General features: G+C 54.9%; 43 protein-coding genes (1 of these 43 cut by a window edge). 30 read left to right on the top strand and 13 right to left on the bottom strand.

Annotated elements, in window-relative coordinates; translation table 11 throughout:
• Window positions 1-179: 179 nt before the first annotated feature.
• Entirely contained in the window at window positions 180-2249 is a 2070-nt protein-coding gene (locus CA54_RS07110) for a hypothetical protein (protein WP_146370115.1), read from the bottom strand.
• A gap of 317 nt (window positions 2250-2566) precedes the next feature.
• Here CA54_RS07110 and CA54_RS07105 point away from each other — a divergent pair, with 317 nt between their 5' ends.
• Genes CA54_RS07105 through CA54_RS07085 form a run of 5 tightly spaced genes read left to right on the top strand, consistent with a single transcriptional unit; the run spans window position 2567 to window position 6726 of the window.
• Complete coding sequence (locus tag CA54_RS07105; RefSeq protein ID WP_145373868.1) at window positions 2567-2956, top strand: GntR family transcriptional regulator; 390 nt, start codon at window positions 2567-2569, stop codon at window positions 2954-2956.
• Complete coding sequence (locus CA54_RS07100) at window positions 2941-3864, top strand: ABC transporter ATP-binding protein (RefSeq protein WP_146370114.1); 924 nt, start codon at window positions 2941-2943, stop codon at window positions 3862-3864. Before CA54_RS07105 ends, CA54_RS07100 begins: the two co-directional genes overlap by 16 nt.
• The gene (locus CA54_RS07095) at window positions 3857-4525 is read left to right on the top strand and encodes a hypothetical protein (RefSeq protein WP_146370113.1); all 669 of its coding nucleotides are present in this window, start codon (window positions 3857-3859) and stop codon (window positions 4523-4525) included. Before CA54_RS07100 ends, CA54_RS07095 begins: the two co-directional genes overlap by 8 nt.
• Before the next feature lie 9 nt (window positions 4526-4534).
• Window positions 4535-5953: a hypothetical protein gene (locus tag CA54_RS07090; RefSeq protein ID WP_146370112.1), complete on the top strand. Its 1419-nt coding sequence runs from the start codon at window positions 4535-4537 to the stop codon at window positions 5951-5953.
• A 44-nt stretch (window positions 5954-5997) separates the two neighbouring features.
• Window positions 5998-6726: a hypothetical protein gene (locus tag CA54_RS07085; RefSeq protein WP_146370111.1), complete on the top strand. Its 729-nt coding sequence runs from the start codon at window positions 5998-6000 to the stop codon at window positions 6724-6726.
• Window positions 6727-6862: 136 nt separating this feature from the next.
• On the opposite strand, the gene CA54_RS07080 is transcribed toward CA54_RS07085, so the two are convergent.
• From CA54_RS07080 to CA54_RS07070, 3 genes are all read right to left on the bottom strand, one after another.
• A complete protein-coding gene (locus CA54_RS07080) occupies window positions 6863-8278 on the bottom strand; it encodes a cytochrome-c peroxidase (RefSeq protein WP_146370110.1) in 1416 nt (471 codons plus the stop codon).
• Between the two features lie 134 nt (window positions 8279-8412).
• Window positions 8413-8976 carry an SMI1/KNR4 family protein gene (locus tag CA54_RS07075; RefSeq protein WP_146370109.1) on the bottom strand — a complete coding sequence of 188 codons (564 nt, stop codon included), beginning with the start codon at window positions 8974-8976 and terminating at the stop codon, window positions 8413-8415.
• Window positions 8977-9085: 109 nt separating this feature from the next.
• Window positions 9086-9484: a hypothetical protein gene (locus CA54_RS07070; RefSeq protein WP_146370108.1), complete on the bottom strand. Its 399-nt coding sequence runs from the start codon at window positions 9482-9484 to the stop codon at window positions 9086-9088.
• Between the two features lie 65 nt (window positions 9485-9549).
• Between CA54_RS07070 and CA54_RS07065 the strand changes: the two genes are divergently transcribed.
• Entirely contained in the window at window positions 9550-10284 is a 735-nt protein-coding gene (locus tag CA54_RS07065; protein WP_146370107.1) for a HisA/HisF-related TIM barrel protein, read from the top strand.
• 89 nt (window positions 10285-10373) lie between these two features.
• On the opposite strand, the gene CA54_RS07060 is transcribed toward CA54_RS07065, so the two are convergent.
• Entirely contained in the window at window positions 10374-11555 is a 1182-nt protein-coding gene (locus CA54_RS07060) for a ribonuclease D (protein WP_146370106.1), read from the bottom strand.
• Between the two features lie 279 nt (window positions 11556-11834).
• On the opposite strand from CA54_RS07060, the gene CA54_RS07055 reads away from it, so the two are divergent.
• The 6 genes from CA54_RS07055 to CA54_RS07030 all read left to right on the top strand — a co-directional run bounded on the left by CA54_RS07055 (window position 11835) and on the right by CA54_RS07030 (window position 22080).
• Window positions 11835-12698, top strand: coding sequence for an isocitrate lyase/PEP mutase family protein (locus CA54_RS07055; protein ID WP_197532262.1), 864 nt, complete (start codon window positions 11835-11837; stop codon window positions 12696-12698).
• Between the two features lie 98 nt (window positions 12699-12796).
• Window positions 12797-13705: an FAD-dependent thymidylate synthase gene (gene thyX / locus CA54_RS07050; RefSeq protein ID WP_146370104.1), complete on the top strand. Its 909-nt coding sequence runs from the start codon at window positions 12797-12799 to the stop codon at window positions 13703-13705.
• 76 nt (window positions 13706-13781) lie between these two features.
• Window positions 13782-14351 (top strand): DJ-1/PfpI family protein, encoded by a 570-nt coding sequence (locus tag CA54_RS07045; protein WP_146370103.1) that lies wholly within the window; start codon window positions 13782-13784, stop codon window positions 14349-14351.
• 322 nt (window positions 14352-14673) lie between these two features.
• A complete protein-coding gene (locus CA54_RS07040) occupies window positions 14674-15618 on the top strand; it encodes a LysR family transcriptional regulator (protein WP_146370102.1) in 945 nt (314 codons plus the stop codon).
• Between the two features lie 205 nt (window positions 15619-15823).
• Window positions 15824-20425 carry a glutamate synthase large subunit gene (gltB, locus tag CA54_RS07035; protein WP_146370101.1) on the top strand — a complete coding sequence of 1534 codons (4602 nt, stop codon included), beginning with the start codon at window positions 15824-15826 and terminating at the stop codon, window positions 20423-20425.
• 170 nt (window positions 20426-20595) lie between these two features.
• The gene (locus CA54_RS07030; RefSeq protein WP_146370100.1) at window positions 20596-22080 is read left to right on the top strand and encodes a glutamate synthase subunit beta; all 1485 of its coding nucleotides are present in this window, start codon (window positions 20596-20598) and stop codon (window positions 22078-22080) included.
• Here the strand turns inward: CA54_RS07030 and CA54_RS07025 are convergent.
• Window positions 22054-22599: an NAD(P)H-dependent oxidoreductase gene (locus CA54_RS07025; RefSeq protein WP_146370099.1), complete on the bottom strand. Its 546-nt coding sequence runs from the start codon at window positions 22597-22599 to the stop codon at window positions 22054-22056. The two genes, CA54_RS07030 and CA54_RS07025, sit on opposite strands and share 27 nt — an antisense overlap.
• Before the next feature lie 489 nt (window positions 22600-23088).
• Here CA54_RS07025 and ilvD point away from each other — a divergent pair, with 489 nt between their 5' ends.
• Entirely contained in the window at window positions 23089-24783 is a 1695-nt protein-coding gene (gene ilvD, locus CA54_RS07020) for a dihydroxy-acid dehydratase (protein ID WP_146370098.1), read from the top strand.
• A 13-nt stretch (window positions 24784-24796) separates the two neighbouring features.
• Here ilvD and CA54_RS07015 read toward each other — a convergent pair whose 3' ends face one another.
• Together CA54_RS07015 and CA54_RS07010 are read right to left on the bottom strand one after the other, a co-directional pair.
• A complete protein-coding gene (locus tag CA54_RS07015; RefSeq protein ID WP_146370097.1) occupies window positions 24797-25771 on the bottom strand; it encodes a YheT family hydrolase in 975 nt (324 codons plus the stop codon).
• Window positions 25772-25829: 58 nt separating this feature from the next.
• Window positions 25830-27626, bottom strand: coding sequence for a SpoIIE family protein phosphatase (locus CA54_RS07010; RefSeq protein WP_146370096.1), 1797 nt, complete (start codon window positions 27624-27626; stop codon window positions 25830-25832).
• Between the two features lie 232 nt (window positions 27627-27858).
• Here CA54_RS07010 and CA54_RS07005 point away from each other — a divergent pair, with 232 nt between their 5' ends.
• The 4 genes from CA54_RS07005 (at window position 27859) to CA54_RS06990 (ending at window position 32155) form a co-directional block, all read left to right on the top strand.
• Window positions 27859-28935: a hypothetical protein gene (locus CA54_RS07005; protein WP_146370095.1), complete on the top strand. Its 1077-nt coding sequence runs from the start codon at window positions 27859-27861 to the stop codon at window positions 28933-28935.
• Window positions 28936-29019: 84 nt separating this feature from the next.
• Window positions 29020-30090, top strand: a complete 1071-nt coding sequence (locus CA54_RS07000) for an RHS repeat-associated core domain-containing protein (RefSeq protein WP_146370094.1) — start codon at window positions 29020-29022, stop codon at window positions 30088-30090.
• The gene (locus CA54_RS06995; RefSeq protein ID WP_146370093.1) at window positions 29993-31018 is read left to right on the top strand and encodes a leucine-rich repeat domain-containing protein; all 1026 of its coding nucleotides are present in this window, start codon (window positions 29993-29995) and stop codon (window positions 31016-31018) included. The genes CA54_RS07000 and CA54_RS06995 overlap by 98 nt, the downstream gene beginning before the upstream one ends.
• A 369-nt stretch (window positions 31019-31387) precedes the next feature.
• On the top strand, window positions 31388-32155 hold the full coding sequence (locus CA54_RS06990; RefSeq protein ID WP_146370092.1) for a carbonic anhydrase family protein: 768 nt from the start codon (window positions 31388-31390) through the stop codon (window positions 32153-32155).
• 114 nt (window positions 32156-32269) lie between these two features.
• Here CA54_RS06990 and CA54_RS06985 read toward each other — a convergent pair whose 3' ends face one another.
• The 5 genes from CA54_RS06985 to CA54_RS06965 all read right to left on the bottom strand — a co-directional run bounded on the left by CA54_RS06985 (window position 32270) and on the right by CA54_RS06965 (window position 37544).
• Window positions 32270-32788, bottom strand: coding sequence for a hypothetical protein (locus CA54_RS06985; RefSeq protein WP_146370091.1), 519 nt, complete (start codon window positions 32786-32788; stop codon window positions 32270-32272).
• 255 nt (window positions 32789-33043) lie between these two features.
• Complete coding sequence (locus CA54_RS06980; RefSeq protein ID WP_146370090.1) at window positions 33044-34096, bottom strand: prenyltransferase/squalene oxidase repeat-containing protein; 1053 nt, start codon at window positions 34094-34096, stop codon at window positions 33044-33046.
• 199 nt (window positions 34097-34295) lie between these two features.
• Window positions 34296-35567, bottom strand: a complete 1272-nt coding sequence (locus CA54_RS06975; RefSeq protein WP_146370089.1) for a hypothetical protein — start codon at window positions 35565-35567, stop codon at window positions 34296-34298.
• On the bottom strand, window positions 35564-37159 hold the full coding sequence (locus tag CA54_RS06970) for a M56 family metallopeptidase (protein WP_146370088.1): 1596 nt from the start codon (window positions 37157-37159) through the stop codon (window positions 35564-35566). The genes CA54_RS06975 and CA54_RS06970 overlap by 4 nt, the downstream gene beginning before the upstream one ends.
• The gene (locus CA54_RS06965) at window positions 37149-37544 is read right to left on the bottom strand and encodes a BlaI/MecI/CopY family transcriptional regulator (protein WP_146370087.1); all 396 of its coding nucleotides are present in this window, start codon (window positions 37542-37544) and stop codon (window positions 37149-37151) included. The genes CA54_RS06970 and CA54_RS06965 overlap by 11 nt, the downstream gene beginning before the upstream one ends.
• 263 nt (window positions 37545-37807) lie before the next feature.
• Between CA54_RS06965 and CA54_RS06960 the strand changes: the two genes are divergently transcribed.
• The 13 genes from CA54_RS06960 to CA54_RS06900 form a co-directional block, all read left to right on the top strand.
• Window positions 37808-38200, top strand: coding sequence for a BlaI/MecI/CopY family transcriptional regulator (locus CA54_RS06960; protein ID WP_146370086.1), 393 nt, complete (start codon window positions 37808-37810; stop codon window positions 38198-38200).
• On the top strand, window positions 38197-40542 hold the full coding sequence (locus CA54_RS06955) for a M56 family metallopeptidase (RefSeq protein ID WP_146370085.1): 2346 nt from the start codon (window positions 38197-38199) through the stop codon (window positions 40540-40542). The genes CA54_RS06960 and CA54_RS06955 overlap by 4 nt, the downstream gene beginning before the upstream one ends.
• A gap of 917 nt (window positions 40543-41459) precedes the next feature.
• Complete coding sequence (locus tag CA54_RS06950) at window positions 41460-42443, top strand: exosortase/archaeosortase family protein (RefSeq protein ID WP_146370084.1); 984 nt, start codon at window positions 41460-41462, stop codon at window positions 42441-42443.
• Between the two features lie 134 nt (window positions 42444-42577).
• Window positions 42578-44947, top strand: a complete 2370-nt coding sequence (locus CA54_RS06945; RefSeq protein ID WP_146370083.1) for a polysaccharide biosynthesis tyrosine autokinase — start codon at window positions 42578-42580, stop codon at window positions 44945-44947.
• A gap of 91 nt (window positions 44948-45038) precedes the next feature.
• On the top strand, window positions 45039-45746 hold the full coding sequence (locus CA54_RS06940; protein ID WP_146370082.1) for an exosortase-associated EpsI family protein: 708 nt from the start codon (window positions 45039-45041) through the stop codon (window positions 45744-45746).
• 159 nt (window positions 45747-45905) lie between these two features.
• Window positions 45906-46787 carry an XrtA system polysaccharide deacetylase gene (locus tag CA54_RS06935; RefSeq protein ID WP_146370081.1) on the top strand — a complete coding sequence of 294 codons (882 nt, stop codon included), beginning with the start codon at window positions 45906-45908 and terminating at the stop codon, window positions 46785-46787.
• Window positions 46788-46868: 81 nt separating this feature from the next.
• Window positions 46869-48296: a glycosyltransferase gene (locus tag CA54_RS06930; protein ID WP_197532261.1), complete on the top strand. Its 1428-nt coding sequence runs from the start codon at window positions 46869-46871 to the stop codon at window positions 48294-48296.
• Between the two features lie 56 nt (window positions 48297-48352).
• Window positions 48353-49879 carry an oligosaccharide flippase family protein gene (locus CA54_RS06925; protein WP_146370079.1) on the top strand — a complete coding sequence of 509 codons (1527 nt, stop codon included), beginning with the start codon at window positions 48353-48355 and terminating at the stop codon, window positions 49877-49879.
• 130 nt (window positions 49880-50009) lie between these two features.
• Window positions 50010-51284: a glycosyltransferase gene (locus CA54_RS06920; protein WP_146370078.1), complete on the top strand. Its 1275-nt coding sequence runs from the start codon at window positions 50010-50012 to the stop codon at window positions 51282-51284.
• A 38-nt stretch (window positions 51285-51322) separates the two neighbouring features.
• The gene (locus CA54_RS06915; RefSeq protein ID WP_146370077.1) at window positions 51323-52072 is read left to right on the top strand and encodes a class I SAM-dependent methyltransferase; all 750 of its coding nucleotides are present in this window, start codon (window positions 51323-51325) and stop codon (window positions 52070-52072) included.
• A 44-nt stretch (window positions 52073-52116) separates the two neighbouring features.
• Window positions 52117-53208: a non-hydrolyzing UDP-N-acetylglucosamine 2-epimerase gene (gene wecB, locus CA54_RS06910; protein WP_146370076.1), complete on the top strand. Its 1092-nt coding sequence runs from the start codon at window positions 52117-52119 to the stop codon at window positions 53206-53208.
• A gap of 124 nt (window positions 53209-53332) precedes the next feature.
• Complete coding sequence (locus CA54_RS06905) at window positions 53333-54565, top strand: glycosyltransferase (RefSeq protein WP_146370075.1); 1233 nt, start codon at window positions 53333-53335, stop codon at window positions 54563-54565.
• A protein-coding gene (locus CA54_RS06900; protein WP_146370074.1) for an O-antigen ligase family protein crosses the window boundary here: on the top strand, window positions 54562-55836 show its 5' portion. 111 nt of this gene lie beyond the right edge of the window; the window shows 1275 of its 1386 coding nt (coding positions 1-1275); its start codon is at window positions 54562-54564; its stop codon lies beyond the right edge, outside the window. The genes CA54_RS06905 and CA54_RS06900 overlap by 4 nt, the downstream gene beginning before the upstream one ends.

The following is a 55836-nucleotide window of genomic DNA, read 5'->3' as shown; positions in this document are numbered from 1 at the left end:
AATGAACCGGTGTGACAACCGGTTTAAAAACCCCTGACAACACCGCTCAGATCAGTCACAACAAAACTGACTTTAATTGTGTCTCTCCAACCTCTGCATACAACAGCCCGTCGGCGATCGTAGTGATTCCGACGGGCTGCTTTTGTGCGCCTGTGGTGACCGGCTGATGCTGGGGACCGTTATACGTTGTTCGATGGCACGTGTTCTCGGCAGCGGTGCCACGCGATAGCCAGTGCAATATCCAACTGGTTGCTCCAACTGCGCAGAACGTTCTCGACCGATATTCCCACGCATTGTTCGGAAAAGTCTTTCATAAGACGTTTGCGATCCATGTTCATGGCGAAGCCGATGAATTTCAATAAGAAGGCAGAGGGCTTCAGTTTGGACCAAGCAAGGAACAATCCGCTCGCGTATAGTATGCCAGGCTCTCCTTCCGATGGCTTACTAAGCCCAGGTAATATGTAAGGGTTGGCGGCAAGGTGGTCGGCCATTTCCTGCCACCCCATATTTGCCGCGGCCGACAACATATCAAGGTCGCCCCCCCGCTCCCATTGCCACTCTTCGATCGCCCACCTCGATGCCGCTTCCCGCCATGATTTCAGTTGTTTCGGCTCGACAATACGCTCAACGACCGACTGAGGAATGTTTGCCAGGGCAGGAGGGGTGATTTCGTCTTCATCGTCCCAGTCATCCAAGAGATAACGGCCAGCAATCGGGTCGCCCAGCCTTGCTCGCACTTTTGCAAACGGAATATCTTCGTAGTACGGGCTTGGCCCGAACCATTTGGCAGCAAGTTCAGGCAACTCATTGCGCAGATGCCACATCATTTCGATATCCTGGTCCGGGCTTTCGAAGTGCGGTTCAATATCGGTCAGTCGCTCCCTGAATCGGGATTTGTAGATTTCGTCGCCGAACGACATGAGAATGTATTCAACGTCGGGCCGAGGGTGCTTGCCGCCGACGTGCTTTTGTGCAAGTTTCTGCCACTGGCTAGCCTGGGCCCATGTATCTATTGCGGTATCCCACATCAATCGGTCAAAGAACGCTGACAAGGCCGCATCGGATTTCATGAACTTCCCAAGGACCAAGCGGCTCCTGTCGTCATATTCGCTCAGCTGCGCCTCAGTGAGCGGTGGCAGCTCGACTGCTTGCGGGACAGCTCGTCGCAAAGGGCGCGTGTCGAGCGTCACGACCTCATGAGCAGAGCCAAGTATTTCGATGGCTTCTTGCGCCAGTTCAGCATGTTGGCCGAGTATGTGCCCAATGGCAGCCTCTTCGCCAGATTTTGAAATGACTGCTGTGAGGTTCTCGCCCAGGTCGAGAGGGAATTCACGCAATTCCCGGCCAACGTATTTCTCCTCAAAGGAATCCAAGTAGAATCCGTGTCGGCGCAAGACAGCGAAAACGGCGTTCAGAACTTGCTGACGCGCGCTATTTAACTGCTCGAATTCATCGGCGAGATGATTTCCAGCTTGCTCTGATCCCAGGGAGCGAACCAACTTGCGCAGTTCGATTGACTTGGGGGCGATTACGTACGAATCGAACTTATCGTCAAAATCGACGTGCATCGAGCCATCCAATAACTCCAAGCATGCGCTTGAATGCGGTAGACGATCTGCAAATTGAAGCAGTGTGCGCCAGATACGCCCTTTGGGTTTGGCGGTGTTTGTGATTGCTTTGCCAGATCGAGACCTGAATCGCTCTTGCAGCGATTTGCAACTCCGCATGAATTGAAGCACTGCAAGTGGTGTCGCGTCTGCTTCGTCTGGTTCTTCTGTCGCAACAGTCTCGCGAAACGGCACACCGTATTCAGATAAATGCTGTTGTATCTGACGGGCGCTCGGTGATTTTACCGCGCTGCCCTTAAAAACCTCTTCTACAGCGAAGGCCAGATTGGGGCCGCGCGCCAAAGTTTCCGTCAACAGAATGCCGACGTGCAGATTAAAAACTACTCCGCCCGAGTCTTCGAGACTCCAGTACCCGTTGGGCAGAGCATTGATCACAATGTCGAGCGTTGCTAAATAGCTGCGAATGGCGTCGATGGCCTGTTGGCGTTGCTCATCCAGTGTTGCAAAGTACTTAGTCAGATCCGAAGTTGGATCGTAGTTCCGGTGATACCAGCGTTCTTCGGGCATAAACCAGTAGACGTCGAATCCATCCGAAAACCGCACTCCGAGACCGTCAACAACGTTATAGGTCTCGAGTCGATGAGCCGCGGCATATCTTTTCAATTTATCCAGCGCCGACATGATTAACTCTCAATCGAATGCATGGTCGCGGTGCCACAATTCACCCGGGATATCAAGGAGCTATTGTAACAGAACGAGAGATGTTCATTTGTTAGGTGGCAGAGGTGATTGATTAGACCGCATTGGAGTGATGAGGTTCGGTGGGTTTCTCGTTGCGTTGCTCCAGGTGAACTCGGGGGCTGATGATTGCGGGGGCGGCGGGTGAAATTGGCGGGCGGTCTTTTCTTGCCGAAAATCCTAGATTTTTCCAGATTGGGCTTGTCCGAAAAACCTACTGTACTAACAATAGTAGTGCAGTTGTGATTTGGGGAGCCGTTATGGAATTTCAAGTTGATGTTGCTAGCCGAGTGCCGATTTATCGGCAATTGCGTAGCCAAATACGCCAGGCTGTGGCGCGCGCTCGGCTGCAGCCTGGCGAGCAACTTCCCTCGGTCCGTGAACTTTCCAGCCGGCTTGTTGTTAATCCCAACACCATCGCTCGCGTTTATACCGAATTGGAACGCGAGGGGGTCCTCAATACGCGGCCCGGTTTGGGGGTGTTCGTTGCAGAGCTCAAAAACGACACGACCAAAAAATCGCGGCAGCAGCGGTTTCAGCAACTCTTGGATGAATTCCTCACCGAAGCGGTGCATCTCGGCCTCAGCGACGATGATGTGCTGGAATCGGTGGCGAAAGGAGTGAAGAAGTTCGCATGGCAGACGCAATAGTCACCGACCGGTTGACGAAATACTTCGGCGGCCGTCGCGTCGTCAACGGCCTGAATCTAAAAGTCCGCGAAGGGAGCGTCTATGCGCTGCTAGGTCGCAACGGGGCGGGTAAGTCGACGACGATCCGCATGCTGTTGGGGTTGCTCAAACCCGATTTTGGCACAGCGGAGTTACTGGGCGAAGAGGTCTCGCAAATCACGCCCGCGACCCGTGCGCAGATCGGCTGGGTGGGTGAGGGGCATCCGCTCTATCGCTGGATGACGGTTGACGGAGCGATTCGTTTCGTGCGGCCGTTTTATCAACAATGGAACGGCGACTTTGTCGATCAGGTGTTGGATCATTTCGACATCCCCAAGAAAAAACGGCTCTCGAAGCTCTCCAACGGCCAGCGAGCGCAGGTTTCATTAGCACTCGCCGTCGCTCCCGATCCCAAGCTGCTGATTCTCGATGATCCAACGATCGGCTTGGATGCGGTGGTGCGGCGCGATTTTTTGGAATCGATCATTCAGATCATTCAACAGCAGGGCCGTACGATCCTGTTCAGTTCGCACATCCTCAGCGACGTCGACCGCGTGGCGGATCATATCGGAATTTTGAGCGAGGGGGTGCTGCGGGTCGATTGTCCGACGGAACATTTTCGCGAATCCATCCGCAAAGTCGTTATGGAATTCGCCGAACCGCTCAAAGAGCCGCCCGCGTGTCCCGGTTTGTTGTCATCCAGTGCATCGGGCGAACGAGTGGAGTTGGTGATCGTGAATTATGGAGACGAACACCGCGCTTACCTCGATTCATTGTCGCCGCGGAGCATGGATGTGTTGGAGTTCAACCTGGAAGACGCCTTCGTGGAATACACCCGCGGCCGCCAAGGAACGATGCCTGTTTTTCGTCGGGAGACAATGAATGTTTAAGTCGATGATGCGGAAGGAATTGATGGAGACCCGGGCGGTGATTTTTCTAGCCGGTTTTCTGTTTGCGTTGACGTTATTGGCGGACGTAATCAATTACCATCTCCGCTGGGATCCGGGAATATTCTATCGTCAGCGGAATTGGTCGTCTGTGCTTCACAGTGATTTGAATGACTCTCTGTGGATGCTCCCATTCGGCTTCGCAATCTTGCTGGCTTTGGTGCAAACGTTGGCGGACTCGTTTCAAGGGACTTGGGGGTATCTGTTACATTTGCCGCCAGGTCGTCGCTGGATGATTTCATCGAAGTTATTGGTTGGGGGCGGCGCTTACTTGGGATGCACTGGGTTGTTTTTATCCGGATGTGTGCTGATTGGATTCATGCGACAAACGGAAGTCTATCCGTTTCGGTGGTCGATGATGAGCGTGTATGTGCAAATCACGCTGATCGGTATGTTGGTCTATTTGGCAACATTTCTCACCGGGCTGCGGCCGGCGCGGTGGTACGGTTCGCGGCTGTTACCGTTGGCGGGATGTAGTCTGCTGGTTTGGGGCCTCATTGGTGTGCCGCAGTGGTGGGTCTACGGATTCGCACCGCTGCTTGTGTTCTGCGGGCTACTGGTGGGAGTGATTCTGTATGTCGGCGACGTCCGCGATTACGCATGAGAGGTAGTCATGAAGCGCAAATACTCGTTGTTCCACAGTTTGGTGTTGACGTTATTGATGACGTTGCCGCTGATTATCGGCATTGCGGCATTGGTCGGCTTCACCGGAGAATCTTGGAAGGAGTACAAACGGTATCGCCGTAGCGTAGAGCCGCAGGGCTGGTCGGCCTATACACAATTAGTAGTCCTCCGCGACGGGAGCCCGGCCATTGAAGAACAGATCCGTTTTGAGAACCGCTACCAGAATAAACTGACGACGTTGGATGGTGTTGAACTCCCGCGCGACGAGGAGCGTTTGTATGGGATTAACCTCCAAAAGGATATGGATCAACGATCCAGAAGGCATCGAATTCAGAGTCGGTTGTTTGCTCCAACTGAAACGCTGAGGCCCGATCCGCCGCCCCATTTTTACGATCCCAACCGCCCCGGTCATGTGTGGCTGTTTCGCAAGTCTGATCGAAATGCAGGTAAATATTATCTGATTAATGCAGATCGCGATTTGCAGCAGATCGAGATTTATTTCGACCGCAACGGTACCCGCGACGATGAACCGGGCGCCGAGACCTGCTTTAGCAAGCCGTTGGGGGTGATCGAGTCGGAGGACGTGCTCCTGTTCCAATCGGGAGCGGAGATCGTGGCGATTGACCTTGAGAACGATTCGGTGAAGCAAGTCAGCGACGACACGGCCCTAAAGTGGGGATTTCGTAAGGGGTATCGTGAAGGCGATTACCGCCGCGAGATCATTTTGGTGTCCAATAATGAAATTAGGACGGTCGACTTTTCCGGCAACGAAGTGAACTCCTATGCGATCGAAGGTCGTCGTGACGGCGAGATATTCGTCACCGAAGACGATCGGTTGTTGGTCAAAATGTACTCGGAACCGGTAACAGAAACGACAGCTGATGGCCACGTCAGTACTTGGACGGAATCGTTGTACGAACTACAGAACGACGGGCAAAAACGTGAGCTGGCGCAATACATGCGTCAAACGCCTCGCTCTGCGCCGATTGCAGAGACAGCAGGCATGCGCGCTGTCGATTGGTTCATCGGACAAACGGGGTTAGGGATCATCTTTCCCGGGCCCGGTGTGTTGTTGGGTATCAAATCAGGATATGCCTACATTGTCTCGCAATACAAAAAGCCCGACGGCGGATTTGCTGAGAGTTGGCGGGAAATTCAAAAGTGGTCTCCCTGGGCGTTTCCCATGTCGGCATTTTTTGGCGCTATCGCCGCCTATTTTTGCTACAGTCGACAGCGGCGGTATCAGGCTCGGTGGACGAAGACTTGGACGGTATTTGTGTTTTTGTTTGGGCCGGCGGGGTATTTGGCGTGGCGGTGGCATCGGGAGTGGCCGCCGGCCGAGTTGGTGGGGGTGACGCGCGAGGAATTCGAGGGGCCGGCGGCGAATGGGTTGGAGGTGTTTGCGTAGCAGCGGGTGGGTTACATTACTTAGAAAACTAGAGGGTAGAAATCATGCATGCACTCTGCACATTGACTTTCATGGTGTTGTTGACGTTGGTGACGACCACCGCTCAGGCGGAGGGATTGATCCATCAGTTGCCCGAAGACGGCGCTTGGGTGCGATACGATGTTAGCGGCGAAGCCAAGGGACCCGATGGGGCTGTCAGGGCGACTCTCAAAGGGACGTTCACGATCAGTTCAGTCGGCGAAACAACGGTCGATAAAGAAAAATGCCGCTGGATCGAACTCGATACCCAAATCGAGTTTAAAACAACTGAGGGACGTGAAGGCAAACAGAGCGAGGTTTTGAAGCTCCTCATTCCGGAAAAATTCCTGACAAAAAATCAGAACCCGATTGACCATGTCTTGAAAGCGTACAAGAAGAATTCGCAGGGCACGATTCAGCAACTTGACCCCAAAGACTCGTCGGGGCGTAGCTTTCAAGGGATGGACGAATTTTTCCATTCTCAGTTGAAGCAACTCAAAAAACTAGAAGCCGAAGTTGTCGAGACCAAACTGGGAAAACTGAAGTGTGAAGGGTGGCAAGGCCGTGAAACCAAAAATGAGACCGTTTTCAAGACTCAAACGCGCCTCCACGAAAAAGCACCATTTGGGGTGGTCAGTTTTCGCTATGAAAAGGAAAGAATCCGCAACGGACAATCCAACGGAAAAAGAGACTCGGTGTTGAAATTAGTGGACTACGGAAAGAATGCAAAAAGCCAACTCTCTGACAGTCAATAATTCGAACGTGCGAATCCTCTCCGTTTCTCAGTGGAATGGTTCAAGAAGAAGCTGGAGATTGTTTCGGAGGATTTCCGCGATCTCATCGCGAACCAGCGGCGAATGGGTTGGAGGTATTTGCTTAGCGGCGGACGCGTTATTTTTTGGCGGCGTCCAGGAGCGTTTGTGCTTCATCGGCGGCTTTGGTTTCGGCGAAGCGTTTGACGATCAGCATCAGTTTGGCGGTCTTGATGCGGGGTTCGGTGGCGGCGCGGGCTTTTTTGAGGGCTTTGCTGGCCAGCGTTTCGCGATTGGCAGCACGTTCGGCGTCGTCTGCTGGGTTGGATTTGGGGGTACGGCGCTTGGTGGATGCCAGTCGCTGCTGAGGATCGGCGAACGGGTCGGAAAATCGTGGATCGTTTAAGAACGTATTGTCGGTTAGTGTGTTGAGGAAGGCGACCAGCGCGTTGATCTCGGTATTGCTGAGATTGAGTCGTTCCGGCGTCTCGTTGGGAGGGCCGCCGCCTCGTCGGCCACGTCGACCCCCGCGGCCCCGACCGCGTCGTCCGGAGAGTGAACGGTCCAATTGGGGATGATTTTGCACGCCGGAATTGTAATGCACGATCACCTCGTGCAAGTTTTTGAAGCGGCCGTCGTGCATATAGGGTGCGCGGACGGCGATGTTCCGTAGCGACGGCGCTTTGAACCGTCCGCCGCCGGCGCCGTCGTCTTTGTCGGTGTTCCGATCCAATCCATTGTTGGTGGCGTTGCGGCTGATATGGCTGGTTGTGCCGTGGCAACGGTCACAGCGTGCCGAGCGGCCCACACCGAATCCTCCGGAAAAAAGCTGCAGCCCCAACAGTTCTTGCTGGTTGAATGTTTTTTGAAACGTCGGATACACACCGCCACCGCCGGCGAAGGCTTGGTCATATTTCGATTGGAAAGAAACCAACGAACGGACGAATTGAGCCAGTGCGCGGGAAATGCGGTTACGGTTGATTTCCGGTGTGCCGAAGGCAGCTTCGAACAGGGGGGGATAGAAATCGACGCTGCGGAGCTTGATTTCGAGGTCGTCTAGATTCATGCCCATTTCGATTTCATCTTGGATGGGCATCAGCACCTGGTCTTCGAGCGTGGCCGCCCGTTCGTCCCAGAAGAAACGGCCGGGGGCGTAGAAGCGGGCATTGGTCAGACCCATCGAGCGGCGTTTGGTCCGTTTACCATGCAGGCCTTTGCTCAGTTTTTCCGGATCGGAAAACCCGTGTTTTTGTTGGTGGCAGGAGGAGCAGGAGGTGGTGTCGTTGGCCGAGAGTCGTTTGTCGTAGAAAAGTACGCGGCCGAGTGCTGCTCCGGCATTGGTGATCGGGTTATCGGCCGGCGTATTGTCGGTGCCGATGGCATTGCCGTAACGGCGATCGGGGATGAGGAAGTGCGGCGGCAAAGTCACGTTGGCATATTCGTACGGTTTGGCTGGTAGGTGTGGAACCGGGAGCGCGGTCGCTGAGTCATCCGCCGCCTGGGCGGCGATGGCGACCGTGAAAGCTGCCAAAATCAATACCGTGATTCTTGCCATCGCGACGTCGTGCTCCGAGGTGTTGTACGGAATGTCTCTAAGGGGTTAAACGGGTTTTTTGAGGGGGAATTCGCGCTCTTTTCCGGGCATTTATGCAATTGGCGGAATGTTCGCCGATGTCTATAGGGCGGGGTTCACACCTTGCCATCAAGAAAGTAAAGGTGTTTACCGTCAACAATCTTATCCACACTGGATTCGATCCAGTCAGTGAAGGTCCCTTCTTCAACGAATTGTGGGGGAAGAAACGCACCGCCACCGTATGCAAAAATGCGACCGACAAATGGGCCGTTAATAATGAGAGAATAGACCCAGCCGCAGCCGAGTTCGGCGATGCAGATAGTACCGACCAGTGGGGCCCATTCATTGTTGTCCCATCGTTCTTCGTAACGATCGACATTTTGTACGTCGATCCATTTCTCACCATGTTGCACGGCATCTGGGGTGATGATGCAGGGTTGAGTCAAACAGATCTCCGGTTGCGGCCGTTTAATGTCGTAACGATAGTGCCAATCAGCCAGCGGGCTGAGTCGACATGGGCTAAATCCGCCGTTTGCAATCGTTGTAATAAATTCGACATAATCCGCCGGCAACGAAATCCCCGCTTGAGCTTCGAACTCACGAACTTCTTCTATCGAGAGCGGGGGCCGGATATTAATGCCAGAGTCTTGGACTTTGGCTTTCAAGTATTCGAGCGACATGCATTTCTCCCGCTGAGGAAGAACGGTTTTGTTCTCCACCCAGTGAAATATCGACCTGTATGCTATCGGCGATCTCAAACAGTTCTTGTTATTCGGCGTGTACTTTGCATCAAAGTACGGTCAAGAGATAATTGCGGATCATTTGCCGTTCGCCGGGGCTGAGCCGGCCGCGAAAGCGGAGTTTTAGGCGCTGTTGATCGTCGCGCCAGCCGGAGATGGTTACGGTTTTCGTAGAGAGATGGATGTCGCGGAAATAATTGACAATCTCGTGCTGTTGGTGTTCGGCGATCCGTCCTGTGATCTGTGTTCCTCCGCCGCCGGTACGGATTTGAAACTCATAGCGGGGCCGCACCGCCAGCCAGATCACGTACAAAACGACCGGGACGATTAGAAATTTCAGCCACATGACCCCAAACGCTCGACAAGGGGAGAAGGAACTCTCAGTGATGATTTCATAATACGGTATTTTTACGGCGAATGTGAAGCGAAGGGTTTGGAGTCTTGCCAACGTTGTGATCGTTGTCGCTGACCGCCATACTTGAGAAATAAACATTCCTTCCCACGGCGACAACTATGCAAATCATTCCTGTGCTCGACATTTTAGATGGCAACGTGGTTCGCGGTGTGGCGGGGCGGCGTCAAGAGTATCAACCGGTGGAGAGCGTGTTGGCTGCCGGCGCCAAGCCGCTGGATATCGCCCGCGGGTACCGCGACGTGTTGGGGTTAAAGCGACTGTATCTGGCCGACCTGGACGCCATCATGCACGGGCGTCCCAATCGCAAACTCTGGCAAAAATTGGTGGATGACGGATTTGAGATCCTGGTGGATGCGGGGGTGAAAACGGTCGCCGATGCGCAACAGGTGTACGCCAGCGGAGCGACGGCTGCGATCGTGGCGTTGGAGACGTCGCCCTCGCGCGAATTGCTGGCTGAACTTTGCACGCAATACGGTCCACCACGGGTGATTTTTAGCCTGGACCTCAAACAGGGGCGTCCGCTGGGAACGTTGGATCAATGGCAAAACCCAGCGCCATTTGACTTAGCTGTCGAAGCAGTCAGTTTGGGGGTCGAGCAAATGATCGTGCTCGATTTGGCGTGGGTCGGAACAGGGGAGGGGTTGGCGACTGAGGAGCTATGCCGACGGTTGTTGGAGCGGTTCACGCAACTGCAAGTGCTCACCGGCGGCGGGATCCGCGGCCCGGGTGATTTACCGGTGATCCAGGCGACCGGGATTCATGGGCTATTGTTGGCCTCGGCGCTGCATAGCGGCCGCATTGATCGCGCCGCTCTCGATGCTTGGCGCGCGTAGCCCCTGTTTTCTGTGACGCTTTTCTGCAGATCGCTCGACATGCACAGCATGAACTACAGGGGTGGGGTTGTCGTTTTTTTGCAGAACGCTCACTCGGGTTCGTCGAATACGATCGGGTGGTTGGATTGCAGGTCGCCGACGCGCATTGTGATCTTGCCGTCCAAGAGGTCGGTCAGCAGGTCGCCGCAGACTTCGGCGCGCCAGCCTTGGGCGATGCGGGGGACGGTGCCGTTTTCCTTGTCGTAAACATGCCAGCGGACCAATTGTTTGAGATCCGAGGTCGTACCGACGAGTTGCATGGAGACGTCTTGTTCCGCGCAGCGATTCGCCAAAGCGATGGACAACAGTTTGCCCAAGATCTGTTCGTCCCGTTCCTTTTCTTTGCGGATTTGTTTGGGCCATTCAACTTTGGGGAGATTGCGTCCGCGGGCGATGGCTTCGAGGATAGACGGTGCCATGTCCCGGTAAAACGGACCGCGATTCATGTCCCGCGTTGCCAGCAGGTCATTGACCGTTTGCGGTTGCCGTTTGGCGACGTCAATCAATAGGTCGTCGCGGAGGATTTTCCGAGCAGGTCGGTCCCGTTTCTCAGCCTCGTTACTGCGCCATTCGTACAATTCACGGGCGACGGCCAAATCGCGGGAACGGAGCGAATTGACGCCCGATAACCGCCGCCAATTTTCGCGGGTCCGCTCGGCGTCGATTTCATCGATCATGCGTTCGAACTCGGCGACCGCCCAACTGCTGCGGCCCCGTTTTTCGAGCGTGGCTTGTTGTGTTCGCCAGACATCCAGCAAGTGTCGCACGTCCTCGATGGCGTAGTGCACTTGTTTATCGGACAGCGGACGGCGACGCCAATCGGTGCGTGTCTCCTTGCCATAGACTTCGACACCTAAAACGCGGCTGAGTAGAGCGGTATGCCCCAGCGGAAAGCTCAGTCCGATCAACCCCTGCGCGATTTGAACATCGATCAGTTTTTGGGGTCGCTTGCCGGCAAGATTGACGCAGAAACGGACCTCTTCGCGACCGCCGTGAACGACGATGGTCGTTTTTTCATCGGTCATCAAATCCCACCAGGGGGTGAGATCCTCAAGTTCGAACGGATCAACCGCGACCTGACGATCCGCCGTGGCGAATTGCAGCAAACAGAGTTGTGGCCGGAACGTATATTCCGAGACGAATTCTGTATCAAACGCCACGAGACCCGATTGACGAATATGGTCGCAGAGTTCAGCAAAATCCTCTTGCTTGACGATTAACTCATCTGACATCTCTGTATTATCCTGACGGGGCACCAGACCAACGATACTGTCCCGAAATAGTGACAACCTAGCCGCAGCCGTGCAAGAGTAGACGTTTTTTCCAGTGATTTGTGTGGTGGCGTGAGGTTTTCTCGCAAATTACAATTCGGGTTTACAGTCTGCTGTAACAGCCTGGTCGAATGTTATTATTACTGCAGAATCGCAGGACCTGAACAACACTGTTACCTCACAGTCCTGATACGCACGAAGATTCGCGCATTTCCACAACTTCTTACAGTCTGCAGTCTCGTGAAAACTACAACCGCTTTACGACAGCTCATACAACGCCCGGGGATCGTGCGTAGCCTGGGAGCGCACGATGTCTTCTCGGCGCTGGTGATGGAACAGGCGGGGATCGACATGCTCTTTGCCGGCGGGTTTGGCGTGGCTGCGTCGGCCTTGGGGATGCCCGATGTCGGTTTGATGACGCTGACTGAAATGGCCGAAGTCGTGCGGCGGATGGCCGATCGGTTGTCGATACCGGTCGTCGCCGACGGTGATACCGGGCATGGCGATCTGCACAATGTCGCTCGTACAGTACGGGAAATGGAATCAGCTGGGGCAGCTGGGATACTGCTGGAAGACCAAGTGCATCCCAAGCGGTGCGGGCACTTGGCGGGCAAAGAGGTGATTCCGGCAGCGGAGATGCGGTTGAAATTGCGCGCCGCCTTGGATGCGCGCCGCGACCCGGAATTTGTGATCTTTGCCCGGACCGATGCGCTGGCGGTCGAGGGGTTTGATTCAGCGATTGAACGTGCCGGCGGTTTTGCCGACGAAGGGGCCGATGTCTGTTTTGTGGAGGGTCCCACCAGTGGGGAGCAGCTCGCGCAAATTCCCCGAAAGCTCGATGTGCCGCTGTTGGCGAACATGCTGACCGGTGGTGTGACACCGGTGGTGCCGTTCGTGGAGTTGGAACAAATGGGCTACAAAATAGCCGTTTGTCCCATTGCCGGATTGCTGGCGACTGGGGCTGTGATTCGCCGGTTGACGGAATCGGTGCTTGAAAGTGGACAGGTTGACCCAACCACCGACGCGCTGATGACATTTGAGGAAGTGAAGTCCGTGTTAGGCCTGCAGGAAACCCTGAACCTCCGTCGACGACTGGAAAGTTGACGGCTAGGCTGCTATTTAGGGGGGCTCCCCATTTTTTGTCTTTGCCTCGGGAGGGGAGCACCGGGGCTATCCCTACCAGGCATGTGTGTAACGGTACGATGACAACACGATCTGAAAAAGTGGAAGAACTGCGGTGGACAAAGTTCCCCGTGTTGGATGACGGTTTCGTCTGCCTGGTCGATGTGATGGGGGACGACAGCAGTGTCGTGCAGGCGGCCCGCGTCAGTTATGGCGAAGGCACGAAAAAGGTCTCTGACGATCGAACACTCATCCGGTACTTATTACGACATCGTCATACCACGCCGTTCGAAATGGCCGAGATCAAATTGTTGGTGCGGGTGCCGATGGATTGTTGGCGTCAATGGATCCGGCATCGGACGGCCAATGTCAACGAATACAGTACGCGGTATTCCGTCGCTATTGATGCCGCTCAGACGACCACACCGACTCAATGGCGGCAGCAGGCCAATCTCAATCGGCAGGGAAGCGCCGGAGCGTTGCCGGTCGAAATTGGTGAAAAGCTGACGGCAGCGGAGGCGAAGTTCCAGGCAGCTGCCCGCCAACTCTACGATGAGCGCTTGGAAGCGGGGGTCGCGCGGGAGCAGGCTCGTAAAGACCTGCCGTTGGCGACATATACCGAGGCTTATTGGAAGGTCGATTTGCACAATTTGTTGCACTTTTTGGCGTTGCGGATGGACTCTCACGCTCAGGAGGAGATCCGCGACTATTCCACGACGATCGGGGAAAATATCATCAAGCCTTTGTTTCCGGTCGTTTGGGAGGCGTTTGAGGACTATCGGCTGGGTGGGAAATTTCTCACTCGCTTGGATGCTGGGGTCATTCAAAGGTTGATGCAATTGCAAAAGCAGGGTGGATTGACCGAAGAGGATTTTCTCTCCGTTCAGGACGAGACGTGGCAAGATTTGAAGCGATGCCGCGAACGCGATGAATGCCGCTCGAAATTGCAGGACTTGGGGATTCTGCCCGCGGCGAACGACAATCCTTAGCGATTGCCATTTGCCTTGAGCCGGAATTCGAACCAGCCTGAGATTTGACCATCAAAAACAACTGGAGCCCACAGATATGCCGAAGATTTTAATGCCGATCGGTGATGCGACTGAAGTTCTTGACACGATGTATCCCTACTTTCGTTTGCCGGAAGATGGTTACGAAGTCGTCGTTGCCGGTCCCGAGGCACGCTTGTACCACATGGTCACGCACGAAATCCCTCCCAATTCGGATGTCCCGTGGGATATTACGCAGGAACGTCCCGGCTATCACATCCAGGCGGAGATCGCCTTTCGGGATGTTGATCCGACAGAATATGTCGGCCTGTTTATCTCTGGCGGCCGTGCGCCGGAATATCTGCGGTACGACCAAGACCTACTCAAGGCGACACGGCATTTCTTCGAAGCGGGCAAACCGGTCGCCTCGGTTTGCCACGGTATCGAAATCTTGACAGCTGCCGATTGCATTCAGGGCAAGACCGTGACAACAGTGGCCAAATGCGCTCTCGATGCAGAGCAGGGTGGGGCGACCTATGTGGATGAAGCGGTCGTGACCGACGGGAATCTGGTAACAGCGGGCATCTGGATGAACAACACACAGTTGCTCAAGAAATTCATCGAAATGCTAAACGCAGCCACGAAATAACAGCCGGGCATGTTGACATGCTTTGGCGAATGGCGGTCAACGTAACCGCTACCATGAGCAATTCTTTCCAAGCGCGATCCGTAGACCGGGTCGCGTTTTTTTATGGGTGCTGCGGGGAAGGTCCCATTGTAATTGCCGGAAGATGAACAGGTTACGTCAACCGGCTGTATTTATGTGGATTGACGTGTTGCTCGAAGTCGTTTTTGGGTTGAGCAATGACTGCTCGATTGCTTGACGCTGTGCAAATCTCTTCGTAGACTATCATCTCGTTTATCGATATTCTCGATGGCGCCATATCACTCACCCTTATACTTCGTGTCGCATGCACCTCCGTTCTGTCGAAATATTCTGTGAAGTTGTTCATCAACGGAGCTTTTCCAAAGCTGCGGAAGTGTTCAATGTTTCGCAGTCTTCGGTGAGCCAGGCGGTGCAGTCGCTGGAAGATCGTTTGGGGGCGTTGTTGCTGGACCGCTCGAAGCGTCCCTTCGAGTTGACGCCGGCGGGCACTGTCTATTTTGCCGGCTGTCGGAAGCTGTTGGAATCGTTCCACGCGATGGAAGATCAGGTGCACCGACTGCAGGATAAAGTGGTGGGGCCGGTCCGCGTAGCGGCGATTTATTCGGTCGGTCTGGTGCAAATGGATTGCTATGTGCGGCATTTCGAGGAGTTGTATCCCGAAGCGGCCTTGCGGATCGATTTCGGCCATCCGGATGAAATCTACGAGGCGGTGCTGAACGACGAAGCTGATTTAGGGCTGGTTTCCTTTCCTCAGACGAACACCGAATTGGTGAGCGTTCCCTGGCAGGAGCAAGAGCTGGCCCTGGTGACCGCACCGGATCACCGTTTGGCAACGCATGACAAAATGCAGATCGCTGAACTGAATGGTGAAGCTTATATTGCCTTTACGCCCGAACTCACGATTCGCAAGATGATCGATCGGTGGCTGAAGGAACATAAAATTTCAGTGAATGTCGCCCACGCGTTCGACAACATGGAGAACATCAAACGGGACATCGAAATTGGTACGGGTGTCAGCATTCTGCCGATTCCGTCTGTCCAGCGTGAGGTCGACATCGGTTCGTTGGCCGCCGTACGTTTGAGCAATGTGGAGTGGACGCGGCCGTTGGGAATCGTTCATAAGCGGCACAAAGTATTCAGCAACGCGGTGGCGAAATTCATCGAATTGCTGCATGAGGATCCTGGGTCATTCGCAGTGGGCGAATCGGGTGATCAAAAACCGGTGGCAGAGATCAGCATTCCATCCTGATTCGCCGGATCTCTTGATAGCGAATCAGCTGCGATTTTCGTGATCATCTCCAGAATATCGACGCTTCCGATTCTCCGGGAGCGATAAAAATAAAACGACGACACCTCCGTTTCGGCAGCGGCCCGCATCGTGCGGACGAAGCGTTCCGAATCGTCGTCGCTGAGTCTACGGAACAATCGACAACATACTTTCGGACAGAACTGACATGGAACAGAATTCAAATCAACACGACGCTGCCCCGTTTGTACTTGGCCAGCCCGTTAAGCAGGGGTTGTACGACCCGGCCAACGAAAAGGACAATTGCGGTGTCGGATTTGTTGCCGATATTAAAGGCCGTCAATCGCACCAAATGATCTTGGATGCCGACCGCATTTTGCGGCACATGAATCATCGTGGTGCGTGTGGTTGCGAACCCAATACCGGAGACGGTGCGGGGATGATGACCGCCTTGCCGCACGAATTCTTTGCCAAGGTTGCGAAAGCAGATTTGGGTTGCGAATTGCCGGAGCCGGGCAAGTATGGCGCGGGAATCATCTATCTGCCGCAGGACGATGAAGAACGTCAGCAGTGCAAAAAACAGATGGAGGATTTGGTCCAATCGCAAGGCCAAACAACGCTGGGCTGGCGGACGGTCCCGCAAGAACCGTTGCAGGCCGATATTGGTCCCTCGGCGCGTGCGACCGAACCGGTGATGGAACAGTTGTTCATTGCTGCAGCCGAAGGTCTCGACTCCGAAGCGTTTGAACGGCAACTGTACATCATCCGAAAACAGGCCAGCCGCGTTTTGCGGACCAGCGAAATGAAGCAGGCCTTGATGTTCTATGTCTGCTCCTTGTCGACAAAAGTGATCATCTACAAGGGACAATTGACGCCCGATCAATTGTTGCCGTACTTCCCGGATTTGCAGGACGAGGATTTCACCAGTCATTTGGCGATGGTGCACTCGCGGTTTTCGACCAATACGTTCCCCAGTTGGGACCGTGCGCAACCGCTGCGCTTCATGAGCCACAACGGTGAGATCAACACGTTGCGGGGCAATGCCAACTGGCTGTTCGCTCGCCAAGGTGTGATGGAAAGCGAACTGTTTGGGGACGACTTGAAAAAGCTGTGTCCGATCATTGAGCCGCATTGTTCCGATTCGGGAACATTTGACAATGCGCTGGAATTGTTGCTGCACGCCGGCCGCAGTCTGCCCGAAGCCGTGATGATGATGGTTCCCGAAGCTTGGCAGAATCACGAGTCGATGTCCGAAGCCAAGCGGGCGTTTTATGAATTCTATTCGTCGAAGCAGGAACCATGGGACGGTCCCGCCTCGATCGCGTTTACGGACGGGCACTACATCGGCGCGGTCTTGGACCGCAACGGTCTGCGTCCCAGTCGGTACTATGTCACGCACGACGACAAGGTCGTGATGGCCAGTGAAGTCGGCGTGTTGGATGTCGATTCGGCCAACGTGAAAATCAAAGGCCGCCTGCAGCCGGGCAAGATGTTCTTGGTCGACTTCGAGCAGGGACGGATCATTGACGATGAAGAGGTGAAGCGCGAGATTGCCACCAAACGTCCCTATGGACAATGGTTGCAAGACCAGCGGATTCAACTGACCGACCTGGCCGCTGCAGAGACTCCCGAACCTTCCACCGGCAAAGACTTGTTGGCCAAGATGCAAGCGTTCGGTTATACGACCGAGACGATTCAATACATGTTGTTGCCGATGCTCCGCGTCAAGAAGGACCCGATCGGCTCGATGGGGAACGATGCGGCGCTGGCCTGCCTGAGCGATAAGCCGCGGTTGGTCTATGACTATTTCAAGCAGCTTTTCGCGCAGGTGACGAATCCGCCGATTGATTCGATCCGCGAAGAGATCGTGATGTCCTTGGAATGTTTTATCGGATCCGAGGGCAATCTGTTGGCGACTGAGGAAAAGGATTGCCATCGCCTCTCGATTCAACATCCGATTTTGACCGACGATGAGATGGCTGCGATCAAGGCCATGGACCATCGCGGCTGGACGTCAAAGACGATCGATATTACGTTTGCCCGGTCCGAGGGACCCGCCGGGTTGCGGTCGACGTTAGATCGTATTTGCGAAGAAGCCAGCCAAGCGATCACCGATGGCCATAGCTTGGTCGTGCTTTCCGATCGCGCTGCCGGTCCGGACCGCGTTCCGGTCTCCGCGCTCTTGGCCTGTGGTGCGGTGCATCATCACCTCGTTCGCAACGAGCAACGCACGCGATTGGGGATCGTAATCGAGTCGGCCGAAGCGCGGGAAGTGCATCATCACTGCCTGCTGATTGGTTACGGTGCCGATGCAATCAACCCGTATTGCGCCTTCGAAGCCTTGTGGCAATGCCGCGCCGACGGTGCGTTGGGCGAAGAATGGTGTGACGAGAAGGTTGTCTCCGCCTATCGCTTGGCTGTGAAAAACGGCATGCTGAAGGTGATGGCTAAAATGGGCATCTCCACGCTGCAAAGTTACAAGGGCGCACAAATCTTCGAAGCGGTCGGCTTGAACGAAGAAGTCATCAACCGCAGTTTTGTCGGAACCGCCAGCCGCATCAAAGGGGTTGGTTTGGAAATTCTGGCCGAAGAAGCGATTCGCCGGCACAATTTGGGGTATCCGCTTCGCCATGACGAATCGCAGTTGCCGATCTTGTCCAACGAAGGTCAATTCCAATGGCGGGCTGAGGGAGAAAAGCATGCCTGGAATCCCCAGTCGATTTCCCGCTTGCAAGCGGCCGCCCGAACCGGCGACCGTACGGCCTACGATCAATTCAAGGAGATGATCAACGAACAGAATCGCCGCGATTGCTATCTGCGAGGACTGCTCAAAATCAAACCGGGCAAATCGATTCCGCTTGATGAAGTGGAACCGGCTGCGAAAATCGTCAAGCGGTTCTGCACCGGAGCGATGAGCTACGGCTCGATTTCGGCCGAGTCGCACGAAGCGTTGGCGATTGCCATGAATCGCATGGGCGGAAAAAGCAATACCGGCGAAGGGGGGGAGGATTATGAACGTTTCAATCCAATGCCCAACGGCGACTCCAAACGATCCGCGATCAAGCAGATTGCCTCGGGCCGATTTGGCGTGACCAGTTGGTACCTGACCAACGCCGACGAACTGCAGATCAAAATCGCGCAAGGTGCCAAGCCGGGCGAAGGTGGAGAACTGCCGGGACATAAGGTCAACAAGATCATTGCTGACACGCGGCATTCAACTCCCGGCGTGGGACTCATCAGCCCGCCGCCGCACCATGATATTTACTCGATCGAAGATCTCGCGCAGTTGATCTTTGACTTGAAGAACTCGAACCCCTCTGCACGGGTGAGCGTGAAGTTGGTGTCCGAGGTCGGGGTGGGCACGATTGCCGCCGGTGTGGCCAAGGGGCACGCCGATCACATCCTGATTTCCGGCCACGACGGCGGAACGGGGGCCTCGCCGTTGACGAGCATCAAGCACGCCGGACTGCCCTGGGAATTGGGTATCGCCGAGACGCATCAAACGTTGGTGCTCAACGACCTGCGCAGCCGCGTGGTGTTGCAGACTGACGGACAACTCAAGACCGGTCGCGACGTGGCGATTGCCTGTCTGTTGGGAGCAGAGGAATTCGGATTTGCGACCGCTCCGTTGATCACCTTGGGGTGCATCATGATGCGGAAGTGTCACTTGAATACCTGCCCGGTCGGCATCGCGACGCAAGATGAAGAGCTCCGCAAGAAGTTTGCCGGCAAGCCGGAACATGTTGTGAACTATCTGTTCATGGTGGCCGAAGAATGTCGCGAGATCATGGCGGAATTGGGCTTCCGCACGATCAACGAAATGGTCGGTCGGGCCGATTGTCTGGAGACCGACGCCGCGATCAAGCATTGGAAGGCGGACGGTATCGACTTGTCGCCGATTCTTGCACCGGCGAAAAAACCGCATCCGGATGTTGAGGTGTATTGCACGATCAAACAGGATCATGGTTTGGACAAAGTCTTGGACCAACAATTGATCAAAGATTGCCAGCCGGCGATTCAAGACGGCACAAAGGTCGCCTTGGAGATTGACGTGCAAAACATCGACCGCGCTTTGGGGACGATGCTCAGTCACGAGATTTCTAAAAAATGGGGACCGAAAGGACTGCCTGAGGATACGATCCATATTCGGGCGCGCGGTTCGGCCGGTCAAAGCGTCGGTGCCTGGATGGCGCACGGTGTGACGATCGAGCTGTCGGGCGACGCCAACGACTTTGTGGGTAAGGGACTCTCAGGCGGACGGATTGTGATTGCTCCGCCGGAGGATTCGACATTTGTCGCTGAGGATAACTTCATCATCGGCAACGTGGCGCTCTACGGAGCGGTGCATGGCGAAGCTTTTTTCCGGGGCATGGCGGCGGAACGATTCTGTATTCGTAACTCCGGAGCCCGCGCCGTTGTGGAAGGGGTGGGAGACCACGGTTGTGAATATATGACCGGTGGGCGTGTGGTCGTTCTCGGTCCCACAGGTCGCAACTTTGCAGCAGGAATGTCGGGCGGGGTGGCGTATATTTACGACCCGCGCGACGAGTTTTTGCAAAACTGCAATCTAGAAATGGTGGAACTGGAACGACTCGAAGAGGAAGCGGATATCTCCGAACTGCGAGAGCTGATCCAGAAACACCAGAATTACACGGGATCGCCGGTGGCGGCACGAATCCTTGAAGACTGGGAGGCGTCTGTTTCCCAATTCCGCAAGGTGATGCCGGTGGACTACAAACGGGCTTTGGAACTCGCCCGTGAGGAAGACCAGCAGCAAGCTGAGGCGGTCACGGCTGCAGGGCAGAATTAGGCCGTAGGCTATAGGCTTTAGACCTTAGGAAGAGCGTTTCCGCGCAGCACCTAAAGTCTACGGACTGAAGCCTAAAGTCTCTCCCTCCCCCGCACATTTCAAGTACGAACTATTGACACGGGAACGCCGCACACGCGCACCCGGTATTTCATGCAGAGTAAGGTAACGTTATGGGTAAGCCGACCGGTTTTATGGAGTATGAACGGCAAGTCGCCACGGATCGCGCGCCGGAATTACGGATTTTGGATTGGAATGAGTTCCACGAGCACATGCCTGTCGATGCCCTGCAGGAGCAAGGGGCGCGTTGTATGGATTGCGGTGTGCCGTTTTGCCATACCGGCGAAATGATCGGCGGCATGGCGGCAGGATGTCCGATCCACAATCTGATCCCCGAGTGGAATGATTTGGTTTATCGCGGCCATTGGCACGAAGCGTTGGATCGTTTGCACAAAACGAACAACTTCCCTGAGTTCACCGGCCGGGTCTGCCCCGCGCCGTGCGAAGGTTCGTGCGTGTTGGGCATCATCGAACCGGCGGTGACCATCAAGTCTATCGAGTGCGCGATTGTCGATCGTGGATTTGAGGAAGGCTGGATTGTCCCGCAGCCGCCACAGGAGCGGACCGGTAAAACGGTTGCTGTCGTTGGGTCAGGCCCCGCCGGGTTGTCCGCAGCGGCGCAGCTCAACAAAGCGGGCCATACGGTGACGGTCTATGAGCGGGACGACCGCATCGGCGGCCTGTTGATGTATGGCATTCCCAACATGAAACTCGACAAGGAAATCGTCCAGCGACGTGTCGATTTGCTCAAAGCCGAAGGGGTGCAGTTCGTTGTCAATTGTGCGATCGGCAAAGATCTGCCGGCCGACAAACTCAAGAATGATTTCGATGCAGTTGTTCTGTGTACCGGAGCGACCCGTCCACGGGATTTGCCAATCCCCGGCCGCGAGCTCGAAGGAATTCATCTCGCCATGGATTTTCTGCGGCCTAATACGCGGAGCCTGCTGGACTCAAAACACGAGGATGGCAAGTACATCTCGGCCAAGGACAAGAATGTGATTGTGATCGGCGGTGGTGATACGGGCACGGACTGTATCGGGACGTCGCTACGACACGGTTGCAAGACCTTAACCAATTTTGAAATCGTCCCCGAGCCGCCGGCCGAACGTGCAGCGAATAATCCCTGGCCGCAATGGCCGAAGATTTTCCGCGTCGATTACGGCCACGAAGAAGCTGCGGATCGCTATGGTGCCGACCCCCGCGTTTTTGAAATCGAAACCGTGGAGTTCATTGGTGACGAGAACGGGCATGTCAAAGCCTTGAAAACGACCGAAGTCGACTGGTCCAAGCCGGTGCCCAATGGCCCTCCATTTAGCCGGGTGGAAGGTTCAGAACGGATCTTCGAGGCGGACCTGGTGTTGTTGGCTTTGGGCTTCTTGGGGCCGGAATCACCGGTTGCCGAGCAACTGGGCGTGACCTGCGACGGTCGTTCAAACTATCAAGCCGAGCACGGGACCTTCACCACGAATGTGGACGGGGTTTTCGCTGCCGGCGATTGTCGTCGCGGTCAAAGCCTCGTGGTCTGGGCGATCAACGAAGGCCGCGCTGTGGCCCGCGAATGTGATCGCTACTTAATGGGATCGTCGAATCTGCCTTGAGTCACGAATAGCCGCCGCAGCCGCCCATTGGGAGGCTGTGCGGGTGAGATCGTCGATGCGTCTGAGCGCGCGTTTTCCGGTTAAGACGTCGCCATCGAATGATTCGGGGGTGGCGACCACGAAGTACGGCACGATCAGGCAGTGGAATTCCAACATCAGACTATTGGCCAGCCCGGTCAGCGCCATGTAATTCCGCCGACCGGCCGCTGTTCCCAGAATTCCGACCACTTTGTGCCGCCAGGCTTTTGTGGTCAACTCAATCAGATGTTTGGTGGTGGACCCCACGTCGAAGTGATAAATCGGCGTAGCCAACAATACGCTGTCCGCTGCGGCAATTTTGGCTGACAGCTCTTGGATTTCAGGGTCGTCCGCGTCATCCCGTTCCAAGGCGGATGCGTAATCTTGAAGATCAACCAGATCGGCCGGTTCGTTCCATTCGCACAAAACGTCAAACGTCTGCCGTGCTAAGATGCGTGTCCGGCTGTGCGGTTTCAGGTTGCAGCTAATGACCAAATGCATCGGGTTTCTCGTAAAGGCAGTAGATGATTGTCATGTGGAAGGACGTTCAGACCGACCGTTAGGACGCAAGGTTGGGGGTGTTCACACGCCGTTATTTTCCATCGCAATAGTTTTCCACGAAGAATTCAAGCGACAATCCACCAAATCTCGGATGGGACGCTTGAGTTCAAAAGGAAATCTGCCATGCTGGGAAGCTTGGAACCCTCTCCTGCAGATGTTCGGGAGTGGTGGGCCAGCAAGAGAGGCGTCTGGTTCGGCGAGCATTTCGTTAGCGGCGCGAACCTTTATCTCGTGTTGGTCTCATGAAATCGAGGGGCCTGCGGCTGGGCGCGCGGTAGCAAATTTGTCATCACATAGAGCTGGTTCTACCGGCTATTGCCTCTAGCAGAATACGACGTTGAATTCGTCCGGCACAGCCGGACCTACGACTTTCGGTCAAAAATCACAGACAATTGCGTAATTGCAGACATTGAATTTCAGGAATTTGACATGACAGACACGACAACCTCCGCCAATTTAAACAAATACAGCTCGCGCATCACGCAACCCAAGTCGCAAGGCGCCTCGCAAGCGATGCTGTATGGCACGGGCATGACCGAAGACGACATGAATAAGCCGCAGGTTGGAATTTCCAGCATGTGGTATGAGGGCAACACCTGCAATATGCACCTGTTGGACCTCGCCGCTAAGGTCAAGGAGGGGGTCACAGCTGCCGGCTTGGTGGGAATGCGGTTCAATACGATCGGCGTCAGCGACGGCATCTCGATGGGAACCTCGGGGATGAGTTACTCGCTGCAGTCGCGGGACTTGATTGCCGATTCCATCGAAACGGTCACCGAAGCCCAATGGTACGATGCCAACATTTCGCTGCCCGGTTGCGACAAAAACATGCCCGGTTGCTTGATGGCGATGGGCCGCCTGAACCGGCCGTCGTTGATGGTGTACGGCGGTACGATCAAGCCGGGAAAAGCCGGCGGTTGCAAATTAGATATTGTCTCGGCGTTTCAAAGTTACGGCGAATATCTGGGCGGCTCGATTGACGAGGAACAGCGTCGCGAAATTGTACGCAACTCCTGTCCCGGTGCCGGCGCCTGCGGCGGCATGTATACGGCAAATACGATGGCGTCGGCCATTGAAGCGATGGGGATGTCCTTGCCGTACAGCTCGTCGACTCCGGCCGTTGACCCGAAAAAACTTGAGGAATGCTTCGAAGCCGGCGAGGCGATTCGGCTGTGTTTGGAGCGGGATATCAAACCCCGCGATATCATGACCCGCGAAGCCTTTGAAAACGCGATGGTCGTGATTATGACGTTGGGGGGCTCAACGAATGCGGTGCTGCACTTAATTGCCATCGCCCGATCGGTCGATGTGCCTTTGACCATCGACGATTTCCAAGCCGTCAGCGATCGCGTCCCCTATCTGGCCGATTTGAAACCCAGCGGGAAGTATGTCGAAGAGGACCTGCACGATATTGGCGGGACGCCGGCGGTGATGAAGTATCTGTTGGCCGAAGGATTGATCCAGGGCGATTTGCTAACCGTCACCGGGAAAACGATTGCCGAAAACCTGGAGGACTTGCCCGGATTCAATGACGGACAAGATTTGTACCGCCCGTTGAGCAATCCGATTCAAGCGACGGGTCACTTGCAGATCCTCAAAGGGAATTTGGCCCCCGAAGGTGCGGTCGCCAAGATCACCGGCAAAGAGGGGCAACGTTTCCAAGGACCGGCCAAGGTGTACGATTCCGAAGAAGACATGCTGACGGCGCTGGAGCAAAAGGGTATCGAAAAAGGAGACGTCGTCGTCATCCGTTACGAAGGCCCGCAAGGGGGACCCGGCATGCCGGAGATGCTCACACCGACATCGGCAATCGTCGGAGCCGGTCTGGGACAGCACGTGGCCTTGATGACTGACGGCCGTTTTTCAGGTGGGTCGCACGGATTTATTGTGGGGCACGTCACCCCCGAGGCGCAAGTGGGCGGACCGATCGGTCTGATTCAAACCGGCGACGTGATTACGATCGATGCTGAGAAAAACGAAATCAGCGTCGACGTCAGTGATGACGAAATGGCTTCGCGGAAAGCAGCTTGGGTCGCCCCGCCGTTCAAAGCAAAACGGGGGACGTTGTACAAGTACATCAAAAACGTCAAGTCCGCATCCGAGGGCTGCGTGACGGACGAGTGATGCGGTCACTCGGTCAGTGCATGACCCAATCCACAACCCGCCAGTCGAGCCAACGGCGGTCGGGGTCGTTGCCGTTTTTCGACATATAACCCATGTGGCCACCCGAACGGGCAATGTGCAATTGCACGGAGGGGGGGAGCTGCACGTTTTCGAATTGATCGGCGGGGACGAGTGGGTCGTCGCCGGAGGTGAGCACCAAGGTTTTGAGGCCGATGTTGGGGATGAATTGCGAGGCGCTGCAACGGGCGTAATAGTTGGTCACGTTGCCGTAGCCCGATAGCGGGGCAGTGTACCAGTCGTCGAATTCCATCAACCGTCGCGGTTTGCGGGGAAATTCAAAATGTTTCCCCTCAAGCCGCAGGTTGCGTTGCATGACTTGTGCAATCAGCAAACCCATAAAGTGCCGGTCGTACAGTCGGCCGAGCGGCAGGTCGAGCGCTTTAACGCTGTGGAGCAAATCAATCGGAGGATTGACGGCCATACCGCGATCAAGTTCGGGCGGCAAAATCGCAGGGTCTTCTCCCAGCAATTTGAGCACAATATTTGCGCTGAGTGAAAAGCCGACGATCGCTACGGGGGAATTGGGGCAGAGGCGGATCACTTCTTTGAGCGCAGCCAGTGCGTCGTCAGACCGACCGGCATTGTAGGGTTGTACGGCCAGTCCAGCGCCGGCGCCGCAGTCGCGATGGTCCATGCGAAAGACCCGCGCGCCGGCGGAATTGAGTTTTCCGGCGATGCGAATCATGTACGGGCTTTCGTAGCAGCCAGCCAGCCCGTGCAGCATCAACACCGCCCGGTTGCCATTGTTCCAAGTTTCCGGTTGGTCATCGTGCAGAATCAGCGCGTCTCCATCGGGCAAATCGAGCCGGTGTTGTGTCGCGCTATAGACAAATTTGCTGCCCGGCAAGAAGGTACCTGCCAAGGTTTGAGCATGTCCACCTTTGAGCACGGGGTGGGGTATGAATTCTGGGATAATGAGTGTCGGCATCGTTCGTCGAAAGTGAATGTTTCGAGAATGTCAGAAAGAGAATGATGAGCAAAGGGTCTTAGACTTGCAGTCGGCGGAGCCCAAGCAGACAGATGTCGTCACGCTGGGCGCGTCCTCCACAAAATTCCTCAACGTCGGCGATGAGTCGTTCCCCCAGTTCACCAATGCCTGTCGGCGCGTCGGCAATGCATTTTATCAATCGTTGCATGCCATACAAATCATTGGCGGCGTTGGTGGCTTCGGTGACGCCGTCGGTGTAGAGCACGATCGCATCGCCGGGGTCCAAGTCGAAGACGGCCTCTTCAAATTCCAGGCTCCCATCGACTCCCAGTGGCAAGTTGGCGTGATCGACGCCCATGCGTTCGACCGTTTGATCGGCCTTTTTGAGCAGCGGCGGCAAATGGCCTGCGTTCGCAATCGTGAGTTGATGCGCCTGGGGATCGAGTATTGCCGCAGCGTAGGTCACGAAGCGGTGTCCATGTCCGCCGCGGACCACATCGTCGTTGAGTTTGGTGAGCGCCCCGCCGGCGGTTTGTTCCATCAATAAATGGTAGCGGGCATCGGCATATAACCGCGCCATCATCAATGCAGCGGGGACTCCCTTACCGGCAACGTCGCCGAGTGTGATTGCGATTTTTCCGTTTCGCAAAGTCACATAGTCAAAGAAGTCGCCGCCCACGCTTTGCGCAGCTTCGTAGTAATGAAAAAATTCGTAGCCATCAATGTGTGGCCGTTCGGTGGGCAGAAATCCCAGCTGAATCTGGGTGGCGAAGTTCAGTTCCCGTTCGAGGTCGCGGAGTGTTTCGGCCCGATGATAGAGCACAGCTTTTTCGACGACGACTGCGGCTTGGCAGGCGACGGCGATGAGCAGCTCCAAGTCGTCAGCAATGAATCCCGGGGCTGAGGTTTTGGAATCGATTTGGAGGACGCCTAACCGTGTTCCGTCCTGACCGACGAGTGGCGCGCACATCAGCGAGCGAATGCGAAATTTGGAGATGCTTTCGCTACTGTCGAACCGTTGATCGGTCCCCGCGTCGGCGCTGAGAAACGCCTGTCCCGTGTCGACCGCTTTTTGGATGATCGTTTGGCTGATCTCAACAATGTCGTCTTCGTGGTGGTGTCGTGTTTTGGAGGCTTTGACGACTAATTTGTCGGCCTCGTTGTCGTTCAGCAAGACGACACCGCGATCCGCTTGAGGGAAAATCTGAAACAGGCTGTCGAGGATCCGCGGCAGCACCTCGTCCACTTCGAGTGCTCCCCCCAGATCGCGGCTAATGGCCAACACGGCTGCCAGCTTGGCCTCGGGTTGTACTTTGAGGCTGATGTGCGTAACCGACGAAGCATCCATCGACGAAATCACGGCGGCATTGGAATCGTCCATCGGCACCGGCGGCAAAGATGCCGTCGTCTGTCCCACCCCCGGCTTGACGTGAGCGGTGTCTGGGCTGATGGGATGGGTGTCGCCGGGAACAGTGATCGTCCCTGGATCAACGGTCGGCGGCATTACCGCATGGAATCGCAGCACCACGTTGCAGATTTTGACCAGATCCGTATCCTGCAGTTGCGTGCGGCCCTCGATCCGTTCGCCGTTGACGATCGTGCCGTTGCGGCTTTGCAGGTCTTCGACAAAATAGGTACCGTGGTTCTCCAGGAACTGCGCATGGCGACGGCTAACCGCGGCATTGTCCAGGACAATTTCGCAGTTGGGATGGCGCCCGAGCACCATCTTTTCATGATTGAGCACGACAATGCGTCCGGGGACATCCCCCTCAAGCATTTTGAGTACCCCCACCGCAATCGCCTCCCCACCCCAGATACCATGCTGGTGATCCCAGTGATTCCGTCGCAGATCCAACAAGCCCGTCCGCGACCAGCATCAATTCTAGCCCTTGGTCCGTGGTAGGGTCAATGCGCGTAAAATGGCGGGGCAATAAAGTACGTGCGGGCATTCTGGAGATTTTCACTGGAATTGCGAATTTTGCTTAAATTTTATTGAATTTGGACAAGAACCGCTGCATAATTGGCTCCGCAGGCAATGGAACAAACTAGATCCCATCTCGCTCTACCTCAAGGATCTACCTGCGCTCATGCTGATTGCGTCCACAGCTACTCGGCCGTGCACTTTGGCCGAAATGCTCGCGATTTCGCCCGCGGAATTGGGCGGCATTGATATTGCTCGTGCGAATTTGCTGTGCTCAGCGGAGTTGCCCGGCACTACTCCAGTTGATGTGGAAGCCCTCACGCAACTGCTGGATCGCGTCGCGCTTCAAGTCGCCGTGCATACCGAAGAAGGTTGGCCGTTCTTCGAGGAGCATGCCGACGAATTGGAGCACTCACAGCCGTTGTGGCGGATGCTCTGCTTGGCGAGGTTTCTGCAACATTCGCTCAGGATTAAATATTGCGTTGAGGAACGCGATCTTCGCACGGTGGCCGATTGGACGAAAACCTGCCGGCATTTTCTGTTTGGTTTGCTCGGTCCGGAGCGGCATGGAACCTGTTCGTCGTTGCCCGTGTTGTTGGTGGCTGTCGGGCGGCGGTTGGGTTATCCGCTGCGGTTGGTGCACTCGCCCGGCCACGTTTTTTGCCGCTGGGATGCGCACGACCACAGAATTCCACCGTGGCGCGAGTGCCGCAATATCGAATTCAACGGCGATTTCGATAGTCACGACGACGAGCATTATTACGATAGTCCGCTACGTTGGTTGCCCGTATGGCATGCCCAAGAGCGGCAGCGGGCTGTGCCGTTATTTTTGCGGTCGCTGACGCCGGCGGAGGAAGTGGCGTCGTTTCTCGTCCAGCGTGCCCAAGTCTTTGAGGCACACCGCATGTTTGAACCGGCGTGGGCTGCCTATGCGGCGGCGTGCCGTCTGGCTCCGCACAATGATATTTATGCCTTTTTTGCCAAGGAGTGCAACAGGCAGCATCTCGACGCGGTGCTTAAGGAATGGGGGCTAACGGGGCAACAGTTTTGCCGCACAATCGAATTGCGGCTGCGGGGACGGCGGGTGCGATTTCCGTGGGAACCGCGCCGCAATCGTCGGGCGGAACGTTTTCAAACGGCGGCTGGCACCCCGTACGCCGATGCAAAGTCGGCAGCAATTTTGAAACTGGCCGAACAGGCAATACGCATGCGGGTTTTGGGAAGCCGTTCCCGATCACCTTGAGGCCACCACAACCGGAGAGCAACGGGACTGCCACAATCGAATCGGATTTGGAAAACACTCAACCTATCAGCAGGAGCGCCGCAGATGTACGACCCCAGCACCGGCCGTTTCAACCGCCTGGACCCGTTCGCGGGGAACGTTCACGATCCGCAGAGTTTGCATAAATATGCGTATGTGCATGGGGACCCGGTGACGAATATTGACCCGACGGGCCAAGTCTCTGTACCAGCCGTGCATTCATTGTTAACGCGGCTGACTATTGGTGCTGATCCATTAGTAAAGGGGGTTGGGCACCATTGGATTCCGCAAAGCGTATATAATGCGTTGTTTGAGATAAAGCTGATATCCGACGAAGCTTTAGCTGTCTTCGAAAAGGGGACACGAGCAACACTCAATTACTCTCACGGATACGATACATGGAACGGCGTCACGCACGCTCGCTATAATGAAGCTATTGATGCTGTGCTACGGAAGTTTGTGGACGTATCATCCGGATCTCCCATAGACGGGGATGATGCCAAAAAACTCTTGATTTGGATTCGTACTGGAATGGAGTTTGACAATAAATCGGGACTGAGTGCTACGACAATGGGGCTGATTCGCAACGATGACACAATAATCGATCTGATTCGCGATGCACAAAAATGGCGTAAAGGTTTCATGCGGAGTGTTACAATCGCCCACACCGCTAAAAGGATTGCAAAAGAAAGGGGGATTAATATTACTAAGGAGCAACTCAAGTTGATTGCAAAGCGCCGGGTCAACCAAGACACGTCGGTCAAATTGGCAGGCAATGCCAGGAAGCTAAGTAACGCGATCGATGATCTCGCCAGAACCAATCCGCGTCGCTGGGCGGGATTGCTCGGCAGTGCTGCCCGTAACATCTTACCCGCAATCGGAGCGTGGTATGCCCTGAGCAACTTTCGACGTGGTAATGCTGGTCAGGGTTTTGCGCCTGGTGGCGGATTTTTGGCAGGAATCAACGAAGTGGGCCGCGGTCAGTTCATGGGAGAGTTACTTATTGAGCCGGGGCTCAAGTTTGCCGGGCAGGGTGTACATGACTGGCTATTTGATCCCGAAACACCTCCGGAAGAACGCCTACAAAGGCGCAACCCTTGGCTCGAAGACGTTCTGCGTGATGCAATGGGCAATTGATTCAAGGAGAGTCGACATGACAAGAGATGATGCCAATCAGGCAGACTTAATAGCAAGCTTGGCCAAGGACTTGATCGAAGTGGTGCCGGATCCGGAATACGGCGGCATGCTGGTTCGCAGTGGCGGTCCGGGGATAAATGTCAGATGCCCCGAAATCGGACGGCTCGAGGGTGTGACTTCGATTGAACTCATGGGGACTGACATCGATGACGAGGGGTTCCCCTACCTCTGCCATCATCACGGGCTTCGCAAACTGCGTTACAATGCGAGCCATGTCACCGCAAAAGGTTTGGCCCATGCAAAGGCATGGCAGCAATTGACAGAAGTGAAAATTCAATGTTTACCTGTCAAAGGTTTGTTGGATGCCTTTGCGGCGCTACCACAATTGGAAATTTTATCGGCGATAGGCTGTGAATTGAACGAACACGATCTCGAGTGTTTGGCCAACTGCAGGCGGCTGCGAAAGTTATACCTCTCGAATAACCCCATCCGCTGTGGATTTCGCTACGCCGCGAATTGCCCACAACTGGAATTCCTAGAGGCTGCGGACACCGAATTGGACATGGAAGGCATGCAGGAAATTGCGCAACTTAACTCACTGCGCAATCTGAGCTTCAGTCATACCCCCATCGACCATGATATATGCATGGAGATCGGTTCGTTGACTCGTCTGACTCGGCTCAGTCTTGGTCATACGGGTGTCCCCGCTTCGGCAGCGACCGTTTTGAACCAGCTTCCGGACCTGACCGAGCTGTGGTGGCCCAGCACGGGGATCACGATGGAGAACATCCAAGATTTCGCGAGTTTAAAGAACCTCAAAGAACTCGAAGTCCCCGGCAGGCCGGCGCCGGCTCCGGAAATCGTCAAGGCCCTACGCGCCGCGCTGCCGCATTGTGACGTCAACATCTGGTGGCCAGATGCCTCCTGATGTCGTAATCGGGATAGCGTAAACCCGCTCAACGCTGAAAAACGGCAAATACTAATACACCACCGCAAAAACGGCTTTGCTCGACGGTACCATCCTGCGTCGAGTCCTTCTGTACGGGTTTACAGTCAAGCTGAGTTGGTGCGCGAATTGCTTTCGATCGTTGTAACCAGGGCGTTTTCAGCCAACTACATCTGGGTCATCGCTGCATGCAGCGATTGGGTTTGCACCGGCTGGTCAGATCGAGGCGAGCACACATCGACTACGCCGGTGATTTCTCATACGCACCTGGACAGGAATCGTGCGGAACGCTAGCCTTTGCGTCCTACTTGTCGCTGTTTCATGGACGAATCAATAACGAGGTCTCTAGAGATGATCAGAATTCTCCCCGGCACGATTTTGGGTTGCTGTGTGTTGTCCTTCATGGTGTGCGGTTGTGGGCCGGGCGAAACGCCGGTTGCTCAAACGGATGGTGATTCGACGGAAGTCGCCAGCGACGTCCAGCCGCGGGTTGAGCGGGTGCTGACACAAGCAGAACAGGACCAGCTGACTCCCGATCAGGTGCTGGAGACGCTGCGGGATGGCAATCAGCGGTTCACATCGGGGACGCTGACATCCCGAGACCATTCCAAACAAGTCCGTGATGCGGCGCTGGGGCAGTTTCCTAAAGCTGTGATTTTGTCGTGCGTCGACTCGCGGATTCCGGTGGAAGATGTGTTTGATCGTGGAATCGGCGATATTTTTGTAGCGCGGGTCGCCGGCAATTTTGAAAACACCGACATCCTCGGCAGCATGGAGTTTGCCTGTAAGGTTTCCGGCGCGAAACTCGTATTTGTCTTAGGGCACGAATCGTGCGGCGCGGTGCGGGGGGCGATCGACGGAGTGGAACTGGGCAATATCACAGAGATGCTGGCCAACATCCGCCCGGCGGTCGATCACTTCACCGATTACGAGGGGGACAAAACCAGCAGCAACAAGGAGTTTGTCCAAATGGTCGCCAAGCAGAACGTTCGCGAAACGGTCGAAAATATCCGAACATACAGTCCCATTCTGAAACAAATGGAAGCAGATGGTGAGATCAAGATTGTAGGTGGGATCTACGCTATGGAGACTGGTGAAGTTGAAATTCTGCAGGACTGAGTTGTAGGTCAGGCCGCCGCCTGACGAAACTGAAGTTGGACGTCCAACGAGTACCGCGTCAGGCGGGAGCCTGACCTACGAAAACTGGCGAGACCGCCAAACAGGAACGTCCTTCTAGTGACGGTTCCGTTCCTCGTCGCTGTTGTTTGCATTGTCATCAATAGCGATGATTTCAACGCAGTTGCTTCGCAGGAAATCGATCGCGATCTGTTCCTGCTCGCTGTTCACGAATGAAATGCGAGCGGTTTCCATGAGCTTTCCAAAAACGACATAAAGTTGTTTTGTTCGGATGGCGACCATTCGATTCGGTATAAGCCGCATGGTATGTTCCTCGTCAAACGCCTCGCTGCCGATCGTCAGTTCGTTGTCCCGAAAGGTTAGGCGTACCGTATAGGGTGCCTTAATGGCGAGTTCTTCGGCTTGGCGGCTAATCTGTCGTGACACTCTTGTTCGGACAATAGCAGGGGGTAAGCTGTCAAGCCAGTTGATCAACCGCGAGTTGGACATCACAAAAGCGATCAGGCTGAGTATCAACATCAGGGCAACAGACCTTGCGTCACCCATTGGGGGGAGTGCATACAATATGGCAAACATCAAAAAGCAGACCCCCGTCACCTTGCCCAGCGTCTGCATCCACGCGGTCCCCATCATCTTTCGCCGCATGCGCGCAATTCGATACTTGCTCAGAGCAACATGAGCCTCGATTCGATCGTCTCGCCAACGAGCAAGAAACGCATCGTCAAAGGTGAGTTCATAGTGAGAATCGACGGTCATGCTTATTTCCCATTCGGGATCTATTCACCGAAGCCTGCCAGGTGAAACCATGGACGAAATCGCATCAACACTGGCAAAGCCAGTGGCACCCGCTGGCGATTATGCGTCTCCGCCTCACCGCTGGTAAATCGGCAGATACTGATACTCCACCGCCAGTGACAGCACCGCCATGGTTGTTGTGTAGACGCGGCCGATGCGTTTTTCGCTGCCGTTGCCGGCGGTCCAACTGCCGTCTGCGGATTGTTTCTCCAACAGCACATCGCGGATTTGGTCCTGCATTGCTGTCCAGTATTTGCCGCCCATTTGGAACATGCCTACGCCGCAATAGTAGACGCCGTAAAAGTAATACGTCTCGTCGTAATCGAGTGGGTTTTCCAGCAGATAATCGGCGCCGCGGAGGGCCTCTTGGCTGTGATGTTCGCCGCAGATTTCCAGGGCCAATATTCCCGTGCCGGTGCGGACTGAGGTGACGCTGCCGCCCGGTTGATAGGCGAAGCCCCCGTCGGCGGCGCTGCTGCAACGTTTGATGTAGGCGACGGCGCGGTCGATGTTTTCAGCGGGGACGTCACAGCCCAGATTCTTCGCCGCGCGCAACGCCAACAGTTGCCAGCCGCTCACGCTGAGGTCGCTGTCGCTGCTGCGGACTTGATACCGCCAGCCGCCATTGTTCCGCTCCGACTTGGGAACGTTTTGCGCGTTGAGGATCACGCGGATTGCTTTTTCCAGCGCCGTGCGGACCGGTTTGGCCCGCTCTTTGGAAACCATGCCGGCCACTTCGGCCAGCATCAACGTGCTCACGCCGTGGCTGTACATCGGGCCGTGACTGGTGCGAAAGGCGATCAGTCCGGCGTCGTATTGCCCGGTGCGTTGGTGGTCGATGACCCACTGGATTCCGCGGTCAATGTTGTCGGCATAGGGGCCTTCACCGGGAACGTGCCCGGCAGCGAGAAACGCCATCACACCCAGCGACGTGGTCGCCGTCGATTCTCCATAGGCGTCCGATTCCCAACAGCCGTTGGGCTTTTGCGTTTTCGCAAGATACTCCAGCGCGCGGTTGATGGCAGCGTCGACGCGGCGTTGTTCGGGCGTGGGGGGGGCGGCGGAGGCGGTAGCCGGCGCCCAGAATATAGGGAAAATTGCCAAACAGAAGACCGAACGACGAAGCATCGCGACGCCTCATTCACAACGTGTTGAAATCCAATGGCCATGGGAGACCCTGTTGCCGCCCACTAAAGGGCGCCACTGCGCGCTGCTTCCTGCAGGCGCAAAAAAAACGGCGCCCGGTTCGTGACCGGGCACCGTCTGTTATACCGCGCGGGGTGAAATCATGCGCGTCCACGTTGTGATTGGCGGCGCGGGGAGACGATCAATTAGCTTCCGCCTTATTCTTCTCGCTGGGCAAGACTTCGAATGCCTCTCCGTATGCCTCTTTGATTTGCTCAGGCTGGTTGATTGGTAGAAGCTCGTTGTCTGGCTTAGAGAGGGGCCGCCCCTCGTGTTCCTTTTCAACTTCCTCTTCGACTTCCTCCTCGTCAAGAGCCTGAGGGGCGATTTCCTCGATTTCGTTCCGTTGGTCGTCTCTCTTTTTGATGTCCCTCTCGTCGAACGGCCTGGGTTCACCTTCAACCTTGAATTCGAAGTTGCGAGGAGTGAGTTCAACTTCATCTTTGCCGCCACTTTTAACGTGTTGTTCGAGCAACTCGTGCATTTCACGGACCTCGTTGCGGAGGTTGCGGATTTCGTGGCGGAGATCGTGGAGGGCTTCGTGGACGTCGTCGCGCGGGGCGGGTTCGCGACGTTCTCTTTCCTGTCGGTGACGGCGTTCGCGTTCTTGCATCGCGCGTCGTTCGTGCCGCTCTTGCAACTCCCTTTGCATGCGATGCATTTGGTGGTGTAATTCTTGGGCTTGTTCTTCCAGGTCTGCTTGTTTCAGGTTCTCGATTGCGCGTTGTAGGTGTTCAATCTTACGGTGCAATTCGCGATCTTCTGTAGAAATGCCATCATCGCGTTGTGCTATCTTGAGAAAACCGCGGCCTTTACGAATGCTATCATCGACATCGAGTTCACTTGGGTTGATGTCAAAAGGAACGCGTGGCGGACGGACGGCTCCGCCATCGCGATTTTTTCGGCGTTCCATGATTGCCCTCAAGCCGTGATGCAAACGCCGGTGAAACTGCGCGTCTTTCCGTCTCCCTTGTTCTTGTAATTCGTCAGCTTCCCGCTCTATATTATTTGCCATCTCTTCGAGTGCATCGCGGGTGGGTTGATCCAAATCAGAGAATCTATCTGATCGGATTGGCAAAGGTTCGGCGAATGCCGGAGTCTCTCGTCCATGTTGTGGGTCTTCAGAAGGTTCTGTAAGCAGCTCGTCATGCGCGACGGTGGGCTCGGCTGCGAATGGATTCTTCGCTTGCTCGCCGGCCACAAACAGATCGAGGTCGGCTAAATCGCGGCTTTCGGCTTCGTGCGGTGTGTCAGTACGGTCGAATGCGTTCTGGTCTTGGTACTCCGCTACGTCGGCTGAGAACAAGTCGCGGCTGTTTTCTTCACCAGCCGTCGCACCGAGGGTCAACCAACTGGCGGAGGCCAGCCCGACCAATACGATCAGCGTCAGCGTTAAGTAAAATAACCGGGTCATGGGTTTGTCTCCTCGATTTGAAAATTGGGCGAGTCGGTTGGAAATGTTGAAGTGGTTTCGTTAGGCGGCAGTTGTTGTAAGGTGTCGAGTCGGTGTTCGATCTCAGCGATCCGGCTGCGGATGCGGGCGGGCCAGGATTTGAGGCGTGGGTCAACGTTTGTTTGTGCCATGAGAGCTTCCAGGTTGCGTAGTTCTTCGCGCAGTCCAGTGAGTTCGGCTTGCAGTGTGATGTCCTCGGTAGACTCCTCGAATGGCGATGCTTCAATCGGTTCGTCGAATGCTATCTCTTCAATGCTTGGAGAAGGATCGAATGCTAATGCAGCTGCGGGCGACTCGGATGCTTCGTCCGCAGTGGATACCGAGAGTGTCGGCAGCGCGAACGTTGCTGTCGGACCGTGGAGGATCAAAGCGATCATGCTGACCAGGACGATTCCTGCTAGGCAGAGCGAGCGGATTTTTGATGGCGGGTGCCGGGTCTCGTCGTTATCGACGAGGCTTTCCACACGCTCCGACAGCGTCGAGCGATGTCCCGTTGCTGCCAGCGAGCCGGTGAGAGTCTCGGTGCCGATTCGCCATTGGGCGACGGTTGTTAGGCAGTTCGCTAAAGCGAAGCGGTCGCCGGTGCGGTCGATGGCCCATTCGTCACACAAAAACTCCGCCGCACGCTGCCACTGTCGCCGCGCCCAGAAGTTGAGCGGTTGATAGGCAAAAGCGGAGCAGAGCAGTCGTCCCATGCACAACCACCAGATGTCGCGGCGGACGAGATGCGCCAATTCATGCGCGAGTAGCGACCGCAGTTCGTCGCGGTTCAACTCGGCCTCCGCTCGAGTGGGAAGCACGATGTGCCAACGCCACAAACCAAACGCCGCCGGTTCAGCGTACTGCCCGGACGACAACAGGCGGACTTTTTTGCTACGGCGTTGTTGGGCTAGCAGGCTTGCCAATTCTTCCGCTGCCGGTCCCTCGGTCAGCAACCGGCAATCGGCGAAGCGCCGTCGCAGCCAAATTGTTTGCCCCCACAACCGCGTGAGTCCTAACAAGAAACATCCTACCGCCGCGACCGAAACAGCAATCACGATGCGCGGATCCCAAGGAGCGGGAGACGGCACGATTTCGGTCGTATTGATTGGCGGCGCGATGTGGGTAGGGAGGGGGATTGTCGCGACGATTTCCGGCGGCTCGAGCACCAGTTCATCAAAGTCGTCGGCTGGGGCGATGTCAGTCCCGATGTCCACCGCGAAAGCCTCCAACGTCGCTGCGTCAAGAGCAACAGCGTCGTCAGTTTCGATCGGGATGTTCGGGGGTAACTCGATTGTGGAGAGTGTCGGCGTGATGGCGATGCTGTGATGATCCGCCGCGGGGGTGCTGACTTCTGAGACCGGTAGTGCAGCGGGCAACCACAAGGCCAACGGGGCGGTCACAAACGAGGCGGTTGCGGCGACTTTCCAGAGCGCACTTCGTAATGCTGGGCGAGCGGTGCGATGCCAACAGAAGTACAACCACACGCCCGTCAACAAACAGGTGGAGTGCAACAGGTAGGTTGCCAGAAATGCCAATAGGGGAGCTGCGTAATGAGCCAAGTTATCGGGCATCACGGTCCTCCTTTTCACGGGCACGAATCAATGCTTTGAGGCGGGCCAATTCATCAGCATCGACATCGCAGCCGTCGAGCAGGTGCGCGACCATCTGCGTGACATCGCCGGCAAACAGTCGATCGGCGAGGTCGGTGACCATCGAGCGGCTGACTTTTTCTTGATCGATCGCCGGTCGATAAATGTGCGCTCGCCCCTCGATCCGATGAGCGACGTAGCCTTTGCGTTCCATCTTGGCCAGCATGGTGGCGATGGTGGTATAGGCCAGCGGACGCTCGTCGTGCAGGTCCTCGCGGACATCCGCCACGGTCGCTTCGCCCCGTTTCCAGAGGACCCGCATAATAGCGAGTTGCAGTGCGGCGAGTTGATGATTGGGTTCGGTCATGGGGTGTGTCGGCTCCTGTCTACTACCAAGGTAAGAGACATGCTACTACCGCAGTAGAATGTCGTCAAGTGGAATTCCGCAGACTAAACAGCAATCGCAATCGCTCGTTCAGTTGGCGGTGCGGTACGCGGGGGTTGGTTTGAGGAGCCGGAAGTTGCTATGCGTAAAAATGCGCATTCCTGTTGACAGCTTGGCATCGCAGCGGTATCGTGTCCGTTTAGGTGTTAAAAAATACACACACTAAGCGGCCCAAAGGGATTGACATGCCACGACCACCACAGGCACAACTCAGTCGACGGGAACGCCAAATCATGGATATTGTCTATCGCCGCGGCTCCTCGACAGCTGCCGAGATCCGCGCAGAACTCGCCGACCCGCCCAGCTATTCCACCGTCCGCACGTTGCTGCGGGTGCTCTTGGAAAAGGGGCACTTGAAACACAAGCAAGACGGCCCGCGGTATGTCTATTCGCCCACCCTCTCCGCCGAAAAGGCCCGCCGCTCGGCGCTGAAACAGCTCCTCACCACCTTCTTCGACGGCTCCGCCGAAAAAGCAATGGCCACACTGATCGACATGTCCTCGGCCAAGCTATCCCAACAAGATCTCAACCAACTCGCCCAACTGATCGAACACGCCAAACAAGGGGAAAAAAAATGAACACGCTCTTCGAATCCTTTAGTTCGTCGTTTGCCGGTAACAATGCGTCAGCATTTGCATTTGATATTGCCCTGCGGTCAACGGTTCTACTGCTCGGGGCACTGATTGTAATAGCCATCTGCCGCCGCGTCTCGGCAGCGGCGCGGCATCGGTTGTGGTTGTTGTCGGTTGTGGGGGTGTTGTGGATTCCCATTTTGTATCTAGCGGCGCCGCAACTGAAATTCGCGTTGCCCGGCGCTGACAAACCGGCTCGTTTCTCGGAAGCGACGTCGATCACTTCGCAATGGCTCTTCACGGAAACGATTCCAACCAGTAAGCCAAACAGTGCGCAGCCAGCAACGCCGGCCAGACCTGAAACGTTCGAGGCAGCAAGCATGACGAGCGCGGTCGCTGACGCTCCTGCGTGGCACACGGGGGACGTATTGCTCGTTACCTGGGCGGCGGGTGTGTTGATCGTAGGATTGTTGAGTTTGATCAGCATCGCCTCAGCTCATTGGTTGGTGCGCAAGTCAGCGATGTTGTCGGATGATGCTTGGCAGGGCTTGTTGTTGTCGTTGCGGGAACAACTAGGGATTTCACGGACAGTGCAGTTGCGTAGTTGTGATCGGCCGATATCGCCGATGACCTGGGGGCTAATGCGGCCGGTGATTTTGTTGCCGCGGGATTGCGCGAGTTGGACGGATGAGTGCCGTCGGGCGGTGTTGTTGCACGAACTGGCGCATATTCAACGGCACGACTGGCTGTCGCAGATGTTGGCCCAAGTGGCGTGTGTGGTGTACTGGTTTCATCCGTTGGTGTGGTTCGCGAACCGTCAAGTGCGCAAAGAGAGCGATTGCGCGGCCGACGACGTGGTGCTCACGGCCGGGATGCCGGCAACGACGTATGCGGAGCAGTTATTGGTGATCGCCCAACAAATTTCAGCCGAATGGCTGCACCCGGCGCCGGCGATGGCGCGGCGCGGGCAATTGTCACAACGGATCGGCGTGTTACTCGACCCCCGCCGCAATCGCCGTGGTTTGGGGCGACGGGTGTCGGTGCTGATGACGGCCGTCGCATTCTGCGCAGTGGCATTTGTTGGGGTGGTGTCGGTGACTGTGGCTGAGGATGAAACGGTGGTTAAAAATAAGGCGGTCAAGAAAATGCCAGTTGAGGACAAACAAGCTGCGAAACCGGTGGCGACAGTACGAGACCAAATTGAGCGGGCATTGCGGAGTACAACCGAAGTCGACTTCCAGGATCAACCTTTAACGGATGTCGTAATTAATTTTAAGGATATGCACAACATCTCAATCGTCATCGACGACGTGGCGCTCAATGACGAAGGGATTTCACCAGACTCGCCGGTGAATTTGACGCTAGCGGGGATCACGACCGAATTCGCGCTGCGATTGATACTGGATCCTTTAGAACTGGAGGCAGTAGTCGATGATGATGTGCTGAAGATCACGACCAAAGCCGTGGCGGCGGGGATTCTGGAAACGCGGGTTTATGATTTGAAAAACATCATGGGGCAGGCTTTGGCTCCACAACAATTCTACCCGTTGCGGAATGCGATCATCGAGTGCGTCGCACCCGACACATGGAGCGAGGCGGGGGGATCGGGCGTTATCGCTCAAGGGCCTGCCACGGAAGAGGAGAAACGCGACACGTCCGCACCCGGGATTCTAGTAATCCGCCAGACGGCGAAAGTGCATCATCAGATTTTAGGATTGTTGGCTGATCTGCGACAGGTTTTGAATCCTCCCAGCGAGAAAAAGTTAGAGCCGACGACACAGGAGAAAAACGAACAGGCGATCCGCAAAGCATTGGCATCGCCCTCGGAGGTAGACTTTCAGGATCAACCGTTGATCGATGTCGCCCTTCATCTCCAAGATTTACATAACATCCAAATCGTCTTCGATGAGATGGCGATGAATGATGAGGGAATTTCGACCGATACGCCGGTCAATTTGTCCCTTGGTGGAATATCGCTGCAGAAGGTTCTGCGACTCATACTTGGGCCCATACAATTGCAGGCGGTATCTTATGAAGAAGTGTTGCTGATTACGACCGCGACCAAAGCCGAGGAACTGCAAATCGTGCGGATTTATGACGTGAGTGAACTTCCGCTGAGTCGAGATACCAAATTGCTGGCCACGACGATTGAGTCCACGGTGCTACCCGACACATGGAATGAGTCCGGAGGCGGTGGTGTGATTGCTCCGTTCAGCGGGTCGATATTGAGGCAGAAAAACCAAATTGACCCCTTTCGCGAAAGCAATCTGTTAATCGTGCGCCAAACGGAACAGGGTCACGAGCAGGTGGCGGCATTGTTGGACCAGTTGCGGCGGGTGAAACGGTAGCGGCCGGAGGTGAACCGGCGCGTGCTTTGAGTCGCTTCATCGGGCGATTCCGCGCCACCGGTCTGTTTCTGATTTTCCGCAATTCCGGATTTTGGGGTAAATCAGAATTGCAATGCGTTACCGGGCAAATCAGAATCATCGATCGGTAGGCCCTGGTTTGCCTGCTGGGAAGGCCGTTTTTTTAATTTACCCAAAGCCCGTTTCCAGCCCGTTTTTTATTGACAGCCTGTTCGAATCGTCCAAAATAAGGGGGCGGTCCGGTTTATCGGCGCATTCCGTCGTGGCGTGCTGCTTGACGAGCGTGTTGCCGATGAAAAGTGATGTTGCGTTCAAACAACAAATGTGGCGCCGAATCGGGAAATGCTGTTAGGGGGCATCATCGGCAGGGGAAGGTGGAAAAGGAGTTCGGGCTTAAAACAGCGGGAAAAACCGCTTGGAGCGAGAGTCTGACCCTTCCTGTTCGACTTCGGTATGAAACGTGCTAGGGAGTTAAGCACGAATGTTGACAACCGGGATAACGGCCAGCCGGTCTTGATAACGATACGAAACGGAATACCGTTACGTTTGTTATTCTAAGAACGGAACCGGCTAGACCGCCTGATGCAGTCTGGGAATTGATCCACGACGGATATCGACGTGTTAGACTGCTCAAAGGAAGCTGCGGCACGATGCCGCGCCAGTCGCAAGAAATTCGGCAATGTGCCGCATTCTGCCTGCGGCTTGCGTTTGATTTTACGACAGTTCGGTAGTCTATGACTGCCGGTCGGGGAGTTGAGCCGTGCATGTTTCACGGGGGCAAGGACGCATGGAATTGGAATCCAAAGGGAACGGTGATTGCAACCGATGGGGACGGAGTCCGCGCTGAACGCAGGGATAGTGATAGTCAGAAGCACGAAGTGATCCGAGGAGTATAGCCGGTGGGAACCAGCGAAAAGAGTTCAAAACCAGTATTCGGCGTCGAGGTTTGGGGTGGATTAGCCGTCCTGCTGGCAGCCGTGATGTGGGCCTATTGGCCGACAGTCACGACCATGGCGGGAAAATGGGAGAACGACCCCCAATATTCGCACGGTTGGCTGGTGCCGTTGTTTGCAATTGCCTTGTTGTGGCTCCGCTGGGATAAGCTGGAACCGGAAAACCTCAAAACAAGTTGGTGGGGCGTCGGCCTGTTGGTGCTGGGGGCTGCGATGCGGTTGGGGGCAGGTTGGATTAACTTTGACTGGTTTGACGGCATGTCTATCATTCCGACATTGGCAGGTCTGTGCATGCTTTTCGGCGGTGTCGCCGCGATGAAATGGGCCTGGCCGGCATTTGCCTTTTTGGTCTTTATGGTTCCGCTCCCGTTTCAAGTGGAACGGATGATGATGGGGCCGCTGCGAAACTTAGGCACGGTGACCAGTTCGTACGTGATGCAGACGCTCGGTCTTCCCGCCATTGCCGAAGGGAACATCATTCACCTGGGCGAACACACAATTGGCGTGGCCGAGGCGTGTAGTGGATTGCGAATGTTGGTGATCTTTTTTGCACTGTCGGCAGCTGTGGCCTTGATCATTGATCGCAACATTTGGGTGCGGTTGTTGATTCTAGCCAGCGCGATTCCGATTGCGTTGATTTCCAATATTGCTCGGATCACCATCACCGGCATGGCGTATCAATTGGCCAGCCCCGAATTGGCCGAAAGCCTTTTCCATGATTGGGCAGGTTGGTTGATGATGCCGTTTGGACTGTTGCTACTTTGGGGAGAGTTGTGGCTGCTTTCGCACCTGTTCATTGAGGAATCCGACGACGACTACGACTCGTTGGCAATGGGCTTTTCCAAAACCGCGACAGCGACAAATTCCAAGGATGGCGGGGCCGAGTCGGATACGAAAGGGTCGGGCAAAATTCATTTGCCATTACCTTAAGGCCAGATAGATAGAAACTTCGTCTCCCGTGGTGGCGACGAAGGATGGGTTGAAACAAATTTGCGTGGGAATTTTTCAGCTGGACATGGGCAGTCGGTGCAGACCGGCTGACTTTACCCCTGAGCCGAGACATCATGATGCAATCAAATCAAGAACCAAACCACTACCGAAACGGAAATGCCGGCGTTCCAGCGTACACCAATGGGGGTGGCGGCGGTGGCGGCGCACTCGTACCGGTTGGTAATGGCATGGACCCCTCGCCAGCCCCGATGGCGGGCAACGAGGGAGCCGGGCAAGTTGACCCAAAGGCATTATTAAATGCGTTTCGTCGACGATGGTTTTTGGCGGTGACGGTCGGTTTGTTCTGTGGAGGCAGTGCCGCGGCCGCAGTGTATTTGTTGGTGCCGCCGAATTACGTAGCGTCATCCATCATTTACATCGATGCCACACCGGGGTCAGTGTTGCAGGATAACAGTTCGTTTAGCAGCGATTTTGATACTTTCAAGCGCACGCAAATGTTCCGCGCGTTGTCTCGGGTGGTGTTGGATACCGCTTTGAACGAGCCTGTCCGCAACCAAACGCTAAAAAAGTACGGGTTCAAAACAATCGGCGATCTGCCGCTGCTCAAGGGGCAAACGTTCGAGATCGATTGGTTAGAGGCGAGACTCTCCGCGTCGGGGCGAGATGAGGAATTCTTCGCGATCAAAATGGAGTATAGCGAAAAACCGGAGGAGTTGGCGGAGATCGTCAATGCGATCACGCAAGTCTACTATCGCGATATCGCCAACGAAACGAAGCTCAATGACAAAAAACGGATTACTAAGTTGGTCGAGTTGTCCGTCGACTACGAGCAACAAACCAAAAAGAAGCTTGACGAAATTGCAAAACTGGGGCGGCGTCTGGGCATTACTAATGAAGAGGAACTTAGCCTGGACATTGCCGCCGACAACGCATTCACCAGACAGTTGCAGGATCAGTGGTTCAACCACACCATTTTGCGGAACAAATTGAGATTGGAGACTCAGATTACCGAAAAAATCGGGGATTCTTTGGAAGAGAATCCTGATATTCAAGCTGATCTGATCGACACGCTCATTGAACGTGATCCGAAAATGGTAGATCTGTCAATCAAAGCCGATGCGATCGAAGCGACAATCCGCCGATACGAAGAAACATTGAAAGACACGGAAAACAACTCCGTACTGAAGTCTGCACGCCGTGAGCAAAAAACAACTCAAGAAGCGATCGCAAAATACCGTGAAGAACTCCGGCCGGTCATCGAACAAAAAATCCGTGAAAGTGGCAACGCTCCAAACCCCGGAGATTTACCCGCTGAGGAACAGATTGCGAGGTTGGATGTTATCCTCGAGCAATTAAAAGAAGAGCTCGACAATCGGAAAATACAAAAAACACAGATCGTAACGGACTCGTTTGAATTGCAACAACTGCAAAAAGAAGCAGCCAAGTTAGAGGCTCGAACCGATGAGATCGATAACAAAATCGACGAGCTGAAGATCGAATTGGATGCACCAGATCGAATTAATGTCGCGCAATGGGCTGAAGTGCCGCGGATCAAGGATTGGGAATCGCTGTACAAAAAATCGGCGATGGCCGGCTTGGGCGTGTTTGGACTGTTTGTCGCCGCCATTGTTTGGTTTGAATTCCAAGCAAAACGGATTGATACCTTGGGCGACGTCACCGGCGGATTGAACTTGCGAATCATGGGAGCTTTGCCGCAAATGCCGCGGTGGGCCAGCCAAAAATCCTCTAAGGCGAAAAAGACAGCCAAAAGTGCATTTTGGCACAGCGTGCTGACCGAATCGATCGATGCGGCTCGGACGGTGTTAATTCGCGATGCAAATGTGGAATCGACCCGGCTGGTGATGGTCGGCAGCGCGATTTCCGGTGAAGGCAAAACAACCTTGTCCTGCCATCTCGCGGCCAGTTTGGCTCGTGTGGGCCGAAACACCTTGCTTGTCGATTGCGATTTCCGAAAATCCAATGTGCACCGAGTCTTCGGTGTCGAGGAACATCCCGGCTTGAGCGAGGTCTTGTTGGGAACAGCGTCGCTGGAAGAGGCCATTAAATCGCCGAGCGACGACGGTCCGGATGTCCTTCCTGCCGGTCAATTCAATTCACAGCTGTTGGCTGCACTGGCCCAGGATGGCTTGGGTAAGATCTTCGAAGAACTCAAGAAGAAATACGAATTCGTCGTCGTTGATTCGTCCCCGGTGTTGCCGGTCACCGATTCGCTGATGGTGGCCCAGCATGTGGATGCCGTGATCCTTTCGATTCGCCGCGACGTGAGTCGTCGTCCTAAGGTGGCCGCCACACGCGACCGGTTGGCCATGTTGGGCGTTCCGGTATTAGGCGCGGTTGTGATCGGTCTGGACGGTGAGACGAGCGGATACCGTTCCGGATACGGCGGCTACGGATACGGTTCGCGCTACGGCTACGGCTACCAATACAATCGTTCGCCCGAACCAACACCTTCGCAATCGTAACGCGAAATCTAGCGTCGGCGACAGATGCCGGCGGAAATGGTGAGGACGGCGTTAGTTTCCAAACAATTCGTTTGTCGTTGAAAGATCCGAGATGGTACGCATTATTTCACTGGTCATCGCCTTGGTCATCATTATTGGAACCGGCGTGGTTCACGGTAACTATGCCGGCCGCTGGGGCGCGGCTGACGCATTGATTCTGGCGGCCAAAAACATCGATAATATTCCGATGGATTTCGGGGATTGGAAGGGGCGGGATCGCAATATTGATCCCGAGGATACGAAACGGGCACAGGCTGAGCGGATTTTCGCTCGTGAATATGTCAACGAAAAAACGCGCATGGCTATGTCGGTCTTGATCGTCTGTGGTCGTCCAGGAACGGTGAGCGTGCATACTCCGGACATTTGTTTTCAGGGACAAGGGCGTATCATGATGAGCGCTGCCCCCGAGACGGTCACTGTCGATTTGGGCGACGAGTCCGGTAAGCCGCTTGTCGAAGAATTCCAAACGGCCGACTTCCATCGTCCCGATGCCGCCAACCGTGAGCAACAGCGGGTCTATTGGACCTGGTCCACTGATGGCACCTGGGTCGCGCCGAGCAATCCCCGTGTGGAGTTCATCTGGAATAACACCTTGTACAAGCTTTACATCGTCCGCAGCGTTTCGCCGCTTGAGGAGTTGAAGGAGGGCGAGCTTGATCCGTCGTTGCAATTCGCCGAACAGTTGATTCCGGTGCTGAACAAAGCACTGTTTGATTTGCCGGCGGGAGAAACTAAAGCAGCGCCCGTGGCTGCCAAATAAGAAGTCTCGACGCAATCGGCGATCCTCACCGAACCGGGACAGACAAATTGAGCAGTCGTCCTGTTCGGACATTGATGATTCGCAACGACCTCTCCCAAACGATTTGACGGTCGGCTGCTGCCGGCCGTTAACCCACCCTGAATTCCGACCGCAGATCCTATGTTGAACGCCTTTACTGTCGATGTTGAAGATTATTTTCAAGTCGGCGCGTTCGCAGATCGAATTCCCACATCAAGCTGGGATGATTTTGAAGGACGCGTTGTGGGCAACACGCGTTCCGTGTTGGACCTCCTCGAAAAGCATCAAGTCCGCGGCACCTTTTTTATCCTGGGTTGGACGGCGCAGAAATATCCTGAATTGGTTCGCGATATCCAGCGCGGCGGACATGAAATCGGCAGTCATAGTCATTGGCATCAATTGATCTACGAAATGACACCGGAAGAGTTCGCCGACGATCTAAGATTAAGCTGCCGCATCATTGAGGACATTACTAGTGAACCGGTGAAGATGTTTCGCGCTCCCAGTTTTTCAGTCACCGGCCAATCGTTGTGGGCACTGGACATCTTGGCGGATAACGGCATTGAGTTTGATTCGAGCATTTTTCCCGTACACCATGACCGATATGGAATCCCCGATGCCGAACCGTTCCCGTATCGCATCGAGAATGAGCAGGGCGGGCTGTGGGAGTTTCCGCCTTCGGTGTATCGCGTGGCGAATCGGATGAATCTTCCGGTTGCCGGCGGCGGGTATTTTCGACTCTATCCGGCGCGGCTGACCATCGAATGCATTCACCGTATCAATCGCAGCGGACAGCCGTTCATGTTTTACATTCATCCGTGGGAAGTCGATCCCGAACAGCCACGACTGCAGTGCGGCTGGCGTTCACGGTTTCGGCACTATCAAAATCTGGGGTCCACCCATCGGAAGTTGGATCGTTTATTGGGTGAAGTCTCCTTTGGAACAATGACGGACGCTTTGAAACCCTCTCTCGAACAATCAGCATGCGCTGCGTCCTCCGCAAAAATATCTGCGGGCCAGTGAGAGTGATCATACCATACTGCCCACATGCGATGGGTTGATGAACGTTCAAACTGTTTGGTTCGGCCCCACTGGAGCCTATTTGTGACGACGGTTGCCCAAAAATTATTGTTGATCGCACGCGATTTCCCACCGGATTTCTCGCCCGGCGTTCCACGGATTGAACGCTTCGCTCGAAATCTACCGGAGTCCGGTTGGCAACCTTTGATACTTGCTATGGAACACGAGGCTTCCGATTCACAGGCGGCGACACAGCTGAGTGATCCATCTCTGGATTCGATCATCGCCGAACGTTGCCGGGTCAGTAAGTGGTATCGCTCACAACCTGCCGCCGCATCGAAGAAAAGCAATCAAACGACCGCAAGTGCACAGCCTGAGGGAAACCAAACTGCGCAAGCTGAAATCCCTGTTCGGCAGTCACGGTTGCGACCGCTGCGGCAGTGGTGCGTCAACCTCAAGGATCTGCTGATCATTACCCCCGACAAGGCCATCGGTTGGGTGTCGCCGGCAGTTTCCGCTGGAAAACGGATGATCCGCGAACACAATCCGCAAGCAATCATGACATCGGGACCGCCACACAGCATTCACCTTGTTGGCCGACGGCTAAAACGTGCGACCGGTTTGCCCTGGGTCGCCGATTTTCGAGATCCCTGGGCACGACGGCCTTGGGGCCATAAAAAGCAAAATCCGTGGGGACAAAATTGCTACCCTTGGTTCGAGCGCCGCTGCGTCGAGACGGCGGATCGAGTCATCCTGAATACCGCAGCGATGGCTGACGACTTCCGGCGATTTTATCCGCAATGGGAATCAAAATTCCTCACCATTCCCAACGGCTGCGATGGCCATTTGGTAGAGCGAATCGAACAGATGCTCGGTGAAGTTCCTGCCCGTAGCAATACAGATCCATTAACACTTACACACGCCGGATCGTTGTATCGTGAACGCGATCCACGCCCGCTGATCGAAGCCATTGCCTTGCTCAATCAACGTGGCATTGCCATTCGTTTTGAACAGATCGGCAACTGCAGCGGCGATTTCAACATTCCCACGTTTTTGCAAGATCATGATTGCGGCGAGTACATCTCACTCACCCCGCCCGTCCCGCGCGATGAAGCGTTGCGTCGCATGGCGGCAGCCGATTTGCTGTTGTTAATTCAGCCCGGCACGGACCTGCAGATCCCGGGAAAACTATTCGAGATGCTGCCGTTTCGCAAACCGATTCTGGCCGTGGCGCACGCGGGTGCGACGGCCGATGTGATCAACCAGTATCAATTGGGAGCGGTGGCGACTGACCATACACCTCAGGCGATTGCAACTGTCCTGGAGGATCTGATTCAGCATCGACAGCGGTCCGACGCCGACTTACGCTGGGACAAGGCCATCCATGATTTTGACGGCCGGACATTAACGGCCGAACTGGCCGCCACATTAAACGCAGTTACCTCCGGCAGCGACGACTCACCGACTACAGCGGACGTCAGTACACCGCCACAAGTCACGATGACATCCTAAGATCATTCGACAATCGCAGACTAGAATTTATTCCCCCACCAAGTAAACGATGTGAAATGTCTGATAAAGCATTAGCGGTTCGAGGCGTAGTCTTCAATTGGCTAGGCCGCGGCTGCGCGATTATCATCACCTTTTTCCTCACGCCTTACCTCGTTTCCAAACTGGGCGACGAGTCATACGGGCTGTGGTCGATGGTCATGGCATTCACCAGCTACTACGCCATGGCCGACATGGGCTTACGTGGCGCGGGCGTGAAGTACATCGCGCAATTCCATGCCATTCAGGATTACGAGTCGGTCAATAAGGTCTATGTGACGTCGATGGTCGTCTATTCCGCAGTGGCGGCCGTGGTGCTGGTTTTGGTGGGGATCGCCACCTATGCCTTTCCTTTCATCGTCGACATTGGCGATCATTCAATCAGCAACATACGCTGGGTGATTTTACTCACCGGTGCCACAATGGCCACCCGGATGCTGGCACAAGTCTATGGAGCTGCACTAACAGCACTACAAAGACACGACGTGAGCAATGCGATTGCCGTGTCGATGCAACTATTGCAGGCGGCGTCTGTAGTGGCAGCGCTGTTGCTGGGTTACGGATTGGTGGGCATGGCGGTGGCCACGTTTGCCGTCACCTTATCAGGCCAGCTCCTGCGCGCATGTTTTTCCAATGTTTTCTTACCGGAATTGAACTTCTCTCTGCGTTACTTTGACCGCGACACATTGAAAATGGTATTCCGCTTCGGCGGAGTCAATGTAATGGCCAATGCCGCCGCCCGTGTGCTGGTTTATTCCGGCGGTTTGATCGTGGGCGTGATCTGTGGTCCTGCGGTCGTCCTGTTTTATTCGATCCCCGAAGCAATCACGCAAAAAACGGCGCAATTGGGTTCAGCCATCACCCAAGTCATTGATCCCTTGGCCAGTCAACTCAATGCACAAAAGAACAAAGCAGCGATGTTGGAATTGATGGTCCTGCCACCACGTCTGTTGGCGGTTTCTTCATTGTCGTTGGCAATATTTTTCATCGTTTATGGTCGATTGTTTATTGAGTATTGGATGAATGAGCAATACGTCGCTCAGATGTATCCCGTCCTTTGCGTTTTGACGGTCGCTCGTGCACTGAAGATGTCATCCGGTGGCGTTCGGGCCGTGCTGCGAAGCACAGCCAATTTGCGGGTAATTGCCATCGCCGCAGGTGTTGAGATCGTGGTCACATTGGTTATTGGAGTGCTAGGTGTTTGGTTGTACGGACCGATCGGTATGGCCTATGCGGTATTGACGACACAGCTACTTGTCGCGGTCATTCTTTTGCCTGTCTGGACCTGCACGGCATTGGAAATGCCGAAGATGCAATACTTCCTGAATATCTGGCCACCCAGTCTCCTCGCATTATTGCCACCCTTGGCGGTCGCCTTAGTCATCGAACATTTTTGGACCCCCGGACGAATTCTTGATCTCGCAGTGATTTGTGGGCTGATTTTAATCAGTGCGGGAGGCAGCGCGTTTTATATCTGTTTGCCAACGCATCGTCGCTCAGACATTATTACATCTCTCACAGCATGGCGAAGTGTCAAGTCAGCATGAGGACGTGTTGGGGCCAGCGAAATAGAAACTGCCCCAAACTACCGGATTCGACGAGTGAACCCTGTCTTGAGTTGTCGGAAAAAAGCAAATCATTGAACTGCCGACTCTGAAGTCGCACAGGCCATCATCTATGAGTCGTAAAATTCGAATATTAGCGCTCGTGCCTCCTAGCAAAACTGCCTCTCACAGCGCGGCATATACTGTCTTGCAAGAAGAGTTGGCTGCGTTTTCAAATGCGGGGGTTGAAGTGCACGTCGTCAGTCCCCATGCCAAGACTTCGGGGAACGTACAGAGCGTGAAGATGCATCCGATTCCTCAGATGAGGAAGGTATCGCATACTCTGCGTTCCTTATTCCGACTTCAGTTGCCAACGAATTCCGGCGAGCGCGTCCCGGGTAAGTTTTCCCGTCAACTGGCCGTCGCTCGGTTTGAACTAGCGATTGAAAAGGTACTCCGTGACGAGAAAATTGATTTGGTTTATAGCCCGTTTGCCTGGCCGAAACGAACTGCTGGTATTGGTGCCGCGCATCGGGTCGGAGTTCCGGTCGTTGTAAGCCTTCGAGGGGCTGATGCATTCAGTATTTCCGACCTCGATTACGGCGTCGGTTTTGATCAATCGGTAATCGCATTAACACTTTGCCGCGCTGACCACGTTGTTGGTGTGAGCAGTGCACTGGCTGATCAAGCCATGGCATTGGGCGCACCCGCGGAGCGCGTCTCGGTTGTACTGAAAGGGGTCGATGTCGATCATTTTTCAGTAGGGAACCGTACGGAAAGCCGAGTCAAACTCGGTCTGCCCGATGTACCCACGATTCTGTTTGTGGGGAATATCGTTCCCGTCAAAGGGATTGACACTTTGCTTGGGGCATACGACTGCTTGGTTCGCGAATGTCCGCAGGCACAACTTGTCATGTGCGGTGACGGCAGCGAACTGGAAAAAGTGAAAGAATATCAACGTGAACACTCCGAGACGCGGCGAGTGATTTTGCCTGGCCGCGTTTCCCGCGAGTTGATTCCTGACTATTTTCGTGCTGCCAATGTCTTCGTGCTGCCCAGTCTTAGCGAGGGATCTGGGAATGTGTTATTGGAAGCAGCCGCTTGTGGTTGCCCCACGATCGGCTCAAGCGTCGGCGGTATTCCAGATTACATTGACGACGGGAAGACAGGCCTGTTGTTTGAGTCGCAAAATGTTCAGCAACTCGCTGGAAAAATTCAATACGTGTTAACGAATTCCGAGGGTGCAGCACAAATGGGACAGTCTGGACGGGAATGGGTGGTTGCACACTTTCAATATCAAGCAATGATCGACAATCTGTTGGCCCTCTTTCAAAGAGTCATTTCAAACTCCGGCAACCCAGCATCCCAATCTGAATCTAGGCTGGAGTCTCCCTCGGTTGTTGCGTAAACACCTTAGCCCGTTTGTACAGCCTCTAGTCTAGAGAGTTGTGTAACAAGCTTTCACTCTTTCCGTGCGATACTAGCAAGTCAATGACAAACGTAAGCGAAATTGAATATTACAACGACCGATGGTCAGAAAACACTGCTGATCGTATCTCAGGAAGGCGCTTGCTGCGGGCATCCACCATTATCAACGAGATCGCCGCACTCAACGTAACCGATCCACGAATTCTAGATTTCGGATGTGGCAATGGCTCGTTAGCGGCCATTATGCGTCACTTCGGCACGATAACGGCAATCGACTACAGTCCGGCGGCGATTGAAGCGGCTGCGAATTTGTTCGATGGAATAACGTTTCTCTCTGGGGATGCGTTGACCGTTCCTTTGCCGGAATCATCCTTCGACATTATCGTATCGCAAGAAGTCATTGAGCACGTACATGACCAGCCCGGCTATATTGCCCGCGCGCGGAAACTCATAGCTCCCGGTGGCTTTCTTATTTTGACAACTCCGAATGCTTATACGTTTTATCGGGGTGGTGAATACGAAAAGTTGAAAAAAGGTGACAAACTGCAGCCACGCGAAGATATTCTGTCAATTGCCGAACTGCGCCGCATCGTATCACCGCATTTCACGATTCAACAGCTGTATACGATTTGTGCATCGGGGCGAAAAGGACTCTTTCGAATCATCAACTCTCCAACGCTACAACGGTGGCTCCCGTTTTGGTCCAAGATCAACCCTGCCTGTAAGCTCGGTTTGCATACTATATTGGTAGCACAAGCGAAATCGTAAATACTGCGTTGAATAGATGGCGTATTCTGCTAGAGGACCGTTAAGTGAAGCAACTCTCCATTATCGCCGGCGCTCGGCCGAATTTTATGAAGATCGCGCCGTTGATCCGTCCGTTGAAAGACGTCGGGTTTGCGACGAAGATCATCCATTCCGGACAACACTACGACCAAAAAATGTCGCAGACGTTTTTTGACGAGTTGAACATTCCGCACCCCGATCTCAATCTTGGTGTGGGATCCGGTTCGCACATTTGGCAGATCTCCGAAGTGATGCGGCGGTTGGAAACGGAATTTACTGAGAATCCGCCGGCGGCGGTTGTGGTGGTGGGGGATGTCAATTCCACGCTCGCCGCGGCGCTGACGGCCGTCAAATTGGGGATCCCCGTGGCGCATGTCGAATCGGGGCTTCGCAGTTTCGACCGGGCGATGCCTGAAGAAATCAACCGCATCATGACCGATGCGATTTCGGACTGGCTGTTTACCTCCGAACCTTCGGCTCAAACCAACTTGGAACGCGAAGGTGTGCCTGCGGAGCGAATTCATTTTGTCGGCAACGTGATGATTGATACTCTGCTGTCGCATCGGCAACAGGCGCAAGCTTTAAAATCCAGTCGCGAATTGGGGTGCGGCGACAAGGATTATGTGGTGCTCACCTTGCATCGGCCCTCGAATGTTGATGACCCGGAACGTCTGGAATCAATCCTCAGAGCTGTACATGATATTTCAGAGGACTTTCCGGTGCTGTTTCCCATCCATCCACGGACGCGGGGGCAGTTGCAAAAATTCGGCTTCGCCGAACGACACGACTTGAACGGGTACCGCATGGTCGAACCACAGGGGTATCACTCAATGCTCAGCCTGATGGACGGCGCTCGATTTGTGCTGACCGATTCGGGGGGCATGCAAGAAGAGACAACCGCTTTGGGGGTTCCCTGTCTCACGTTGCGGGAAAACACGGAGCGGCCTTCGACGATCGAGAGTGGCAGCAATCAATTGGTCGGCTGGCGGACGGACGATATTCTGGCAGCTGTGGGCCGCATCAAGTCCAGCCCGAATCGTTCGAGCCAAATTCCAGAAAAATGGGACGGTCAAACGTCAACGCGGATTGCGGAAATACTGCACAGAGATTTGGCGTAGTTGCAAGAGTGCTCGAGACGATTCGAGTAGTAAACATCAAGTTTTCGAACAATTCGATCGACTGCCATGTTGCGAACAATGGATCGGTTTGAATCATCGGGCTCAGACGTGTCGTTGGGATGAAATGGTCGCTGATACTGTGGAACACAACCCGGAGCATAGCGAATTCGCCGACCGTCGGTTGACGGTCGCGTTTGTCGTCCACAATTTTAGTGTGGGCGGTCTGGAGCGGTGTATTGCGCGGTTGGCGAACGCATTGGATCGGCGGCGATTCCGGCCGGTGATTATCTGTTTAGACAAAAACGGTACAGCAGCACAGTGGCTTGAGCGAGACGATATTTCGGTGATTGAATTGCACAAGAAACTGGGCAACGATTTTGGTGTAGTACGTCGTTTGGCAAGAACGTTACGCGACAAGTCGGTCGATATCGTGCACTCGCACAATTGGGGCACTTTGGTGGAAACAACTTTGGCCCGCAAATTGTCCGGAACAGCGATGCACATTCATGCGGAACGAGGCATGGAGCTCGATGCTTTGAATTCATCCTCCTGGAAACGCAAGTTGCGAGGAAGGGCTACGCGGTGGGCCTTGGAGCGGTCCGATTGCGTGGTTGCCGTTGCGGAGGCGGTTCGCCGACAAGTGCTTCAGCGGTGCGGTCGTTTGCATCAAGAGATTCTGGTCATTCCCAACGGAGTGAGTCGCCCAGAGATTGATCCTCAGGGGCCGACTGCAGAAGAGATCCGCCAACAATTTTCGATTCCGAGCGATGCGGTCTTGATTGGCAGCGTGGGGCGGTTGGTGCCGGTCAAGGATTTTGGACTCGCCATCGATGCCGTCGCGCGTCTGGCCGGTAACGGTCGCAACGTGCATTTGATGCTTGTCGGAGATGGATCGGAGTTGCCCCGTTTGACGGATCATGCAGCAGCGTCCGGTTTGGCAGACAATATTCACCTCGTCGGTCATCGCGAAGATGTGGGGAATTGGCTAGCTGCTATGGACGTCTATGTGAATTGCAGTTTGAATGAAGGCATGAGCCAATCCGTCTTGGAGGCGATGTCGACTGGGTTGCCATTGGTCGTGACCGACGTGGGCGACAGCGGCTTGTTGGTGGGTGGTGAAAAGGCCGTGGGACGCGTCGTACCGAGCGGCGACGTCGAGGCATTTGCAGCGGCGCTCGACGAGATCATCTTGGATGAAACATTGCGTCGCGAATTGGGGCAGCGATCGGCCTTGCGTCACCAGGAGTGTTATAGCTTAGACGGTATGATCGAGCGGTATGAAGCACTTTATGAGACTTTGTCGGGTGCGCAGTCTTGCGTGGGCGACAGCATTCAATCTACGGAGCCCGTGACGTGAGTATTTCACTCGTCGCATTCCTAGCACTATTCGTCCTATTTGGCTTGCTTGCTTTTATGCGGCCAGCGTGGGGCGTTTGTATGTATATGCTGACCTTTTTCGCATCCCCTCCGTACTGGTGGTGGGGCCGCGATATTGCCACATATCGTTGGAATCTCTACGGCGGTGTTGGTCTGCTGATCGCTGTACTCATATCCAGGTCGGTCAATCCCAACTCAAATCAACCGACAACTCCCAAGACCCGGCGGATGATCACGTTGGCGACGCTATTGCTCGTCAATGCTACGGCCGTGCATTTTCTATTGGCTAGGAATTGGGGGGTCAGCTTTGGGAGTTACGAACTTGTCGCGAAATTCGTCTTGTTGTTTTTCATGATGATCGCAGCGATTCGGACGGAAAGTGATTTCAAGTTGGTCATCATGACCTTGATCATTGGGATGGGGTACATTGGTTGGGAGGCCACTATCAACGATCGGGGCAAGATGGTTGCCGGACGGTTGGAAGGAGTGGGAGCACCAGGCGCTCTGCATGCCAACGAACTTGCTTCACTGGCGGTAACGATCATTCCGCTGGCAGGTTCGGTTTTTATGGCTGGCAGTCGATATCAGAAATTCACGGTATTTTTGGCCACCCCGTTTATTTTGAACGTGATTTTGCTCTGCAATAGCCGCGGTGCGTTTTTATCGATGATTGCCAGCGGTGTTGCGTTCGCGGTGTTTGCACCAAAAGCGATTCGACGGCGCGCCTTCAAATTGCTTTGTCTAGGGGGCGTTGCTGTTTGGCTGCTGATGGGTGACCCTGAGATTATTCAACGCTTTATGACGACATTCGTCTCGACCGAAGAACTGGATTCGTCCGCAACCTCTCGGTTGCAGTACTGGAAGTCCGGAATCCGGATGATCTCCGACTATCCGCTCGGCGCGGGTGGATTTGGTTTCAAACGCGTTCATGGACCCAAGTATATCAAAGAGGTGAATGATCAAGATTTTGACGGGAGGGCGGTCCACAATGGATACATTAACGAGGCCTGCGAATGGGGCATTCAAGGCTTTCTGCTGAAAATATTGTTCGTCGTCACGGGGTTATTAGTGTTGCGAGAAACCATCCGGAATTGTATTCGCCAAGGCCGTACGGACGAGGCCTTGTATGGCTGTGGAATTGCTGCGTGCATGACGGCATTTCTTGGCACCTGTCTGTTCGGTGACCGTCTGGATGCGGAATGGGGATTTTGGATGATGGCCTTGATTGTTGCTTATAGCCGAATTTACGGG

Source organism: Symmachiella macrocystis, assembly GCF_007860075.1.
GTDB classification, from domain to species: domain Bacteria; phylum Planctomycetota; class Planctomycetia; order Planctomycetales; family Planctomycetaceae; genus Symmachiella; species Symmachiella macrocystis.
This window is presented reverse-complemented; position numbering and strand designations above follow the sequence as displayed.

Coding starts and splice junctions, on each gene's coding strand:
- CA54_RS07110 (WP_146370115.1), bottom strand. CDS start 2,249: ATGTCGGCGCTGGATAAATTGAAAAGATATGCCGCGGCTCATCGACTC.
- CA54_RS07105 (WP_145373868.1), top strand. CDS start 2,567: ATGGAATTTCAAGTTGATGTTGCTAGCCGAGTGCCGATTTATCGGCAA.
- CA54_RS07100 (WP_146370114.1), top strand. CDS start 2,941: ATGGCAGACGCAATAGTCACCGACCGGTTGACGAAATACTTCGGCGGC.
- CA54_RS07095 (WP_146370113.1), top strand. CDS start 3,857: ATGTTTAAGTCGATGATGCGGAAGGAATTGATGGAGACCCGGGCGGTG.
- CA54_RS07090 (WP_146370112.1), top strand. CDS start 4,535: ATGAAGCGCAAATACTCGTTGTTCCACAGTTTGGTGTTGACGTTATTG.
- CA54_RS07085 (WP_146370111.1), top strand. CDS start 5,998: ATGCATGCACTCTGCACATTGACTTTCATGGTGTTGTTGACGTTGGTG.
- CA54_RS07080 (WP_146370110.1), bottom strand. CDS start 8,278: ATGGCAAGAATCACGGTATTGATTTTGGCAGCTTTCACGGTCGCCATC.
- CA54_RS07075 (WP_146370109.1), bottom strand. CDS start 8,976: ATGTCGCTCGAATACTTGAAAGCCAAAGTCCAAGACTCTGGCATTAAT.
- CA54_RS07065 (WP_146370107.1), top strand. CDS start 9,550: ATGCAAATCATTCCTGTGCTCGACATTTTAGATGGCAACGTGGTTCGC.
- CA54_RS07060 (WP_146370106.1), bottom strand. CDS start 11,555: ATGTCAGATGAGTTAATCGTCAAGCAAGAGGATTTTGCTGAACTCTGC.
- thyX (WP_146370104.1), top strand. CDS start 12,797: ATGACAACACGATCTGAAAAAGTGGAAGAACTGCGGTGGACAAAGTTC.
- CA54_RS07045 (WP_146370103.1), top strand. CDS start 13,782: ATGCCGAAGATTTTAATGCCGATCGGTGATGCGACTGAAGTTCTTGAC.
- CA54_RS07040 (WP_146370102.1), top strand. CDS start 14,674: ATGCACCTCCGTTCTGTCGAAATATTCTGTGAAGTTGTTCATCAACGG.
- gltB (WP_146370101.1), top strand. CDS start 15,824: ATGGAACAGAATTCAAATCAACACGACGCTGCCCCGTTTGTACTTGGC.
- CA54_RS07030 (WP_146370100.1), top strand. CDS start 20,596: ATGGGTAAGCCGACCGGTTTTATGGAGTATGAACGGCAAGTCGCCACG.
- CA54_RS07025 (WP_146370099.1), bottom strand. CDS start 22,599: ATGCATTTGGTCATTAGCTGCAACCTGAAACCGCACAGCCGGACACGC.
- ilvD (WP_146370098.1), top strand. CDS start 23,089: ATGACAGACACGACAACCTCCGCCAATTTAAACAAATACAGCTCGCGC.
- CA54_RS07015 (WP_146370097.1), bottom strand. CDS start 25,771: ATGCCGACACTCATTATCCCAGAATTCATACCCCACCCCGTGCTCAAA.
- CA54_RS07005 (WP_146370095.1), top strand. CDS start 27,859: ATGCTGATTGCGTCCACAGCTACTCGGCCGTGCACTTTGGCCGAAATG.
- CA54_RS07000 (WP_146370094.1), top strand. CDS start 29,020: ATGTACGACCCCAGCACCGGCCGTTTCAACCGCCTGGACCCGTTCGCG.
- CA54_RS06995 (WP_146370093.1), top strand. CDS start 29,993: ATGACTGGCTATTTGATCCCGAAACACCTCCGGAAGAACGCCTACAAA.
- CA54_RS06990 (WP_146370092.1), top strand. CDS start 31,388: ATGATCAGAATTCTCCCCGGCACGATTTTGGGTTGCTGTGTGTTGTCC.
- CA54_RS06985 (WP_146370091.1), bottom strand. CDS start 32,788: ATGCAGACGCTGGGCAAGGTGACGGGGGTCTGCTTTTTGATGTTTGCC.
- CA54_RS06980 (WP_146370090.1), bottom strand. CDS start 34,096: ATGCTTCGTCGTTCGGTCTTCTGTTTGGCAATTTTCCCTATATTCTGG.
- CA54_RS06975 (WP_146370089.1), bottom strand. CDS start 35,567: ATGACCCGGTTATTTTACTTAACGCTGACGCTGATCGTATTGGTCGGG.
- CA54_RS06970 (WP_146370088.1), bottom strand. CDS start 37,159: ATGCCCGATAACTTGGCTCATTACGCAGCTCCCCTATTGGCATTTCTG.
- CA54_RS06965 (WP_146370087.1), bottom strand. CDS start 37,544: ATGACCGAACCCAATCATCAACTCGCCGCACTGCAACTCGCTATTATG.
- CA54_RS06960 (WP_146370086.1), top strand. CDS start 37,808: ATGCCACGACCACCACAGGCACAACTCAGTCGACGGGAACGCCAAATC.
- CA54_RS06955 (WP_146370085.1), top strand. CDS start 38,197: ATGAACACGCTCTTCGAATCCTTTAGTTCGTCGTTTGCCGGTAACAAT.
- CA54_RS06945 (WP_146370083.1), top strand. CDS start 42,578: ATGATGCAATCAAATCAAGAACCAAACCACTACCGAAACGGAAATGCC.
- CA54_RS06940 (WP_146370082.1), top strand. CDS start 45,039: ATGGTACGCATTATTTCACTGGTCATCGCCTTGGTCATCATTATTGGA.
- CA54_RS06935 (WP_146370081.1), top strand. CDS start 45,906: ATGTTGAACGCCTTTACTGTCGATGTTGAAGATTATTTTCAAGTCGGC.
- CA54_RS06925 (WP_146370079.1), top strand. CDS start 48,353: ATGTCTGATAAAGCATTAGCGGTTCGAGGCGTAGTCTTCAATTGGCTA.
- CA54_RS06920 (WP_146370078.1), top strand. CDS start 50,010: ATGAGTCGTAAAATTCGAATATTAGCGCTCGTGCCTCCTAGCAAAACT.
- CA54_RS06905 (WP_146370075.1), top strand. CDS start 53,333: ATGGTCGCTGATACTGTGGAACACAACCCGGAGCATAGCGAATTCGCC.